This is a genomic window from Streptomyces sp. NPDC096310 (assembly GCF_044763125.1).
Taxonomy (GTDB): domain Bacteria; phylum Actinomycetota; class Actinomycetes; order Streptomycetales; family Streptomycetaceae; genus Streptomyces.
On the sequence record NZ_JBIWFO010000023.1, the window covers coordinates 62,899 to 118,681 of the forward strand.

General features: G+C 70.3%; 50 protein-coding genes, 1 tRNA gene and 4 pseudogenes. 30 read left to right on the top strand and 25 right to left on the bottom strand.

The window, feature by feature from the left end; genetic code table 11:
* On the bottom strand, positions 1–267 hold a 267-nt coding region (locus ACIQ7D_RS30565), incomplete at its 3' end, for a hypothetical protein (RefSeq protein ID WP_403943108.1).
* A 143-nt stretch (positions 268–410) separates the two neighbouring features.
* Here ACIQ7D_RS30565 and ACIQ7D_RS30570 point away from each other — a divergent pair.
* Together ACIQ7D_RS30570 and ACIQ7D_RS30575 are read left to right on the top strand one after the other, a co-directional pair.
* Positions 411–1,295: an ADP-ribosyltransferase gene (locus ACIQ7D_RS30570; protein WP_403943109.1), complete on the top strand. Its 885-nt coding sequence runs from the start codon at positions 411–413 to the stop codon at positions 1,293–1,295.
* 132 nt (positions 1,296–1,427) lie between these two features.
* Positions 1,428–2,255: an LLM class F420-dependent oxidoreductase gene (locus tag ACIQ7D_RS30575; protein ID WP_403943112.1), complete on the top strand. Its 828-nt coding sequence runs from the start codon at positions 1,428–1,430 to the stop codon at positions 2,253–2,255.
* A 24-nt stretch (positions 2,256–2,279) separates the two neighbouring features.
* On the opposite strand, the gene ACIQ7D_RS30580 is transcribed toward ACIQ7D_RS30575, so the two are convergent.
* From ACIQ7D_RS30580 to ACIQ7D_RS30590, 3 genes are read right to left on the bottom strand one after another with little or no spacing between them, the layout of a single operon-like run.
* A complete protein-coding gene (locus ACIQ7D_RS30580; protein ID WP_403943115.1) occupies positions 2,280–2,561 on the bottom strand; it encodes a DUF397 domain-containing protein in 282 nt (93 codons plus the stop codon).
* Positions 2,554–2,745: a DUF397 domain-containing protein gene (locus ACIQ7D_RS30585; RefSeq protein ID WP_403943117.1), complete on the bottom strand. Its 192-nt coding sequence runs from the start codon at positions 2,743–2,745 to the stop codon at positions 2,554–2,556. Before ACIQ7D_RS30585 ends, ACIQ7D_RS30580 begins: the two co-directional genes overlap by 8 nt.
* A gap of 15 nt (positions 2,746–2,760) precedes the next feature.
* Entirely contained in the window at positions 2,761–3,612 is an 852-nt protein-coding gene (locus ACIQ7D_RS30590; protein ID WP_403943119.1) for a DUF5753 domain-containing protein, read from the bottom strand.
* Positions 3,613–3,830: 218 nt separating this feature from the next.
* Between ACIQ7D_RS30590 and ACIQ7D_RS30595 the strand changes: the two genes are divergently transcribed.
* Positions 3,831–4,391, top strand: a complete 561-nt coding sequence (locus ACIQ7D_RS30595; RefSeq protein WP_403943121.1) for an ATP-binding protein — start codon at positions 3,831–3,833, stop codon at positions 4,389–4,391.
* Here ACIQ7D_RS30595 and ACIQ7D_RS30600 read toward each other — a convergent pair.
* Complete coding sequence (locus tag ACIQ7D_RS30600) at positions 4,298–4,852, bottom strand: GNAT family N-acetyltransferase (protein WP_403943123.1); 555 nt, start codon at positions 4,850–4,852, stop codon at positions 4,298–4,300. The two genes, ACIQ7D_RS30595 and ACIQ7D_RS30600, sit on opposite strands and share 94 nt — an antisense overlap.
* A 156-nt stretch (positions 4,853–5,008) precedes the next feature.
* On the opposite strand from ACIQ7D_RS30600, the gene ACIQ7D_RS30605 reads away from it, so the two are divergent.
* From ACIQ7D_RS30605 to ACIQ7D_RS30620, 4 genes are all read left to right on the top strand, one after another.
* Positions 5,009–7,606: a bifunctional FO biosynthesis protein CofGH gene (locus ACIQ7D_RS30605; RefSeq protein WP_403943125.1), complete on the top strand. Its 2,598-nt coding sequence runs from the start codon at positions 5,009–5,011 to the stop codon at positions 7,604–7,606.
* A gap of 54 nt (positions 7,607–7,660) precedes the next feature.
* On the top strand, positions 7,661–10,963 hold the full coding sequence (locus ACIQ7D_RS30610) for a tetratricopeptide repeat protein (protein WP_403943127.1): 3,303 nt from the start codon (positions 7,661–7,663) through the stop codon (positions 10,961–10,963).
* Between the two features lie 123 nt (positions 10,964–11,086).
* A complete protein-coding gene (locus ACIQ7D_RS30615) occupies positions 11,087–12,328 on the top strand; it encodes a DUF418 domain-containing protein (protein ID WP_403943129.1) in 1,242 nt (413 codons plus the stop codon).
* Between the two features lie 90 nt (positions 12,329–12,418).
* The gene (locus ACIQ7D_RS30620; RefSeq protein WP_403943131.1) at positions 12,419–13,534 is read left to right on the top strand and encodes an ADP-ribosylglycohydrolase family protein; all 1,116 of its coding nucleotides are present in this window, start codon (positions 12,419–12,421) and stop codon (positions 13,532–13,534) included.
* Here ACIQ7D_RS30620 and ACIQ7D_RS30625 read toward each other — a convergent pair.
* Positions 13,494–15,116, bottom strand: a complete 1,623-nt coding sequence (locus ACIQ7D_RS30625; RefSeq protein WP_403943133.1) for a sodium:solute symporter family protein — start codon at positions 15,114–15,116, stop codon at positions 13,494–13,496. The two genes, ACIQ7D_RS30620 and ACIQ7D_RS30625, sit on opposite strands and share 41 nt — an antisense overlap.
* 227 nt (positions 15,117–15,343) lie before the next feature.
* On the opposite strand from ACIQ7D_RS30625, the pseudogene ACIQ7D_RS30630 reads away from it, so the two are divergent.
* A pseudogene (locus tag ACIQ7D_RS30630) lies at positions 15,344–16,617 on the top strand (transposase).
* A gap of 478 nt (positions 16,618–17,095) precedes the next feature.
* Here ACIQ7D_RS30630 and ACIQ7D_RS30635 read toward each other — a convergent pair.
* The 3 genes from ACIQ7D_RS30635 to ACIQ7D_RS30645 form a co-directional block, all read right to left on the bottom strand.
* Positions 17,096–17,305, bottom strand: coding sequence for a DUF397 domain-containing protein (locus ACIQ7D_RS30635; RefSeq protein ID WP_403943135.1), 210 nt, complete (start codon positions 17,303–17,305; stop codon positions 17,096–17,098).
* A gap of 216 nt (positions 17,306–17,521) precedes the next feature.
* Positions 17,522–18,379 (bottom strand): helix-turn-helix domain-containing protein, encoded by an 858-nt coding sequence (locus ACIQ7D_RS30640; RefSeq protein ID WP_403943137.1) that lies wholly within the window; start codon positions 18,377–18,379, stop codon positions 17,522–17,524.
* Positions 18,380–18,846: 467 nt separating this feature from the next.
* A complete protein-coding gene (locus ACIQ7D_RS30645) occupies positions 18,847–19,590 on the bottom strand; it encodes a GPP34 family phosphoprotein (RefSeq protein ID WP_329825054.1) in 744 nt (247 codons plus the stop codon).
* 171 nt (positions 19,591–19,761) lie between these two features.
* Between ACIQ7D_RS30645 and ACIQ7D_RS30650 the strand changes: the two genes are divergently transcribed.
* The 4 genes and pseudogenes from ACIQ7D_RS30650 to ACIQ7D_RS30665 all read left to right on the top strand — a co-directional run bounded on the left by ACIQ7D_RS30650 (position 19,762) and on the right by ACIQ7D_RS30665 (position 25,718).
* The gene (locus ACIQ7D_RS30650; RefSeq protein ID WP_403943140.1) at positions 19,762–22,146 is read left to right on the top strand and encodes a D-alanyl-D-alanine carboxypeptidase; all 2,385 of its coding nucleotides are present in this window, start codon (positions 19,762–19,764) and stop codon (positions 22,144–22,146) included.
* Between the two features lie 309 nt (positions 22,147–22,455).
* Positions 22,456–24,330, top strand: coding sequence for an MFS transporter (locus ACIQ7D_RS30655; protein ID WP_403943142.1), 1,875 nt, complete (start codon positions 22,456–22,458; stop codon positions 24,328–24,330).
* A 243-nt stretch (positions 24,331–24,573) separates the two neighbouring features.
* Positions 24,574–25,473, top strand: a pseudogene (locus ACIQ7D_RS30660) (Scr1 family TA system antitoxin-like transcriptional regulator).
* Entirely contained in the window at positions 25,473–25,718 is a 246-nt protein-coding gene (locus ACIQ7D_RS30665) for a DUF397 domain-containing protein (protein ID WP_403943144.1), read from the top strand. The pseudogene ACIQ7D_RS30660 and the gene ACIQ7D_RS30665 overlap by 1 nt, the downstream one beginning before the upstream one ends.
* A 74-nt stretch (positions 25,719–25,792) precedes the next feature.
* On the opposite strand, the gene ACIQ7D_RS30670 is transcribed toward ACIQ7D_RS30665, so the two are convergent.
* From ACIQ7D_RS30670 to ACIQ7D_RS30690, 5 genes are all read right to left on the bottom strand, one after another.
* Complete coding sequence (locus ACIQ7D_RS30670; protein ID WP_403943147.1) at positions 25,793–26,869, bottom strand: C40 family peptidase; 1,077 nt, start codon at positions 26,867–26,869, stop codon at positions 25,793–25,795.
* A gap of 28 nt (positions 26,870–26,897) precedes the next feature.
* On the bottom strand, positions 26,898–27,380 hold the full coding sequence (locus ACIQ7D_RS30675; RefSeq protein ID WP_382886346.1) for a poly-gamma-glutamate biosynthesis protein PgsC/CapC: 483 nt from the start codon (positions 27,378–27,380) through the stop codon (positions 26,898–26,900).
* Complete coding sequence (gene pgsB / locus ACIQ7D_RS30680; protein WP_403943149.1) at positions 27,377–29,212, bottom strand: poly-gamma-glutamate synthase PgsB; 1,836 nt, start codon at positions 29,210–29,212, stop codon at positions 27,377–27,379. Before pgsB ends, ACIQ7D_RS30675 begins: the two co-directional genes overlap by 4 nt.
* A 6-nt stretch (positions 29,213–29,218) precedes the next feature.
* The gene (locus ACIQ7D_RS30685) at positions 29,219–31,552 is read right to left on the bottom strand and encodes a HAMP domain-containing protein (RefSeq protein ID WP_403943150.1); all 2,334 of its coding nucleotides are present in this window, start codon (positions 31,550–31,552) and stop codon (positions 29,219–29,221) included.
* A gap of 308 nt (positions 31,553–31,860) precedes the next feature.
* A complete protein-coding gene (locus ACIQ7D_RS30690; protein WP_403943217.1) occupies positions 31,861–33,075 on the bottom strand; it encodes a CapA family protein in 1,215 nt (404 codons plus the stop codon).
* Between the two features lie 119 nt (positions 33,076–33,194).
* Here ACIQ7D_RS30690 and ACIQ7D_RS30695 point away from each other — a divergent pair, with 119 nt between their 5' ends.
* Both ACIQ7D_RS30695 and ACIQ7D_RS30700 read left to right on the top strand, forming a co-directional pair.
* Positions 33,195–34,193, top strand: coding sequence for a hypothetical protein (locus tag ACIQ7D_RS30695; protein ID WP_403943151.1), 999 nt, complete (start codon positions 33,195–33,197; stop codon positions 34,191–34,193).
* A 346-nt stretch (positions 34,194–34,539) separates the two neighbouring features.
* Positions 34,540–35,514 (top strand): adhesin, encoded by a 975-nt coding sequence (locus ACIQ7D_RS30700; RefSeq protein ID WP_403943153.1) that lies wholly within the window; start codon positions 34,540–34,542, stop codon positions 35,512–35,514.
* A 61-nt stretch (positions 35,515–35,575) separates the two neighbouring features.
* Here ACIQ7D_RS30700 and ACIQ7D_RS30705 read toward each other — a convergent pair whose 3' ends face one another.
* The 3 genes from ACIQ7D_RS30705 to ACIQ7D_RS30715 form a co-directional block, all read right to left on the bottom strand.
* Positions 35,576–36,727, bottom strand: coding sequence for a hypothetical protein (locus tag ACIQ7D_RS30705; protein ID WP_403943156.1), 1,152 nt, complete (start codon positions 36,725–36,727; stop codon positions 35,576–35,578).
* A 44-nt stretch (positions 36,728–36,771) separates the two neighbouring features.
* Complete coding sequence (locus ACIQ7D_RS30710; protein WP_403943157.1) at positions 36,772–37,158, bottom strand: peptidase inhibitor family I36 protein; 387 nt, start codon at positions 37,156–37,158, stop codon at positions 36,772–36,774.
* A 106-nt stretch (positions 37,159–37,264) separates the two neighbouring features.
* A complete protein-coding gene (locus ACIQ7D_RS30715) occupies positions 37,265–37,732 on the bottom strand; it encodes a hypothetical protein (RefSeq protein ID WP_403943160.1) in 468 nt (155 codons plus the stop codon).
* A gap of 274 nt (positions 37,733–38,006) precedes the next feature.
* On the opposite strand from ACIQ7D_RS30715, the pseudogene ACIQ7D_RS30720 reads away from it, so the two are divergent.
* Together ACIQ7D_RS30720 and ACIQ7D_RS30725 are read left to right on the top strand one after the other, a co-directional pair.
* Positions 38,007–38,992, top strand: a pseudogene (locus ACIQ7D_RS30720) (helix-turn-helix domain-containing protein).
* A gap of 336 nt (positions 38,993–39,328) precedes the next feature.
* Positions 39,329–41,041 carry an RICIN domain-containing protein gene (locus ACIQ7D_RS30725; protein WP_403943162.1) on the top strand — a complete coding sequence of 571 codons (1,713 nt, stop codon included), beginning with the start codon at positions 39,329–39,331 and terminating at the stop codon, positions 41,039–41,041.
* 43 nt (positions 41,042–41,084) lie between these two features.
* Here ACIQ7D_RS30725 and ACIQ7D_RS30730 read toward each other — a convergent pair whose 3' ends face one another.
* Together ACIQ7D_RS30730 and ACIQ7D_RS30735 are read right to left on the bottom strand one after the other, a co-directional pair.
* Positions 41,085–41,879: an MBL fold metallo-hydrolase gene (locus ACIQ7D_RS30730; protein WP_403943165.1), complete on the bottom strand. Its 795-nt coding sequence runs from the start codon at positions 41,877–41,879 to the stop codon at positions 41,085–41,087.
* Positions 41,880–41,902: 23 nt separating this feature from the next.
* A complete protein-coding gene (locus ACIQ7D_RS30735; protein WP_403943168.1) occupies positions 41,903–42,457 on the bottom strand; it encodes an ester cyclase in 555 nt (184 codons plus the stop codon).
* A 177-nt stretch (positions 42,458–42,634) separates the two neighbouring features.
* Here ACIQ7D_RS30735 and ACIQ7D_RS30740 point away from each other — a divergent pair, with 177 nt between their 5' ends.
* Positions 42,635–43,348: a TetR/AcrR family transcriptional regulator C-terminal domain-containing protein gene (locus ACIQ7D_RS30740; RefSeq protein ID WP_403943170.1), complete on the top strand. Its 714-nt coding sequence runs from the start codon at positions 42,635–42,637 to the stop codon at positions 43,346–43,348.
* Positions 43,349–43,420: 72 nt separating this feature from the next.
* On the opposite strand, the pseudogene ACIQ7D_RS30745 reads toward ACIQ7D_RS30740, so the two are convergent.
* Positions 43,421–43,978 (bottom strand): annotated as a pseudogene (locus tag ACIQ7D_RS30745) (FAD-dependent monooxygenase); the annotation flags it as partial.
* Between ACIQ7D_RS30745 and ACIQ7D_RS30750 the strand changes: the two are divergent.
* Both ACIQ7D_RS30750 and ACIQ7D_RS30755 read left to right on the top strand, forming a co-directional pair.
* Positions 43,977–44,345 (top strand): type II toxin-antitoxin system RelE/ParE family toxin, encoded by a 369-nt coding sequence (locus ACIQ7D_RS30750; protein WP_403943173.1) that lies wholly within the window; start codon positions 43,977–43,979, stop codon positions 44,343–44,345. The pseudogene ACIQ7D_RS30745 and the gene ACIQ7D_RS30750 overlap by 2 nt on opposite strands.
* Positions 44,345–44,668, top strand: a complete 324-nt coding sequence (locus tag ACIQ7D_RS30755; RefSeq protein WP_403943175.1) for a helix-turn-helix domain-containing protein — start codon at positions 44,345–44,347, stop codon at positions 44,666–44,668. Before ACIQ7D_RS30750 ends, ACIQ7D_RS30755 begins: the two co-directional genes overlap by 1 nt.
* Before the next feature lie 68 nt (positions 44,669–44,736).
* On the opposite strand, the gene ACIQ7D_RS30760 is transcribed toward ACIQ7D_RS30755, so the two are convergent.
* Positions 44,737–44,809 (bottom strand) — tRNA-Arg (locus ACIQ7D_RS30760).
* Positions 44,810–45,008: 199 nt separating this feature from the next.
* Between ACIQ7D_RS30760 and ACIQ7D_RS30765 the strand changes: the two genes are divergently transcribed.
* Both ACIQ7D_RS30765 and ACIQ7D_RS30770 read left to right on the top strand, forming a co-directional pair.
* Positions 45,009–45,170 carry a hypothetical protein gene (locus tag ACIQ7D_RS30765; RefSeq protein WP_403943177.1) on the top strand — a complete coding sequence of 54 codons (162 nt, stop codon included), beginning with the start codon at positions 45,009–45,011 and terminating at the stop codon, positions 45,168–45,170.
* A 118-nt stretch (positions 45,171–45,288) separates the two neighbouring features.
* Entirely contained in the window at positions 45,289–45,858 is a 570-nt protein-coding gene (locus ACIQ7D_RS30770) for a TetR/AcrR family transcriptional regulator (RefSeq protein ID WP_403943180.1), read from the top strand.
* A gap of 25 nt (positions 45,859–45,883) precedes the next feature.
* On the opposite strand, the gene ACIQ7D_RS30775 is transcribed toward ACIQ7D_RS30770, so the two are convergent.
* A complete protein-coding gene (locus ACIQ7D_RS30775) occupies positions 45,884–46,219 on the bottom strand; it encodes a hypothetical protein (protein WP_403943182.1) in 336 nt (111 codons plus the stop codon).
* Here ACIQ7D_RS30775 and ACIQ7D_RS30780 point away from each other — a divergent pair.
* The 5 genes from ACIQ7D_RS30780 (at position 46,218) to ACIQ7D_RS30800 (ending at position 50,718) form a co-directional block, all read left to right on the top strand.
* Complete coding sequence (locus tag ACIQ7D_RS30780) at positions 46,218–46,400, top strand: hypothetical protein (RefSeq protein ID WP_403943183.1); 183 nt, start codon at positions 46,218–46,220, stop codon at positions 46,398–46,400. The genes ACIQ7D_RS30775 and ACIQ7D_RS30780 overlap by 2 nt on opposite strands.
* A 53-nt stretch (positions 46,401–46,453) precedes the next feature.
* Positions 46,454–47,269 carry an oxidoreductase gene (locus tag ACIQ7D_RS30785; protein ID WP_403943219.1) on the top strand — a complete coding sequence of 272 codons (816 nt, stop codon included), beginning with the start codon at positions 46,454–46,456 and terminating at the stop codon, positions 47,267–47,269.
* 162 nt (positions 47,270–47,431) lie between these two features.
* Positions 47,432–48,406 (top strand): NmrA family NAD(P)-binding protein, encoded by a 975-nt coding sequence (locus ACIQ7D_RS30790; RefSeq protein WP_403943184.1) that lies wholly within the window; start codon positions 47,432–47,434, stop codon positions 48,404–48,406.
* 704 nt (positions 48,407–49,110) lie between these two features.
* Entirely contained in the window at positions 49,111–50,208 is a 1,098-nt protein-coding gene (locus ACIQ7D_RS30795; RefSeq protein ID WP_403943187.1) for an NmrA family NAD(P)-binding protein, read from the top strand.
* A gap of 258 nt (positions 50,209–50,466) precedes the next feature.
* On the top strand, positions 50,467–50,718 hold the full coding sequence (locus ACIQ7D_RS30800; protein WP_403943189.1) for a transposase family protein: 252 nt from the start codon (positions 50,467–50,469) through the stop codon (positions 50,716–50,718).
* 119 nt (positions 50,719–50,837) lie between these two features.
* Here the strand turns inward: ACIQ7D_RS30800 and ACIQ7D_RS30805 are convergent, their stop codons facing one another.
* Complete coding sequence (locus ACIQ7D_RS30805; RefSeq protein ID WP_403943190.1) at positions 50,838–51,482, bottom strand: TetR/AcrR family transcriptional regulator; 645 nt, start codon at positions 51,480–51,482, stop codon at positions 50,838–50,840.
* Between the two features lie 176 nt (positions 51,483–51,658).
* Between ACIQ7D_RS30805 and ACIQ7D_RS30810 the strand changes: the two genes are divergently transcribed.
* The 4 genes from ACIQ7D_RS30810 to ACIQ7D_RS30825 are packed head-to-tail and all read left to right on the top strand — an operon-like array spanning position 51,659 to position 55,055.
* Positions 51,659–52,861, top strand: coding sequence for a cytochrome P450 (locus ACIQ7D_RS30810; protein WP_403943192.1), 1,203 nt, complete (start codon positions 51,659–51,661; stop codon positions 52,859–52,861).
* A gap of 45 nt (positions 52,862–52,906) precedes the next feature.
* On the top strand, positions 52,907–53,104 hold the full coding sequence (locus ACIQ7D_RS30815; RefSeq protein ID WP_403943195.1) for a ferredoxin: 198 nt from the start codon (positions 52,907–52,909) through the stop codon (positions 53,102–53,104).
* Positions 53,101–54,291, top strand: a complete 1,191-nt coding sequence (locus tag ACIQ7D_RS30820) for an NAD(P)/FAD-dependent oxidoreductase (protein ID WP_403943197.1) — start codon at positions 53,101–53,103, stop codon at positions 54,289–54,291. The genes ACIQ7D_RS30815 and ACIQ7D_RS30820 overlap by 4 nt, the downstream gene beginning before the upstream one ends.
* Entirely contained in the window at positions 54,288–55,055 is a 768-nt protein-coding gene (locus tag ACIQ7D_RS30825; protein ID WP_403943199.1) for an SDR family NAD(P)-dependent oxidoreductase, read from the top strand. Before ACIQ7D_RS30820 ends, ACIQ7D_RS30825 begins: the two co-directional genes overlap by 4 nt.
* 99 nt (positions 55,056–55,154) lie before the next feature.
* Here ACIQ7D_RS30825 and ACIQ7D_RS30830 read toward each other — a convergent pair whose 3' ends face one another.
* The gene (locus ACIQ7D_RS30830) at positions 55,155–55,301 is read right to left on the bottom strand and encodes a hypothetical protein (RefSeq protein WP_403943202.1); all 147 of its coding nucleotides are present in this window, start codon (positions 55,299–55,301) and stop codon (positions 55,155–55,157) included.
* A gap of 31 nt (positions 55,302–55,332) precedes the next feature.
* Positions 55,333–55,761: a MarR family winged helix-turn-helix transcriptional regulator gene (locus ACIQ7D_RS30835; RefSeq protein WP_403943204.1), complete on the bottom strand. Its 429-nt coding sequence runs from the start codon at positions 55,759–55,761 to the stop codon at positions 55,333–55,335.
* Positions 55,762–55,783: the final 22 nt, after the last annotated feature.

The following is a 55,783-nucleotide window of genomic DNA, read 5'->3' on the forward strand; positions in this document are numbered from 1 at the left end:
GTTCCAGTTCGGGTGGGTCCAGTGGTGGTGCGAGCGGTGGTTCGAGTTCCGGTGGTTCCAGTTCGGGTGGGTCCAGTGGTGGTGCGAGCGGTGGTTCCAGTTCCGGTGGTTCCAGTTCGGGTGGGTCCAGTGGTGGTGCGAGCGGCGGTTCCAGTTCCGGTGGTTCCAGTTCCGGTGGTTCCAGCTCTGGCGGTTCCAGCTCAGGCGGCGCGAGCGGTGGCGCCAACGGAGGAACGAGCAGCGGCGGAACGAGCAGCGGCGGAACAAGCAATGGTGGGTCCTCGTCCGGCGGTCCCTCGTCGGAGCCGTCCAAGCCTTCGGAAGACCCCGACAAAGATCCTGACGACGAGCCCGAGGAGAAGCCCAAGGAGGACTGCGACAACACCAAGGCCGTCGGCTTCCCCACGGTGATGTACGCCGGATCCACCGGTCATCTCATTCTGGCGACTGGAGCCAGGCCCACCCCCGACGCGCACGCCGCGCAGGACCTGGTGGACAAGCTGGCGGCCGCCTCGAAGGCGGTCGGCGGCGCCGCGGTCCCCGGTTACGACACGTACCAAGAGGCTGAAGAGGCAGCCAAGGCGGCTTTCGGCGATGAGTGCCCGAACAAGGATGAGGAAACCGACCACAACGACCTCGACAAGGCCGGGAGCGACAAGGACAAAAACCCGGTCCTGGACCCCTTGCACGCGCTGGACGGTATCCCGACGTATACGCCGGGACCCGCCAAGAGCAAGGATTGGGCCCGGGAGGTCGAGGAGATCGCCAAGAAGAACCCGCTGACCGAGAACTTCACGGCCCAGGACGCGCTCGTCGTCGCCAACTACACCGGTAGTTGGGCCGCCGACCTCAACAGGTACCTGCGCGGCGGAAAGGTGCCCGGATCGTTCAAGAACCCCGAAGCCAAGGTGAAGATGATGGACGAGGCGCTGAGCCATCTGCCGCCGGTGCCCGATCTCACCGTCTACCGGGGCACGTTCATGCCGGAGAGCGTCCTTGAGGGGCTGATCGACGGCAACGAGGTCGGCTTCCCCGAGTATCTGAGTACGTCCACGGACCTCGGCAAGGCGGAAACCGCCCTGGACCGGGCCAACGGAGGGGGCATCAAGGGGGAGAAGGTGCTGCTCGAAATCGAGACGAGCAACGGCCGCAACGTCGACCCGCTGTCCCGCTACCGGGGCAAGGAGTCGGAGGTCCTCATTCCGCGCGACGGGAAGTTCACGATGACGAGCCAGGAGACGCGCGTCATCAACGGCAAGGAAGTCAAGGTCATCAAGGTGACCCAGACGGGCTGACGGTGACGGGCCGGCGCCGCGCCCCGGGCCAGTGCGGAGCTCACCGTACGCGCTGAAGCCGCACACTTACCCGTAGGTAACAAGGGCGGTACGGTGACGCGGACCGACCGACCGACAACGGAGGTACGACGCATGCGGATCGCGACCACGATCTTCCTCACCGACGAGACCATCACCCCTGTACGGCTCGCGCGGGAGCTGGAGCAGCGCGGCTTCGCCGGTCTCTATCTGCCCGAGCACACCCATATCCCCGCCGAGCGGACGTCGCCGTACCCGGCCGGGGGCGAACTCCCGCGCGAGTACGGCCGTACGCTCGACCCCTTCGTGGCCCTCGGTCAGGCCGCGGCGGTCACCGAACGGCTCGGTCTCGGCACCGGCATCACGCTGGTCGCGCAGCACGACCCGATCGACCTGGCGAAGCAGATCGCGACCCTGGACCACCTCTCCGGCGGACGCTTCACGCTGGGGGTCGGCTTCGGCTGGAACAAGGAGGAGGCCGCGGACCACGGGGTCGAGTGGTCGACGCGCCGCGCGCTCACGGGCGAGCGCCTGTCGCTGATGCGGGCGCTGTGGGCCGCCGAACCGACCGCGTACAAGGGCGAGTTCGGCTCGGTGCGGGCGAGCGTGGCGTTCCCGAAGCCGGTACGGGGCAACCCCCGCACTCTGATCGGCGGCGCGGCGGGCCCGAAACTCTTCGCGCAGATCGCCGAGAGCGCCGACGGCTGGCTCCCGATCGGCGGCCGGGGCCTGACCGAAGCGCTCCCGGCGCTGCGCACGGCCTGGGAGGAGGCGGGCCGCGCCCCGGAGGCCCTGCAGATCGTGCCGTACGCGACGCTGCCCAGCGAGGGGAAGCTGGCGCACTACGCGGAGCTGGGCATCGAGGAGGTCGTCCTCCAACTGCCCCCGGCCGGCGAGTCGGAGGTCCTGCGCGTACTGGACGCGTACGCCGCGTACGTGTGACGCGGGGGCGCGGCCGACGGGGACTCAGGACGAGGACGTACCGGGACCCGGGTCCCCGTCCCCGGCCTCGTCTCCGTCCCCGTTCTCACCCAGTTCGGCGAAGTGGTCGAACTCCCCGGCCATGACGCCCTTCACGAACGCCTCCCACTTCACCTGGTTCGTGGTGACGATGTTGTCGGGGTCGCTGGTCTCCCGGAGATGAATGAGATCCCCGGCCCCGGCGGCCACCTCGATCCAGGGCCCGGGCCCCTCGTCGCCCTCGGGGGCGGCACGGACCCATTCGAGACCGGTGGGAATGTCAGCCATGGTGGTCGGACTCCTTGAGTGAGCGGAGGAACCTGGCCCAGGTGGCCGGGTCGGTCGCCAGTATGGTCTGTGCGGGGTCGGCGGTCTCGGTGAGCTGTATCGCGGAGCCGGGCGTCGCGGCAACGCTCAGACAGGCGTCGCCCTCACCGCAGTACGACGACTTCTGCCAGTGGTCCGTGGCCATGAGCGGTCCTTTCGGTCAGAGCTGCTGAGCGATGGAGTGGATGAAGTCCCGGGATTTCGCCGGGTTGAGCGCGACGGCTTCCATACGGCCGAGGAGCGTCCGGTATTTCTGGAGCTGTGCCCTGGCGTCCAGAAGAACGGAGCCGTGTGACTGGTCGAGATGTACGGTGTCGAGCTGCGGTACGGGACCGACGGCGTAGGCGACCGACTGCCCCGAGCCGGGATACGCGCCGGCGTCGAAGGGGATCACGCTGAGGGTGATGTGCTCGCGTTCTCCCATGGCGATCAGATGCTCCAGTTGACGCCGAGCCGTGGCCGCGCCCCCGAACTTCATCCGGAGCGCGGCCTCGTGGACGATCGTGGAATACCGGAGCGGATCCGTACGGTAGATGACGTCCTGCCGTTTGACCCGGTGCGAGACGCGGTGCTCGATCTGGGGCGGCGACAGCTCGGGCACCACCTGCTGGAACACCACCCGGGCGTGATCGGCGGTCTGGAGCAGTCCCGGGATGTGGGCCGTGTACGCGGTGCGGAGCGCGACGGCGTGGTGTTCGAGCTCGGCCAGGTCCAGCAGCCCGGCGGGCAGAACGCCCCGGTACTCCTCCCACCATCCGCGCGTCCGGTCCTGGGCCACGTCCACCAGAGCGGAGACGAAGAGCTCGTCCCGGCAGCCGTAGGCGACGGCCATCGCGCGCACGCGGTCACCGCCGACCCCGAACCGGGCCGTCTCGATGTTGCTGATCTGCCCCGGTCGCGTGCCGAGAAGCTCCGCGGCCGCGGTGGACGTCAGCCGTGCCCGCTCACGGAGTCTCCGCAGCTCAATACCCAGGCGCACGCGCCGCGCCGTGAGGTCGGGTTTGGCCGCCATCGCTCAACTCGCCTTCCGGGACGTACAAGGGGATCACTCACACGGGTGAGATCCGGGAGTATTACTTGGAACGCTATCAAGTATTCCTTTTTGGCGGTCTAGTCTCTGAGGCAGGCCACCGCCTGGAAGCACCCCGCTCGACGGAGCGACCTGGTCACCGGGCACCGCACCTCGCATCCCCACTCCTGGGTCAACCCCCTCCGCGATCGGAGACTTCCGTGCAAACCGTATCCCCGCACTGGGCCTACACGCTTCAACTCCCGCCCGATCCCCGCGCCCCCGGAATCGCCCGCGGCACCGTCCGCAGCGTGGTCAGGGCGCACCGGATGGACGAGGTGGCCGACACGGCGGAACTGCTGGCGAGCGAGCTGGTCACCAACGCGTACCGGCACGCGCCGGGCCCGTCCGCCCTGCGTATCCGCGCCCTGGAGCCGCACCGGCTCCGGGTCGGTGTCTGGGACAGCAGCCCCGAGATCCCGCCCCCGTTCAACGGCGGCCTCCTCACCCCGTCGCCGTCCGCCCCCGGGACGGAAGCCCTGCCGGAGTGCGGGCGCGGGTTACGGCTCGTACAGCTTTACGCCGACGACTGGGGCGCGTACCGCCTCGGCGGCGAGCGGTCCGGGCACCGGGGAAAGCTGCTGTGGGTGGAGTGCGTGCTCAAGGGCGGCCAGGACGGACCCGCCGGTCAGGTCAGGGGCGCGGCGTCCGCGCCCGGTGGGCGGAGCAGGAAGACGTCGACCGGGTCCTCAAACTCCAGGACGAAGCCGTGGCGCTCGTAGAGCCGGCGGGCCGCGCTGCCCTGGAGGACGTTGAGGCGGACGGGCGCGTTCCGGGCGTCGGCGCGCTTCAGCAGCGTGCGCAGGACGGCCGAGCCGAGCCCGCGGCCCTGGTGGCGGAAGGCGACGTAGAAGTGCTCCAGCAGGAGACCGCCGGAGGCGGGGCGGAGCGTGACGCAGCCGGCGACCGGTCCCGCTCCGGCGGTCGCCTCCGCGTCATCACCGTCGACGGTGATGACCGAGGTGTACTCCGTGGAGAAGGAGTCGCGCAGCCGCTGCCGCACCCGGTGCTCGTCGTACCGCCCGAGACGTTCCAGGTCGCCGCGCATGACTGCGGCCCGCAGCTCGGCCACCGGTTCCACGTCCGCCGCCGTGGCGGCCCGCAGCGCCCACGACGGCACAACGGGCGGTCGTGTCCCGACTCCGGTCGTGCCCGCCTCTGTCGTTCTCGTCTCCGCGTCCATGCCCGAAGTCTCGCAAACCGGTCGCCTGCCCCTTCACGCGCATGAGTCACGCACATGAATCACGTGCATCAGCGCTTCTATTCGTGTCCCGAGAGAGACATATGCCACCTCTTGTCACGCAACCAAGATCCACCCCGGCGCTCGTATGCTCGAAGCATGACGACGAGCGCACCGCAGGGCCCCGGGCCCGGACAGCCGACCGCCAACGGCATGCGCCGTGCCCTCAAGCGTGCCCGTGACGGTGTCGCGCTCGATGTCGCCGAGGCCGCCGTGCTGCTCCAGGCGCGGGGCGCCGATCTCACCGATCTGGCCGGGTCCGCCGCGCGGGTGCGGGATGCCGGGCTGGCGGCGGCCGGGCGGGCCGGGGTGATCACGTACTCCCGGAAGGTCTTCATCCCGCTCACCCGGCTGTGCCGTGACAAGTGCCACTACTGCACCTTCGTCACCGTGCCCGGCAAGCTCCGCCGCGCCGGGCACTCCATGTTCCTCTCGCCCGACGAGGTGCTGGCGATCGCCCGCCAGGGCGCCGAAATGGGCTGCAAGGAGGCGCTGTTCACCCTCGGCGACCGGCCCGAGGACCGGTGGCCCGAGGCGCGGGAGTGGCTGGAGGCGGAGGGGTACGACGACACCCTCGCCTATGTGCGCGCCATGGCGATCCGCGTCCTGGAGGAGACCGGGCTGCTGCCCCACCTCAACCCCGGGGTGATGTCCTGGACCGACCTCCAGCGGCTCAAGCCCGTCGCCCCGAGTATGGGCATGATGCTGGAGACCACCGCCACACGCCTGTGGTCCGAGCCCGGCGGCCCGCACCACGGTTCGCCCGACAAGGAGCCCGCCGTCCGGCTGCGGGTCCTGGAGGACGCCGGCCGGTCCAACGTGCCGTTCACGACCGGGGTGCTGATCGGCATCGGGGAGTCGTACGAGGAGCGCGCCGACGCCCTCTTCGAGCTGCGCCGGATCCAGCGCGCGTACCACGGCGTCCAGGAAGTCATCGTCCAGAACTTCCGCGCCAAGCCCGACACCGCCATGCGCGGCATGCCCGACGCCGAGCTGGAGGAGCTGGCCGCGGCCATCGCCGTGGCCCGGCACATCCTCGGCCCCTCCGCCCGTATCCAGGCGCCGCCCAACCTGGTCGACGCGGAGTACGCCCTGCTCATCGGTGCGGGCATCGACGACTGGGGCGGGGTCTCGCCGCTCACCCCCGACCATGTCAACCCCGAGCGCCCCTGGCCGCACATCGACGAACTGGCCGCGCGGACCGCCGAGTCCGGCTTCGAGCTGCGCGAACGGCTCACCATCTACCCGGAGTTCATCCAGCGAGGCGAACCCTGGCTCGACCCCCGCCTGATGCCGCACGTACGCGCCCTCGCCGACCCGGAGACCGGACTCGCGCGCGAGGGTGTCAGGCCGGCCGGACTGCCCTGGCAGGAGCCGGACGAAGGGTTCACCGCCACCGGGCGCACCGATCTGCACCGCACCATCGACACCGAGGGCCGCACCGCGGACCGGCGCGACGACTTCGACGAGGTGTACGGGGACTGGGAGGCGCTGCGCGAGGCCGCGGCGCCCGGCATGGTGCCCTCCCGTATCGACACCGATGTACGGACCGCCCTCGCGCAGGCCGCCGACGACCCGACGAAGCTCACCGACGGCCAGGCTCTCGCCCTGCTCCACGCCGACGGGCCCGCGCTCGACGCGCTCACCCGTATCGCGGACGAGCTGCGCCGCGACACCGTCGGCGACGACGTCACGTACATCGTCACCCGCAACATCAACTTCACCAACGTCTGCTACACGGGGTGCCGGTTCTGCGCCTTCGCCCAGCGCCGTACGGACGCCGACGCGTACACCCTCTCCCTCGACCAGGTCGCGGACCGCGCGCAACAGGCCTGGGAGGTCGGCGCCACCGAGGTCTGCATGCAGGGCGGCATCCACCCCGACCTGCCCGGCACCGCCTACTTCGACATCGCGCGCGCCGTGAAGGAACGCGTCCCCGGTATGCACGTCCACGCCTTCTCCCCGATGGAGGTCGTCAACGGCGCCTCGCGCACGGGCCTTTCGATCCGCGAATGGCTGACGGCCGCCAAGGAGGCCGGACTCGACTCGATCCCCGGCACGGCGGCGGAGATCCTGGACGACGAGGTCCGCTGGGTCCTCACCAAGGGCAAGCTGCCGACGGCCACCTGGATCGAAGTCGTCACGACCGCCCATGAACTGGGCATCCGTTCCAGCTCCACGATGATGTACGGCCATGTCGACCAGCCCCGCCACTGGCTGGGCCACTTCCGTACCCTCGCCCGTATCCAGCAGGAGACCGGCGGCTTCACGGAGTTCGTGACCCTGCCCTTCATCCACACCAACGCCCCCGTCTACCTGGCCGGTATCGCCCGCCCCGGCCCCACCGACCGGGACAACCGCGCGGTGATGGCGATGGCGCGGCTCCTGCTGCACCCGCACATCCCCAACATCCAGACCAGTTGGGTGAAGCTCGGCACGGAGGGCGCGGCGGAGATGCTGCGCTCCGGCGCCAACGACCTGGGCGGCACACTGATGGAGGAGACCATCTCCCGTATGGCGGGCTCCAGTTACGGTTCCTACCGCTCGGTCAAGGACCTGGTCGCCATCGCGGACGCGGCGGGGCGCCCGGCGAAGCCGCGCACGACGCTGTACGGAGAGGTCCCCGAGGAGCGGGTCAGGGCGGCGGCGGCATCGGACGGACACCTGCCGGAGTTGCTGCCCCTGCTGGCAGACTGAGCGCCGAAGGAGCCGCCCGGGAACCGGGCAGGACGGACACGGGGGAGTACGTACGTGGCGCACGCGCACGCGGAGTCCGGTCGACCGTCGATGGCCGAACTGATCGCACGCCGCCGCCGGTTCGTCGGCCGGGGCGCCGAACTGGCCGCGTACCGCGAGAACTTCGGCCACCCGCCCGACGACGAGCGGCACCGCTACCTGTTCCACGTCCACGGCAACGCGGGCGTCGGGAAGACCTCCCTCGTACGGGAGTTGGAGCGGACCGCCCAGGAGTGCGGCGCGCTGACCGCGTACGTGGACGAGTCCGTCAGCAGCGTCCCCGAGACGCTGGCCGCGATCGCCGAACAGTTCGGGCGGCAGGGGCACCCGCTCAAGCGGCTCGACCGGCAGCTCGCCACCTACCGGCAGCGCAGACACGAGGCCGAGTCGGCCGCCGCACCGGGCGGGGAGCCGCCCGCCGCCTCCGCCGGGTCCACCGCCGCGGTGACGGCGGGGATGATCGGGCTGCGGATGGTCCCGGTCGTCGGACCGTTCGCGGACGCGGTCGACCCCCAGCACCTCGCGGCGGGCGCCGACCGGCTCCGCGCCACCCTGAGCGCGCGCTTCCGCGACCAGGAGGATGTCCAGCTCGTCCTGAGGCCGGACCAGGTACTCACCCCCGTCCTGGTCACCGAACTGACCGGGATCTCCCGCGACATCCCCTGGATCGCGCTCTTCTTCGACACGTACGAACGCACCGCGCCCTTCCTGGACACCTGGCTGCGCGACCTGGTCAAGGCAGGCCGGTACGGGGACTTCCCGGGCCGCGTCGTGGTGACGCTCGCGGGCCAGCGCCCCCTCGACCCCGCCTGCTGGGGCGGGTACGGGGACTTCGGCACCAGCCTGCCGCTGGCTCCCTTCACGGCGGGGGAGGCGCGCACGCTCCTCGCCGCGAAACGGGTCACCGACGAGTCCGTCGTGGAGGAAGTTCTCCGGCTCTCCGGCGGCCTGCCCGTCCTCGTCTCCACCCTCGCGGAGAACCAGCCGACGGACCCGGACGACGTGGGCGACCCCAGCGCCACCGCCGTCGAACGCTTCCTCAAGTGGGAACAGGACCCCCTACGGCGCTCCGCGGCCCTCGCCTGCGCCCTGCCCCGCCGACTGGACGAGGACATCTTCCGCGAGGCCGTGCCCGAGGACGCGGCGGGGCTGTACGACTGGCTGCGGACACTGCCCTTCGCCCTCGGCAAGGACGGCGGGGTCGCCTACCACGGCGTGGTGCGCGCCCCCATGCTCCGCCTCCAGCGCACCCGCTCCCCGCGCACCTGGCGCGAACGGCACACCGCCCTCGCCGAGTCCTTCGCCCGCTGGCGCGCCGAGACGGAGACGGACCTGCCGAGGGACGAACGCTGGGAGAGCGCGGAGTGGCGCGCACTGCGCTTCGAGGAGACGTACCACCGGCTGTGCGCGGGCCCGCGCGGCGCGCTCCCCGGGGCGCTCAGGGACGTGGTCGAAGGCAGCCGCGAGAGCCCGGCGACGGCCCGCCGCGCGGCCCAGGTACTGGCGGAGGCGGGCGAGGACACCGGCGACGGGGTGGCCCGGGAGTGGGGGCGGCGGCTGGTGGCCGCGCTCGAAGACGAGGAGGAAGGGGTACAGGCGGCCGTTGGCCTGCTGCTCGACCGGGCGGGACTGGACAGCGGGGGCCGGGCGGTGGCGCACCGGGTACGGGCGGCGGAGCTGCGCGAGGCGGGCTCGTACGCGGCGGCCCTGGCCGAGTACGACCGGTCGCTCGCACTCGACCCGGAGGAGCCCAGGACGTACTACAACCGTGGCCGGACCCACCTGTGGAACGGAGATTACGAGGCTGCCCTGACCGACCTGCGCCGGGCCGACGAACTGGCCCCGGACACACCATGGGTCCTCGGCGTGTACGGGGAAACGCTTCGGCTCGTCGGCAGGAGCGAAGAGGCTGTCGAAGTGCTGGACCGTGCCGTCGTTCTCGATCCGACCCATGGCTACGCGCCGGCCTGTCGGGGCGTGGCCCATCACGTGCTGGGGCGGCATACGGCCGCTCTGGCGGACTTCGACCGGGCCTTGGAGCTGGACGACGCGTATCTGTGGGCGCTGGTCCGCAGGGCCCGGCTGCTGCGGGACATGGGGGAACTCGACCGGTGTTTCGCGGATCTGGACCGTGCGGTCGAACTGGCCCCGGACAGCGCCTGGATCGCCTCCGAGCGCGGGGACGCGTACCGGATGACCGACCGGAACGAGGACGCGGAAAGGGAGTTGACCCGCGTCCTCACGCTCGATGCCGATCGCGTCTCGGCGCTGGCGAGCCGGGGTTATGTCCGCCACCGGCTGGGGCGGCCCGCCGAGGCGCGCGCCGATCTGGACCGGGCGATCGAGCTGAGTCCGCAGTACGCCTGGGCGCTTGCGCACCGCGCCGGTCTGCGGCAGGAACACGGGGACACCAGCGGCGCGTTGGCCGACCTGGACCGCGCCGTCGAGGCAGAACCGGACAGCGTGTGGATCCGGCGGAAGCGAGGAGCGGCCCGGCGGGCCGCCGGGCTCCACGAGGAGGCGGTCGCGGATCTCACCGCGGTGCTGGAGCAACGAGCCGACGACGACTGGGCGCTCGCGCTGCGCGGCAGGTCCCACGGCGCCTGCGGGCGCCACGGCCAGGCCCTCGTGGACCTGGACCGTGCCCTGGAGATCGATCCGGAGAACCCGTGGCACCACTACTTCCGAGCCCGTACGGCACTGGCCGCGGGCCGCGCCGAGCAGTCCTGCGCCGGTTTCCTGCGGAGCATCGCGCTGAACCCGGACACGGACGGCGCGGACCCCGCCCGGCACAGAGCGGCGAACGTGAGCCTGCTGCTGGGCAGACCCGAGGAGGCGCTGCGGCTGCTGGACGAGCTGACCGCCACCGACCACGACGACCTGCCGGCCCGCTGCGAGGCGCTGCGCCGTACCGGACAGTGGGCCGAGGCGCTGGAGGCTGCCGAGCGGAGCGTTGCCGAGGAGCCGGTGTACGGCATGCTCCAGCAGGCCCTGACGGTGACCGTGGCGGAAGGAGCGGACGCCGGGGCCCCGCTCTGGCGGGAGCTGAAGCGGCGGATCGCGGAGGCCGCCGATCTGCCGGAAGAGATGACTGCGTACGGAGCCGCGCTGAGTACGGCCGCACTCGCGGACTGGGGAGTGCTGGACGCCTCGCTCGCCACTCTGCTCGCCAGGGACAACGAGTGGGACGACCTCGCACAACTGGCCTCCGACCTCGGAGAACTGCTGGACGCCCCCGGCATCGACACCGCCGCCCTGAGCCCCCGGCTCGCCCGGGTGGCCGCCGCCCGCGACGCGTTCGCCGCCCGCTGGGCGTAAACCCGGCACGTACCGAAGCCTCGCACCCGAGTACCTGAGCCTCGTCCCACCAGACCGAAGAGACCCGCCGCACTACTTTTGTCGGATGTCGCAGGCCGCCCGCGATCCGTACCGTCGTACGGTATGACAGCACCCCCGCCGACCGAGCCCGCCACCTCCGGCACGCCCGCCCCCGGACAGGCCCCGACCGCGCGCCTCGCGGATGTCGACGCGCTCCGCGGCTTCGCCCTCCTCGGCATCCTGATGGTCAACATCGCGTTCTTCGCGAGCGGTTACACCCTGCTGGACTTGCCCGACCCGGCCCGCGACGCGTGGCACGACCATCTGGCGTCCGGTGTGGTCCAGTTCTTCTTCGAGTCGAAGTTCTATCTCCTCTTCTCCTTCCTCTTCGGCTACAGCTTCACCCTCCTGCTCAACTCCGCCACCGCGCGCGGACTCTCCTTCCGGCCCCGCTTCCTGCGGCGGATCGGCGGGCTGTTCCTGATCGGCGTGGCCAACGCGGTGCTGCTCTTCTACGGCGACATCCTCGTCACGTACGCCGTCCTCGGCCTGCTGCTCTTCCTCGTACGCGGCATCCCGCCGCGCCGCGCGCTGTGGGTGGCCGGGATCGTCACCGGGGTGATCGTGTTCGTCCTCCTGGCGCTGGCCGTCCTCGTGGCCGTCATCGACGGCGCCTCCGCCGCCCCGACCGCCGCCGAACGGGCCACCATGCTCGCCGACGGGCGGGAGGCCACCGAGGCGATGCGGGGCGGGTTCGGGTCCGTCGTCGGGGAGCGGCTGGACTCGCTGTCGACCGCGTTCCCGATGATCCTCTTCTTCCAGGGGCCGCTGGCCTTCTCCGCGTTCCTGGTCGGGCTGGCCGCCGGCAAACACCGCGCGCTCGACCACACCGCCGCCGCCGACCCGGACGCGTACCGGCGAAAGCTGAGGCTCATCCAGCTCATCGGCTTCCCGGTCGGCCTCGCGGGATCGCTCGCCTACACCCTCGCCGCGGACGACAACCTCTTCGCGCCCGTCGCGCACACCGTCACCGCGCCGTTCCTCACCGCCGCGTACGCCGCCACGCTGCTGCGCGTCTTCCGCACCGCGCGCGGCGCCCGGCTGGGCGAGGTGCTGGCGCGGCCGGGGCGGATGGCGCTCACCAACTACCTGAGCCAGTCGCTGCTCTGCGGACTGATCTTCACCGGGATGGGGCTCGGTCTCGTCGGGCGGACGCCGTACGCCGCGATGATCGCCGTCGCGGTGGCGATCTTCGCCGTACAGGTGGCGTGGAGCGCCTGGTGGATGCGGCGGTTCCGGATCGGCCCGGTCGAGTGGCTGCTGCGCGCCGCCACGCACCTGGAGCGGCCCGCACCGCGCGTCTGAGTGCGCCCTCAACCCGCTGTCCCCGTTCGATTACAGTGCTGCGCAGTCGCGCGCGGGCACACAACGGGGCCCAACAGGGGAGGGGGACGTGTGAGCACACCGTCCGGAGCCGTCTGGGGCCGTGCCGAGCAGCAGGACTTCCGCAGCCGAGTACGGGGCGCACTGCTCGGCGGCGCCCTCGGGGACGCGCTCGGCGCCGGGGTCTCCACGCTCACCCTCGACGAGATCAGGGCCGCTCACGGAGGGGACGGCGTGGTCGACCTCGTCCCCGCGTACGGCCGGCGCGGCGCCGTCACCGCCTCCACCCAGCTCACCCTGTTCACCGTCGACGGCCTGATCCGCGCCCAGGTGCGCCGCGACACCGGCGCCTGGCATCCGCCCACCGACGTGCACCGTTCCCATCTGCGCTGGGCGGCGACCCAGCGCGACTGGGGGCCCGACCTGCGCCGCAAGGACAACGGGTGGCTCGCCCAGGAGGAGTGGCTGTACGTACGCCGCGACCCGACGATCTCCTGCCTCACCGGCTTCGGCGACCAGGTCATGGGCACCCTCGACCGGCCCAAGAACCCCATCGCACAGGACGCGGGCGCCCTCGTACGGTCCGCGCCGTTCGGGCTGCTCGTCGGGTGGGAGCCGCAGTTGGTCTGCCAGCTCGCGCTGGAGTGCGCCGTCCAGACGCACGGCAGCCCGGGGGCGTTCATCTCGGCGGGCGCCTTCGCCGTCATCGTGCACGAGGTGGCCCGCGGCGGCACCCTGGAGGCGGGCGTGGAGCGCGCCTGCGTGCTGATCGCGCCGCGCACCGGCCACGAGCCCGTCACCGCGGCCCTGCGGCAGGCGCTCGAACTCGGGCGCCAGGGCGTGCCGGGCCCCGAGCAGATCGCCGCGCTCGGCGACGGGCGCACCGCCGAGTCGGCGCTCGCCGTCGCCGTCCACTGCGCCCTGGTCGCCGAGGACGTACGCCACGGGCTGCGCCTCGCCGTCAACCACGACGGGCCGTCCGCCACCACCGGCACCCTCTGCGGATCGCTGCTGGGAGCCCTGCACGGGGAGACGGCCCTGCCGCCCGCCTGGCTGGCGGAGCTGGAGGGCCGGCCCACCCTGCTGGAGATCGCGGACGACTTCGCGATGGAGATGACCCAGGGGCCGGCGCTGCACAGCCCGGCGGTCACGGAGTCGGGGTGGCTGACCCGCTACCCGCGCGGCTGATCCCGCCGCCCTTCCCGCTCCCGGGGCCGTTCCCGTTCGCCTTACCGCCGTCCTTTCCGTTCGCGTCGCCCTCCCCGTCGGTCGCCTCGTGGCCGTCCCCGTCGATCCGCCCCAGCAGCGCGTCACGCTCCGGGGTGTCCTCCGGCTTCAGGAAGCCGATCACCACGTACAGCACCAGCGAGACCGCGAGCGGTACGGAGACCTGGTACTGGAGCGGCACACCGCCGTCCACGTTCCAGTTGATCGGGTAGTTGACCAGCCAGAACGCCAGCAGCCCCATCGCCCAGCTCACCAGCGCCGCCGTCGGGCCCGACCTGCGGAACGGCTTGAGCAGCCCCAGCATGAACGGAATCGCGATCGGCCCCATCAGCCCGGCCACCCACTTGATGACGACGGTGATGATGTCCTTGAACGTCGGCGAGTTGACCTGGGTGGCGATCGCCATCGACAGTGCCAGGAACGAGATCGTCGACAGCCGCGCCGCCAGCAGCCCCGCCCGGTCCGACCAGCCGCGCGCCGCGCGGGAGAGCACCGGCGCGATGTCCCGGGTGAAGACCGCCGCGATGGCGTTGGCGTCCGACGAGCACATCGCCATGGTGTGCGAGAAGAATCCGACGATGACCAGACCCAGCAGCCCGTGCGGCAGCAGCTGTTCGGTCATCAGGGCGTACGAGTCGGAGGCGTCCGGCTTCTGCGCCTCCACCAGCAGCGGCGCGCACCACATGGGGAAGAACAGCACCAGCGGCCACACCAGCCACAGAGCGGCGGAGAGCCGCGCCGAGCGCGTCGCCTCACGGGCGCTGGCCGTGGCCATGTAGCGCTGCGCCTGGTTCCACATGCCGCCGTTGTACTCGAAGGTCTTGATGAAGAGGAACGCCAGCAGGAACGTCACGGTGTACGGGCCCGCCGTCGGTTCTGCGTGGCCGTCGGGGAGCTTGTCCCAGACCGTCCACAGCGCGCTGAAGCCGCCGAGCTTGCCCATGACCGCGACGAGCATCGCGACCCCGGCGAAGAGCTGGATGACGAACTGGCCCAGCTCGGTGAGCGCGTCCGCCCACAGCCCGCCGACGGTGCAGTAGATGCCGGTGATGACACCGGTGATGAGGATGCCCTGGTTGAGGGAGATCCCCGTGAAGACGGAGAGCAGGGTGGCGATGGCGGCCCACTTGGCGCCCACGTCCACGATCTTCAGCAGCAGCCCGGACCAGGCGAGCGCCTGCTGCGTCCTCAGGTCGTACCGGTTCTTGAGGTATTCGAGCGGCGAGGCGACCCGGAGCCGGGAGCGCAGCCGGTTGAGCCGGGGCGCGAAGACCTGCGCGCCGATCCCGATCCCGATGGCGATGGGCAAGGACCAGGTCACGAACGAGGTGACGCCGTAGAGATAGGCGATGCCCGCGTACCCGGTGAACATCACGGCGCTGTACCCGGACATGTGGTGCGAGATGCCCGAGAGCCACCAGGGCATCTTGCCGCCCGCGGTGAAGAAGTCGCTGACATTGTCCACGCGCTTGTGCGACCAGAGCCCGATCGCGATCATGACTCCGAAGTACGCGACGAGCACGATCCAGTCGAGGCTGTTCATGTCACCCCTCCAGGGTAGGAACTGCTGCCGGATAAGCGAGTTCTGCAGACTGCAAGTGAGTGGGAGTGGGGCAGGGACATGTGGTGGTTCCGGGTTCTGCTCGGGCGGGGGTAGGCGGCGGTTGGGCTGAGCGAGTGACCTTTGGCTCGGTGTTTCGTTGTCCTGTTCGACACGGGATACCTGTGGCGTGCCCGGCATGGGAACCGGAAACGAGGGGAGTGAGGTGGATGGGCGAGCTTCGGGCGCTGGTGGCGCCGTTCGTCGTGCCCGGCCCCTCCGGTGTCGCGGTGCGTACCCGGCTGCGCCTGTCGGGCGTCGAGGAGCGGGTGCTGCGTGAGGTGGGCGGGTGGCCGGGGTCGTTGGCGTCGGGGGATCTGGCGGTGCGCTGCCGTGACGGCCTGGACCATGACGCTGGGCGCTGGGCGGTGCGCAAGCGGGCTTTGACAGGCCGGTCGTCGTCGCGGCGCGCCTGCTCCTGTCGGCGGACGGGGAATCGGGCAAACGGGACGGCAACGAGACCATCCGCATCACCGCCGAAGGGCAGGTCTCTCTCAGACTCCCCGCACCACTGGTGCACCTCGCCAATGCGCCGCACGGCCGGTTCATCCTTGAGCGGCCGGTGACCTTCCCGCACCGAGGTGCGGAGTGGGCCGACCGGATTGCCGAAAACAGGGCCGTCGCCTACACCCTGCACCACGACACCGAACGCGACCGCTGGTACGTGACCGCCGCCTGGCAGCGCAAGGACGTGCCCATCCTGCCGTTGGGTGCGGCGCTGGTGGCGGGCTGCATCGGGGTGGACATGAACGACGACCACCTCGCAGCCTGGCACCTCGACGCCCACGGCAACCCCGTCGGCGAACCACACCGCTTCCCCTACGAATTGACCGGCATCGCTCAGCACCGGGACGCGCAGATCCGCCACGCGCTCACCCGCCTCCTGCACTGGGCCCGCCGGTGCGGCGTGAAGGCGATCGCGATCGAGGACCTGGACTTCGAGGGGGAGAAGACCCGCGAGAAGCACGGCCGCCGCAAACGCTTCCGCCGGCTGATCTCGCGCTTCCCCACCGCGAAGCTCCGAGCCCGGCTGGTCTCCATGGCCGCCGAACATGACCTCACCGTCGTCGCGGTGGACCCGGCCTACACCTCCCGCTGGGGCGCCCAGCACTGGCGGAAGCCCCTCACCACCCCGCGACGCAGAACCACCCGACACGATGCCGCGAGCATCGCGATCGGACGGCGCGCCCAGGGACATCCGGTTCGGCGACGGATGGCACCGCCCCGCAGCGACCAGAGCGATCGTTATGGGCATCGGACCATCCAGGCCCCACCGGACATCCCCGGGCGTGAGGAGCCCCGCCCCCGCGTTCCCGGACCGCGGACACGATCCGTGCCGCCCGGACACGGAGCGAACGCGGGTATCCAGAACGCCCAACACCGTTCGGGGCGTTCGGCTGAGCACGAGTTCTGGCAACAGGACCCACTCCCGCTCGGTCTTTAGACACGGTCCGCCGGTTGAACATGGGAGCGCTTCGTCAGAGGGCGCGTTCCGGGTGGCGGTAACCCCGTGCGGGAGCGGGGACTTGGGGATTGAACCGCCTGCCGGGGCGGCGGGTCAAGGGTGCCGTTGGTCAAGGACGTGAACGCGGATCAGGAAGTCGAACAGTTTTGCCCGTTCTTGACCTTCCATGGCGTTGTCGTGACCGTGATCGCGCACACACGATGAGCGAGCACTTCGTCAGTGGGCTCCGGCGCTTCTGCCGCCGGGCCTCGTACGGAACGGAAACACCCGAAGGGAACAGGCCGGACGGATACGGCCGCGCGGGATGCGGGTCCCGTGCGGCCGGGCATGGCCGAGCCCCCTCGGCCAGGACGGCGGACCGGTCGAGAGGGCTCTGTCCGTGGTGCGGTGAAACTGTGGTGCCGGTGGAGCTGTGGTGCGGTGGAACGTGGTGCCGGCGGTCAACGGCGGACCGGCCTCAGACGAGGTCGGCGGCGCCCCTGCCCATGTCCTGGACAAAGGCATTCCACGAGCTGGGGACGAAGGAGATCGACGGCCCCTCGGCCACCTTCGAGTCCCGAACGGCAATGGCCTGGACGATGGGGGACCTGACCTCTACGCATGCGCCGTTTCCGCCGGAGTACGAGGACTTCGTCCACGTGTCCGTAGCGCCCTGAAGGATTGCCATATTCGCTCCGGTTCAGCAAGTGAGGTGAAATAGCGCCAACTTCTGTTGGCATGATCGACGCTACTCGCCTCCCTTGATGAGCGGGGCGCGCGTTCACTCGTCCGGATGGTCCACCCCCGAATAGCCTTACGGGGAAACGTGGTTGAGGTGTATGCTGGCCCCTCCCGACGCATAAAAGCGGATCAGTTCGACAATCCGGACCAACGTGACGGGTGCTCAGCGGGCGTAGTCCTTTGCGATTTCCGCGATGTACTGCCGGGTCTGATCGGCATTCAGGGCCTGCGCGCGCAGATGTTCGTACATCACGCTGTACCGCTGCACATCATTGGCCTTCTCCAGATAAAGGTCGCTCGTCACGCCCTCGATGTAGACGACACTGGAGTCCGAGGCGTCGGGGAATTCGAGAATCGCGTAGTGACCGGTGATTCCGGGATGCGCGCCCATGTCGAAAGGCAGCACCTGAACGGTCACATGCGGCAACTGCGACTGCTCCAGCAGATGTTCGAGCTGCTCCCGCATGAGCCGGCGGCTGCCGACGACCCGGCGCAGCGCCGCCTCGTCCACCACGGCCCAGAGCCGCAGCGGCTCCTCGGGCGCGTTGATCCGGTCCTGCCGTCGCAGCCGTACCCCGACCCGCTTCTCGACATCCGGTACGGCCGACTCCGGCAGCGCGCCGTTGATCAGCGCCTCGGCGTACGGGCGCGTCTGGAGCAGCCCCGGAACCACCTGCGGCTCGAACACGCGCAGCGAGGCCGCGTCGGTCTCCAGGCCGATGTAGACGCTGTACGGAATATCGCCGAAGGCATGCCACCAGCCCTGCTGACGGGAGTCCTTGGCCATTTGCATAAGCGAGTCGACGATCCGGCTGTCCTCGACCTCGTAGACCCCGCAGAGGTCCCGCACATCGCGCTGGCTGATCGAGCGGCGGCCGTTCTCCAGCCGGCTGATCTTCGACTGGGAGACCAGCAGGCGTTCCGCGACTTCCTCGGCCGTCATGCCTTTGAGTTCGCGAAGCCGGCGCAACTCCTGGCCCAATCGGCGTCGCCTGACGGTGGGATTGACGTTGGACGCCACGGAAACTGCACCTCCGGCTGTGTAGCTGTAGCTGTACGTATCTACTGCTCAGCAGACTGCCACCAAAGGTCCCGACTGCGCTGGGAAATGGCTACAGAGGTGATTGCGCCGTTCTGCGCGCCTCGCCGCACGCCCCCGCGCGCGCCCTGGCGCCGGTCCGGCGGCCCCCGGGGGCTCCGGCGGCCCCCGGGGCCCCGGAGGCCCGTCACGGGTCCGCCGGCCTATGGCCAAGGGTCCGGGGCTCCGCGGCGGGCCGACGGGTCACGGCGCGGGCCGACGCGCGACGCGCGGGGCGGCCGGTGGTGTTCCGGCTGCCCCGCGCGTCCTGTGCGGCTCCCGAACCGGGTCTGGGGACATCGGTGCGGCGGATCGCTCTGTGCGGGCGGTGCGTGTCGGTGCGCGGGCGTGCTGTGCGTGCGTGTGCCTGTCCGTGCCTGTCGGGGCGGGCTTGGGCGCCTGCTCCGTACTCAGTGCGCCGGTACGCGCGCCATGCCACCGCGTTGCGGCTGCATGGGCACGCCACCGACCGGCCGGGCGCCGGCCGGAGCGCTGGGGGCGCCCTGGGCCGGGTTACGGCGCGGCTGTGCGCCCACCCCGTTCTGGACGTCCATCACGGCGTGCGCCACGAGACCGCCCATGGGGTCGTGTCTGATCAGGTCCCGGAGCCGGGAGCGCGACGAGCGCCCCTCGTTCCCGGGGTAGAGGTGCTTGCCGAGTCCGACCGCGTGGGCCAGCGCGGCGAGCGCCGCGGTCCGCGGGTCCGGCGGAACGCCGGTGCGGATCGCACTGTCCAGCCGGGACCTGATTTCCCGGCTGATCGCCGTCTCCGTCGCCTGGTAGCGAGTCGTCGGCAGCACCCCGCACATCTGGCCCGCCACGGCATGCACCATGCCGCACCGCTCCAGATGCGAGAGATAGGTCTGGCGCAGCCCCAGGCGGGGCCCGCCGATCCAATGGACGGCCCGGACCGGGCTGCCGCGTCTGCGCAACAGCTCCAGTGCGGAGTCCAGAGTCGGATCTCCGGTCGGCCGTGGCATCACCACGGCGATACGATCCCCGTCAGGGGCTATCCGTCCTGCCAGAGCCAGCTCCACTAGCTGTGCTCCGGCCAGGCCGAGGTCGAGCGACTGCGGCTGCGCTGTGGTACCCGTGGCCGGGTCCAGAGCGAGCAGCAGAAGCTCCTCCGGAATTGTTCTGCGGCTCCTGCCCATCCATGCCTCCCCGCGTGGATGAGTGACAGGGTGACCCCTCTCACAACGGTCTGTCGAGAGTGCCTGGGTACTTTGTGCGGGAACCGTTATGTATGTCGTTCTCGTCTAGCACTCGGGCCGAGGTCCCGGAGCGGGACACTGATAGATGCTTCGGACAGTGCGGTACGTCGGATGAGACATGAAGGAGACACGGTGGCGGGCGAGTCCCCCGACAAGTCGGATCAGCGGAAGTCGTCGGGGGAGGCGGTTTCCGGCGAACGCGACCCGAGGCTCACGGTCTTCCGTGAATCGGCCTCGTCCGCGGCGGACGAGGCCGGCGGGACCGACCGGGCGGAGTCCGGCTCCCGGGGGTCGACGAAGGTTGCGACCGCAAATCGCGCCGAGGTTTCCGCGTCGGATTCCGAGGACGGCCCGTCGGAGGCCGAGGGGTCCGGTGAAGCGGACGGCGACCGCATAACGGCGGCGCCGGAGCGCCCGGAGTCCGAGCGGCCCACGTCCGACGACCGGACGATGACGCTGAAGGGCGACGGTAAGTCGCCGTCCTGGGCGAGGCCGGAGACCACGGCCGAACCGGAGCCGGAGCCGGAGCCGGAGAAGGCCGAGAAGCCGGAGAAGCCGGAGAAGGCCGGGGGCTCCGAGAAGTCCGGGGCCGCCTCGGCCGGATCCGTGGACCGGGACGCGGCTCCCGCCGAAGGTGCGAAGGAGCCCGAGGCGCCCGGGGAGCCGAAGGCCGCCGGGGCACCCCAGGAGTCCAAGAGCCCCCAGGAGCCCTCGGGTTCCCAGGAGTCCGGGGCGCCTGAGGAACAGCCGGAGAAGCAGCCGGAGAAGCCCCAGCCCCTCACAGACGCCAAGGATGCCAAGGGCGCGAAGAAGGACGCCCAGGACTCCCAGGACGCCAAGGACTCCAAGGACTCTGACGACGAGTCCGGGAAGTCGGAGCCGGTCGACCAGGCCACCGCCGTCTTCAGGACCCTTCCCGAGCCGGCCACCGACCAGCCCACCACCGCGCTCAAGCTGCCGAAGCCGACCGGCGCCGAGGAGGGCAAGGGCGGCAAAAACGGCGGCAAGGACGCGAAGAAGGACGAGACCCTGGCGGAGCGGACGAGTACGTTCGTCCCCCTGCGCCGCGACGACCGTCCCGCCCCGCCGGCCGAGCCCGCCGCGTCCAAGGCGGCTCCTGCCCCGGCCTCCGCGCCGGCCCCCGCCCCCGCGCCGTCGCCCGCGCCGTCCGGGATCCCCGAGGCCGAGCGGACCCGGCAGCAGCCGATGCCTCCGATGCCCCCGCTCGACCTGCTCGCCGAGCTGACCAACAAGCCGGCCCCGCCGGAGACCCCGGTCCGCACGATGGTCCGCCGGGTCAAGATCTGGACGCCGCTGGTGCTGCTCGCGGTGGTCGTCTTCGCGATCGTCCAGGCGGTACGGCCGCTGCCCGACCCGGCGCTCTCGCTCACCGCGGAGTCCACGTACTCCTTCGAGGGCGACAAGCCCGCGCTGCCGTGGCCCGACCACGGACAGGGCGTCATGTCGGTGGCGGGCCTCGGGATCGTCGACTCGTTCGGTGAGCCGAAGCCGGTGCCGATCGCCTCCGTGACCAAGTCGATGACGGCCTACATCATCATGCGGGACCACCCGATGAAGGTGGGCCAGGACGGTGCGCGGATCCCGGTCGACGCCCTGGCGGAGAAGGAGGGCGGCTACGACGAGTCCGGCAACGAGTCGACGCTGAACACGATCAAGGAGGGCGACAAGCTCTCCCAGAAGGACGCCCTCAGCGCGCTCATGATCCCGTCGGCGAACAATGTGGCGCGGCTCCTCGCGCGCTGGGACGCCGGTTCGCAGGACGCGTTCGTCAAGAAGATGAACGACGCGGCCGAGGAACTCGGGATGAAGGACACGAAGTACACCGACCCGTCGGGGCTCGACGCGACGACCGTCTCCACCGCCGCCGACCAGGTGAAGCTGGGGCTGGAGCTGGTGAAGATGCAGGCCCTGATGGTGATCACCCAACTGCCGTCGTGGACCGACCCGTCCGGCAAGACATGGCCCAACTGGAACACCCTGGTGCCCTACAACGGCGCCATCGGGATAAAGACCGGTACCACCACCAAGGCCGGCGGCAACCTGCTCTTCGCCGCGACCAAGGACGTCGACGGCACGAAGCAGTACGTCGTGGGCGCCATTCTCAGCCAGCAGGGACCCTCGATCATCGACGCGGTCAACGCGGCGAGCAAGGAGGTCCTGATCCCGACCCGTGAGCTGCTGGAGTCGAAGACCGTGGTGAAGAAGGGACAGACCGTCGGGTACGTCGACGACGGTCTGGGCGGCCGGACGCCCGTGGTCGCCACGAAGGACCTGAAGGCGGCCGGCTGGCCGAGCCTGAAGATCTCCGTCGCGCTGACGGACGACGGTAAGACGATCGCGCAGAGTGCCGCCGCGGGCACCGTCGTCGGCCATCTGACCGTCGGTTCCGGTCCCGGCCAGGTGACCGCCCCGGTCGCCCTCCAGAGCGACAAGGCCGAGCCCGGCTTCGGCGCGAAGCTGACCCGCGTCGGCTGACCTGCCGCCGTCACCCGGACGAACACCGGTGGCCCCGGGGCGAGGACGCTCCGGGGCCACCGTCCGTACGGCCTCTCGTTCGGGTCAGCGGCCCCCGTACGAGCCATACGTGCTAGCGTCGCGAAACGGACATCTGCTGGGCACCGCCCCGTCATCCGCTCGGCCGGCCCACCGGGCGACCGGGCGCCACGGGGCCGGCGTCCTGGACGATGCGGGCGTCCCGCGGGATGCCGGGGGTCGGCACGCCGCGCTTCGGGCGGAGACGCGAAGACGGTGCGACGGTGGGACGGGAAAACGTGGAGAGCCGCAGTGACGACCGCTGAGCCGACGCGCGCCGACAGCGGCGCCGCCACCGGGGTGCCCGCCGCGGCAACGCCCGCCGCCAGGGCGCGAATAGATCCGTCACCGGAGCGCACCGGCCAACCGGCCGCGTCCCCGGCCCCGGGTGACGGCCCCGCGGACGGACGGTTCCCGGCCCTCCGGGAGCGGGTGCTGCGCCACCCCGTCCTGTTCACCGCACTCGTCGCCGCGGCCGTCCACGTCCTCTGGTTCTTCTTCTTCGCGAACAGCGGCGGCGACATCGCCGCCCAGGACGCCTGGGCCGAGTTCGTCGGACGCCACCCCGACTCCGCGTACAACCTCGCCTGGTACGGCGGGATGCACCCCGTCTCGTACAGCGTCGTCTCGCCCTACCTGATGTCGGTCCTCGGCGTCCGTTCGACGATGATGCTCGCCGGGACGGTTTCCGCCGCCCTGACCGCGCTGATCCTCGTCCGCGTCCCGGCCGTCCGTAACCCCGTCGCGTGCGCGCTCGCCGGGGTGTTCGCGTTCCTGTGCAACGCGCTGTCCGGGCGCGTCACCTTCGGCCTCGGCATGATGTTCGCGCTCGGCGCCGTCGCCGCCGTCTTCTGCTGGCCCCACCGCTGGCGCCGCAAGCGCTGGCTCAAGGGCGTGGCCGCAGCGCCGCTCGCCGCGCTCGCCACCGCCGCCAGCCCGGTGGCCGGGCTCTTCCTCGGGGTCGTGGCCGCCGCGCTCTTCCTCAACAAGCGCCGCCCCGGGGCGTACGCGCTCGGTCTGGCCCCGGCGGCGGTCGTGGCGCTGTCGGCCTGGCTGTTCCCGTTCTCCGGTACGCAGCCGATGTCCGTCGGTACGGCGTCGCTGCCCTTCCTCTTCTCCGTGCTCACCTTCGTCCTCGTCCCCGGACAGTGGCGTACGGTCCGGGTCGCCACGGCCGTCTACGGCTCCGGTGTGCTCCTCACGTATGTGATCGACTCGCAGATCGGCTCCAACGTCTCCCGGTTCGCGATGATCGTCGGCGGGGTGGTGCTGCTCGCCGCCCTGCCGTACACCGCGCCGCGCTCACGCCGCTGGTACGCCCTGGTCGTCGCCTTCGCCGGGCTGAACTTCTGGATCGGCTTCAAGGGCGTCGACGACATCGTACGGACGGCCCCCACCGCCTCCTGGGCGCGGGAGCTGGCGCCGCTGGTCAACCAGTTGCAGCGCAGGGGCGCGGAGACGGGCCGGGTCGAGGTCGTCCCCGCCAGCAGCCACCGTGAGTCGTCCGCGCTCACCCCCTACGTCAACCTCGCCCGGGGCTGGAACCGGCAGGCCGACATGGAGCGCAACCCGCTCTTCTACGACGACACCCTGACCGCCACCACCTACCGCGACTGGCTGGACCGCTGGGCCGTGCACTACGTGGTGCTGCCCGAGGGCCGGTCCGACGACGGCGCCGCCACGGAGGCCGAGCTGGTCCAGAAGGGCCTGCCCTACCTCGAACGCCTGTGGGGCGACGCCAACTGGCAGCTCTTCGCCGTCCAGGACCCCACGCCGCTGGCCGACCCGCCCGCGACCGTCGACCGGGCCGCCGCGGAAGAGGTGACGATCCAGGTGAAGTCGGCCGGGCGGGTGCTGATCCGGATCCCGTACTCGCCGTGGCTCGCCCTGGTCGACGAGAACGGCGAGCGGGTGCTGCCGCCGCAGGAGACGGCCGCGTCCAAGAACGCCGCGGACGAGGGCGTCCCGAAGAGCTACACCAACCCCAACGGCTGTCTGCTGAAGGCCGAGCCGACCGTGGACGGCGACGAGTGGACGGAACTCCTCGCGCCGCGCGCCGGGGTCTACCGGCTGGCCGCGCCGTACAAGCTGCCGCGCGGGACGGGCTGCCCGGAGGAGCTGCGCTGAGGTCCGCCTCCTGCCCACCGCGGTCGCATTGGTCAGGCACGGGACAGTACGGCAGCACGCGGAAACCTCGGCGTTGGCGTGAGGGCGCCAACCCGGCCCGGCCGAACACCGGTTTTACCAGTCAGGCCACTCGTACGCTGGGTCAGCGTACGGGTACTCAGCGTGGACGGGCGTGGTGACTCCACGTAACCATGACCGGGTTCAGCGTGTACGTCGAGGCGGGTGTGCGGGAGGTGTCCTGGCATGGCGGACGAGACCGGCAGTGACGAGATCGGTAGTACGGACGGGACCGGTGAGGTCGATGGACCCGGCGGGGCGAGCCCCTGCCCCACCGGGGTCGAACCGGAACGGTCGGACAGCCTCAAGGCGTTCGGCGAGGTCGTCAAGGCCTTCCGTAAGCGGGCGGGCCTGACCCAGGAGGAGTTCGCCCCGCAGGTCAGGTAGTCGCTGCAAACGGTCGCCTCGATCGAGCAGGGCAGGCGGTTCCCGCAATGGGCCTTCGTGGAGCGGGCGGAGGAGGTCCTGGACGGATTCGGGGCGATCAGGGGCGCGGCACGGCATCTGTCGCGGAAACCGGGACTGGCGAGCTGGTTCAGGCAGTGGGCGCTGCTGGAGGCGGAGGCGCTGAATCTGTACACGTACGAATGCCGCCTGATTCCAGGGCTCTTGCAGACGGAGGCGTACGCGCGCACGCTGTTCGTGGAGCAGTTGCCACTCCTCGACGCCGATCAGATCGAGGCACAGTGGGCGGCCCGGGCGGAACGGCAGCGGCTGCTACGGGAACGGCCGAACACGACGTACAGCTTCATCCTGGAGGAGCACCTTTTCCTGCGGCGGACGGGCGGAGCGGAGGTGACGCGGGGGCTCGTCGAGCATGTGCTGGAGATCGCGGAGTTGCGGAATGTGGAGATCCAGGTGATGCCACAGGTGCGGGAGTCTCACGCGGGACTTGACGGCCCCATGCGGCTGCTGGAGACCCCGGAGAACCGGTGGTTCGCGTACTGCGAGGGGCAGGAGAGCGGCCAGTTCATCTCCGACCCCAAGGTGGTCAGCATGCTCCAGATGCGGTATGCCAGGATGCGTTCACTGGCTCTCTCCCTCGAAGACTCCCTGAGCCTGTTGCGGCGGATGCGAGGAGCATGATGAGCACGATGGAACTGGCCTGGTTCAAGAGCAGCTACAGCGGTGGTTCCGGTGACGACTGCGTAGAGGTCGCCCTCTCCTGGCGCAAGTCCAGCCACAGCAGCGGCTCCGGCGACAGCTGCGTGGAGGTGGCCACCTGCCTCGACACCGTCCACGTCCGGGACTCCAAGGTGCGGCAGGGTCCGCAGCTCGCCCTCGCGCCGGCGGCTTGGAGCAGCTTCCTCTCGTACGCGGCCCAGGCCTGACCCTCGGCGTACACGCACGAGCGCCCCGCCCCGGAGCCGACCGGTCCGGGGCGGGGCGCTCGCGGTGATGTGCGTCAGAGGCGCTTGGCGGCCCGCATCAGCGCCGCGTAGAAGCCGTTGCCGTCCAGGCGTGAGGTGCCGCCCTGGTCGCCCATCGTCGGGCCGTTGACCTCTTTGCGGCTGGAGATGAAGATCTGGTGGCCCTCGGTGTCGTTGCCCAGGTACAGGCCGACGTGGTCCATCCGGTCCTTGGTCCGCCGGTCCATCTTGAAGAACACCAGGTCGCCCGGCTGGAGCTTGCTGGTGGACTCCGGCCGCGTGTACCAGGGCGCGGGGCCGCCCAGCTTGTAGATGTCCACACCGACGTCCGAGCGGGTCATGCCGTTGGCGGTACGCGGCAGACCGTCGCCGATCTTGTCCGTCACCATCAGCGGGTAGCGGGCGCGGTAGCCGAAGACCGTCCGGATGAAGCCCGAGCAGTCGATCGCGCGGTAACGCTCCTTCTGCGGCTCCTTGACGGTGCCGTCGCGGAAGGTGTACGGGATGCCGAGGTAGTCGTAGAAGTCGGACTGCTCCAGGCGATCGCCGGCGACGCTCTCGTTGACCGGACCGAAGTTGGCGTCGCCCGCGTACGGGACACCCTCGTCGTCCTTCTTGACCGGCGCGCCCTCGATGTACTGGAAGGCGTACGCGAAGATGTCGTCCTCCTCGCTGCCGAAGAACTCCTTGAACCAGTCCTTGAACCACTTCTCCTTCTCGGCGCCCTCCGCCCACGCCTCGGGCATCAGCCGCACCCAGTCCTCCGTGACCACCCGGGACTTGGTGTTGGTCGGCTCGTCGAAGGTACGGCTGGGGCCGGTGAGCGTCGCGGTGCGCGCACCGTCGGTGAAGGTGGCGAGGATCCCGCCGTCCTCGCCGCGCAGCACCGAGCGCTCCGGGTTCTTCAGCCGCTCCCAGGACTGTTCGCCGGTCGCGGCCTCGGCCCCGTTCCGCAGCTTGCCGGGGGTGTCGGTGATCGCCTGGACGGCGGGCGCCTTGGCCTGCTCGTCCTTGCGGAGCTCTACGGTCAGATAGGCGCTGCCGGCCAGCAGCGCGAGGACCGTCGTGGCGTGCAGGACCGGACGGCCCCGCTTCTTGGACTTGGCACTCATGACGAATCGGCTCCCGTGGGTGGGCAGGTCAGGCTGACGGCAGGGCGCCGAGCAGGATCCCGGCGGTGAGGACGACGTAGGCCGTGAGCGTGACCGTGCCGGTGGCGAGGATGGTCGCGCCCTTGGGCTGGCGTACGAGCTGGTACGCGATCAGACCCGGGACGATGAAGCCGAGTGTCTGGTTGGCGTACATGAGGGGGAACTCCAGCGACAGCACGATCATCACGGTCCCCTGGAGGAGCACGCCGATCATGACGACAGCGGAGAACAGGCGCTTCCCGTAGAGGATCACGAAGCGCTGGACGAGCAGCGTGCTGACGTAGGTCAGTACGGTCACGCCGACGACCATGGCGGCGCGCTGGAGGTCCTCGACGAGGGTCAGCGCCAGCCAGCCCGGGGTGATCATGCCGCCGGGGGAGAGGTTGGTCGTGAGGTAGCAGATCAGGGAGAACATCAGGCCCAGGCCGATGCCGATCGCGGCGATCTCGGGGGTGAGGACTGCGGGGATCAACGGGGTTCTCCTGGGTTCTGCCGCGGGGTCTGGTGGGACGAGGGGTACTCCGAGGGCTCGGAAAGCTCGGAGTGCTCGGGGTACCCCTGGTACTCCGGGTACTCCTGCTGCTCCTGGTGCTCCTGGTACTCGCCTGAGGAGGTGGGGCGGTCGGGCCGGCCGTGCTGGTCCTGCGGGCTGTGCTGGTCCTGGTGGCCGTGGTCGCCCGGCATCTGGGCCGGTTCGAACGCGCCGCGCGCGGGCCGCTGCTGGTAGCGCTGCTCGTACGCCTCGGGGTAGGGGCGGTACGGGTCGATGCGCGGGGCGTAGCGGGGCAGCGCCAGGGTCTCGTCGTGCCGGGGCTGCGCGGCGGGCGGCGGGGTCTGCTGCCCGTGCCGCTGTACGTCGGCGGGCGCGGGCGGGAGCGCGAGGAGCGGGGCCGGGGCGTTGCCCCGCGCGGCCACGACCGGGGCGGCGACGGTGTCGCCGGCGGCCGGGCGGTCCTCGTACCCCTGCTCCGGCGGGCCGGCGGCGACCGGGGCGGCGGGGGCGGCGGGGGCGACGGCGGTGGAGGCGGCCGACGCGGCGGCGGGTGGTGTGCGTACCTCTCCGGTCCCGTTGGTCCCACCGGTACCGCCGGTCCCTCCGTCACCCTCCTCCGGGTCCGGGGTCTCGTCCGCCGGCAGCTCCGCCAGGTGCTCCAGCAGCAGCTCGCCCTGGCCGTGGATGTTGCCGATCGCGACGAGCGAGGACTCCGGGCCGAGCATCCCCAGCAGCTCCCGCATGAACTCCTCGGGATCGCGCTTGTCGCCGCCGAGGTCGACCGCGTGCGACCGCCACTCGGCGGGGATCGCGTCGATGGCGCTCTTCGCCGGGTGGCCGATGACGAAGACCTTCTCCGGCTGGAGGTCGGGGATGATCTCGCCCATCTGTCCGTTGCGCTCGACGCGGTCGGGACGGCAGTTGATGACCACGTTGAGCGGGCGCGAGATCGCGCCCAGGTCCAGAAGCTGGTTGATGTTCATCAGGGTCGACTCGGGGTCGTTCGCCGCGAAGACGTTCGCGAACCGCAGCCGCTTGTCGTCGGGCGTGAGGTAGCGCTCGACGGAGAGGACACCCGGGTCCGGCGGCGCGTCGTACATGCCCTGGAGCGCGGTCTCGCGCTCGACGCCCATCAGCTCGGCGACCTTCAGCGCGATGGCCACGTTCTCCTTGAACGTGAACCAGCTGAAGCCGCGCAGCTCCTCGTCGGAGACGGTCTCGGGGTCCGCGTAGATGAGCTCGCAGTTACGGGCGTCCGCCTCCTCCTGAAGAATGGCGAAACGATCCTTCTCCGCCGTGACGCAGATACCGTCCTCCGGCATGGAGCGCGACAGCGAGCGCGCCACGTCGTCCAGGGTCGGGCCCATCTCGGCGAGGTGGTCCTCACGGACGTTGCACAGCACACCGATAGTGGAGCGGATCAGCTTCGACTGGTTGATCTCCTGGAGCGCGGGCATCACGGCCATGCACTCGATCACCAGCGCGTCGGGGTTGTACGCGGCGGCCCGCCGCACGATCCCGATCTGCTCCACCACGTTGGCGATGCCGAACTTGCGGTAGACGGGCTCCTCGGTGGCGTCCGGGTGGATGAAGCGCGCCGCGGTGCCGGTCGTCTTGGCGACGGTGACCAGGTCGCCGCCGCGCAGCGCGCCCGCGCACAGCCGGGTGATGGAGGACTTGCCGCGGATGCCGTTGACCAGCACCCGGGTGGGGATGCGGTTCAGGTTGGTGAAGTGCCGCCGCTGTTCGACGAGCCCCGCGATCAGCAGGACCGCGCTGCACACGAGCAGCACGAAGTAGAGGAAGAGCACGGTCGGTCAGTTCCTTCCGGCGAGGGCGGACGGTGCGCCATCGCGCTTGCGTTGCTCCTGGAGCTGCTGGCGCAGCAGTTCCAGGGAGCGGGCGATGGCGCCGACCTCGTCGTGGTGGCGCGGGTAGAGGACGGTGCGGCGGTCGCCGTCGGCCAGCGTCTCGGCCTGCTCGGCCAGGTCGCGCAGCGGACGGACGACGATGATGTGCAGCCAGCCCAGGCAGGCGGCGGCGGCCGTGACGCCGAGCAGTCCGGCGAGGACCGTACGGTTCTGCGCGCTGTACTCGGGGATGGCGAGAGCGGAGGCGGGCTGCCAGCTCACGACCGTCCAGCCGAGCGACTTGGCCGCGCCGCCGCCCGCGAAGGGCGCGGCGGCGGCGATCTGGATGCCGCCCCCGGTGCGGTAGAGGACGCTGCTGGGCTTGGCGCTCAGGCCGACCTGCTGGTTGGTGCCCTCGACGAACGAGTCGAGCCGCTTGGACGGCAGCTTCTCGAACGCCAGGTAGCCGGTGTTGGAGCCGAGGACGCGCCGCTCGGCGTCGACGATACGGACCTGGCCGAGGCCGGGCCGCTTCAGCAGCGAGTTGAGGAAGTCGACGCGGAACTCGCCGACGACGGCGGCGCCGTCCCGGCCGGGCAGCTCGGCGTAGCCGGCGATGCGCGGCTCCTTGGAGTCCGTGTCGAGGAGGGCGACGGGCGCCTCACCGGGCTTCTGGCCCTCGGGGTGCTTCGGTGTCTCGCCGGCCTTGGCCAGGACCTTGCCCTCGGGGGACAGGACGTACATCGACTCGTAGCGCGGGTGCTCGCGCATGGTCCGTTCGAGGACGGTGGTCATCGCGTCGGGCTCCGTCCTGTCACCGATGAGGGTGGCGACGGAGACGATGTCGGCGTGCCCCTCGTTGAGTGCGCGGCGCACCCGGTCGGCGAGGGTGTCGGTGCGCTCGCGCTGGTCGTTGACGATCTGCTGCGGTACGACGACGGAGTCGCCCGCGCGGTTGAGCAGCAGCATCATCGGGGCGGACCAGACGAGCAGCAGGATGCCGCCGGCGGCCAGCAGGGCGCGGGTGCCGATACGGCGGCCGCGGCGTCGGCGCGGTGCCTTGCCGTTCGAGGCGCCGGCGCCCCCGGACGCGGGCGCGTCGTCCGCGGTGGCCTCGGGCGTCTCGCCGAGGAGCTGGCGGCGCAGCCGGTCCAGCGCCTGCCCGAGCCGGCGCGTCTCGCCGAAGCGGGGCACGGTCACGGGCCGGGTCAGATCGCCGCGGGTGAGGCGGCGGCTCTCCAGGAACAGCCGGATCAGGGGGCGCTGGACCGTACCGAGCAGCAGGGTCACGGCGAGCGCGCCGATGAGGAGCAGCGCGGCGGCCGAGACCAGGCCGAACAGCGGGCTGTTCACCCGGCTGGTGTTCTCGGGGACGGTCACGAGGGAGACGACGGAGAGGCCGAGGCTGGTCGCGTCGGTGGACTCGCCCGCCTCGGGCGCGGCCAGCGAGGCGTAACCGGCGACCGGCCGCTCACCGCTGATCCGCGGTCCCGTCATCGTCCCGCTGACACCGAGGAAGCCGCCGGAGCCGGGCTCCTTGGACTTGAGCGGGTTCTGCTCGGCCTTCTCGGCGCTGCGCTTGGCGAAGGAGCGGAGCTGCTTCTTGGTCTCCTTGACCTCCTCCTCGACCGTGTCGGAGGGGATCTTCTCGGGCGCCGGGATGCCGTCGCTGCTGAGGATCTGGCCGCCGGAGTCGACCACGGCGATCACCCGGAACTTGCCGATGCTGACACCGGGGAACTTCAGGCTGTTGGAGGTGACGAGGAGCTGCTGCGGCTGACCTTCCCAGGAGAGCAGCGCGAAGGTGAGCAGCCGGGTCTCGCCGTTCTTGAGGCGGACCATGCGGGGCGCGAGGCCGTCGGCGTCGGCGAGCTTGTCGCGGTCGATGGCGAGGAGCGGCACGTTCTCGCCGCGCGCGGCCAGCAGCTTGCCGGACTTGATCTCGACGACCGCCGAGCCGCGCCACTTCTGGTAGACGCTGCCGAGCTTGTCGAGGACGGTGTCCGCGGAGACCGGGTCGCCCGCGTTGAAGAGGGCGGCCGTCCGGTTGAGGTCCGTGATGGACTCGTCCAGCGAGGCGCGCAGCGCGATGGCGCCGTCCTCCGCGAAGTGCTGCTGAGAGGTGAGTACGGCCTCGGGCAGCGGCTCCCGTTGCGGGTTGCCGAGGCCGAGTGCGGTGAGGGCGGCCAGTGCGAGGAGCAGGGCCGAGAGGGCCGCGATGGGTGGACGAATGCCGCCCAGTAGCGACATATCAGCCCGTTTGCGGACCTTGTGCCGCCGCTTCGCCGACGAACCGGCCATGCGGGTACCTCTCTCAGAACAGTCAGAACAGTGCGTGCGGGCATGCGGGCAGAGCGGGACGAGGTCGCGCGTGGACGCGTGACCTGCGGTGGGGCGCGGTGGGGGACGGGCGGGGGCGTGACAGCACTGCCCCCGTCGCGGTACGAGCCCCCGTCGCGATATGAGGACCGGTCACACAGGCGAATGGTTGTGTCGACCTCGAACGAATTTCTGTGTGATCTGGGTTACAGGAGATGTGCGTGTGGGTAACGGGACCGATTCAGGGTCCGTACGGCGGGAACGCGGCCGCCCCGCCCGGAGCGCGGGTCTCACTCGGGCAGCGCCTGAAGGGGCGTCAGCCCGTCCTTCTCCGCGCCGCGGTTCAGCATCGTGCCTTGTGTACGTTCGAAGGCCAGCCGGTAGCGGGCGAGTTGCTCCTGCGTGTACTTCTTCCCGTCGGCGCCCTTGCCGTCCTTGACCGCCTGCGCCGGGCTGAGGAGCCGGTAGTCCGTGACCGCGCCCGCCGGCAGGGAGTCGGGGTCCTCGTGGTCCTCCGGGTCGGGCGGGGTGTCCACGAACGTGGGCACGTACTGCGCCTTCACATCCCACTCACCGCCCCGCTTGGTAAAGGTGAACCAGCCGATGACGCCCTCCTCGGACGTACCGCTGGGCACCTCGTGCCGGGCGACCTGGTTGCCCAGACCGTAGGCGAACCAGGTGTTGCCGACCTTCTCCATCGGCTGTACGACATGGGCGTGGTGGCCGATCACCAGGTTGATGCCAGTCTTCTCGGCGATGCGCTTCGCGAGCTTCATCTGCGAGGTGCTGGGCTCCGGCTGGTGCTCGCGCCCCCAGTGGATGCTGAGGATCACGACATCCGCGCCCGCCTTGCGCGCCGCGCGCTCGGCGGCGGCGATCGCCTTGAAGGAGGTCTTGTTGACCAGCCACGGCTTGTCGGCGGGCACCTCGTGCTTGACGAAGCCGAAGGCGAAGGAGATCTGCGCGACCTTCACGCCCTTGACGTCCACGATCAGCGGCGTCTCGGCCTCGGCCTGGGTCCGGGCGGAACCGGTGTGCTTCAGACCGGCCGCGTCGAGGGCGTCCAGCGTGCGCTTCACCCCCGCGGGGCCGTGGTCGATCGTGTGGTTCGACGCCGTCGAGCAGGTGTCGTAACCGATGTCCTTGAGCGTGGTGGTGATGTCCGGCGGGATCTGGAAGTTCGGGAAGCCCTCGTACGGGCCGCCCTTCTTGGCGATCACCGGCTCCATGTGACAGATCGCCAGATCGGCCTTGCTGATCACCGGCTGCACGCCCGCCATCAGCGGGCCGAAGTCCAGCGCCTTGCTGTCGCCGCCCGCCGCCTTCGCGTCCTTGGCCGCCTGGTCGATCAGGGGCGGGTGGATCAGTACGTCACCGGCCGCGGCCACCGTGAACGACGGACCGCCGCCCTTCGCCCCCTCGCTCCCACCCGCGTCGTCACCGGAACCGAACGCGGAACAACCCGCGACGGTGGCGGCGAGGGCGACGATCGCGGCCGCGCGCAGGGCGGTACGCGTGGTGCGCGGGGCCGTGCGGGGCACTGCGCGGGACAGGGGGAGGGATCTCTTCACACCGGTATTTTGACCCGCATATGACACGATCTCCGACCGTGAAGATAACAATCATGGCAAGCCTGCTGGTCGCAGCCCTGATCGCGGTGGTTGTGGTGATCGTCACCCCCCTGCTGGGCGGGTCCTCGGACTCGTCCTCGCCGCCCGCCGGAGACGGCGACGGCGCCACCGAGGTCGACCTGGAACGCCGGATAGCCGACTTCGCCACGGTCAAGGTGGCGGACGCCCGCTACCTGCCACCCCAGCGCGTCGAGCGCGACATCCTCGCCGAGGGCGTCGCGCTGTACGTGGACGGCAAGCACGAGGAGGCCGAACGCAGGCTGGCGGAGGTCGACTTCGGCGTACGGATCCTGCGCGACTCGGTACGGACGCCGGCCACGGCCGGTTCCGCCGCGTCCGATGCCGGTGTCGCGTCCGAAGCGAGCGCCGCGTCCGACGCGCCGGGCCGCCGGTACGCGGAGATCGCGGACCGGGCGGGCGAGAACATGCGCGGCTGGGGGCGCGTGTACGTGGCCCTCGACGACCCGGTCCACTTCTCCGTCCAGGTGCCGCACCCCGTCGCGGACGCGTACAGCGACCTGCTCGGCGTCGGCATCCTGCGCTCCGCGCCGGGCGGCGTGCTGGTGATGGCCGGGACGCACCGTACGGCGGGCGAGGGCAAGGCCGCCGATGTGGCGCACCGCCGCGACACGGTCTTCCACGCCGTCTGCGCGGAGCTGGTCGCCCGCCGGCTGCCCGGGATCCAGGTGCACGGATTCGCCGACAACAGCGCCCCCGACCACGACCTGGTCGTCTCCACGGGCGCGGGCGAGACGGCCCGCCCGCAGGCCGTCGCGCTGGCCCGCGCCCTGACCGACGACGGCTTCCGGGTCTGCCGCGCCTGGTCCGCGACGTGCCCGCTGGCGGGCCGCAAGAACAAGCAGGGCGTCCTCGCAGCCGAGAAGGACGTCCCGTTCCTCCATGTGGAGACCAGCCGCACGGTCCGTACGGACCCCTCCCGGATGCGTGACGCGATCGAGGCGATGGCGGCGGCGGTGCGCCAGTGGGCCTGAGCCCGGTGGCGGGAAACGGGCAGACCAATCGTGGTCTTCTGCTGCCGGAGCGGTCCGTGATCCTCCATAGTGAGGCGGCATGAGGTGTGAACGGTGCGGGAACGGCCAAGGAGTCTCGCTGCCGGGCATGAGATGTCCCGTATGCGGCACGGTCGCCGAGGAGTTCTGGGACGGACAGGACGGACCGGGCACGGTGGACGCGCCGGGCGGCCCCGGTGGACGGGGCGAGTCCGGTGGACCCGGTGGACCCGGTGGACCCGGTGGACCTGGTGGACCTGGAGGACCGAACGGCCCAGGCGGCCCAGGCGGCCCCGGCGGGCAGGACGGCCCCGATGGGCCGGGCGCGGTGGACGAGCGGGAGGTGTTCCTGGCGTACGAGCCGCCGCCGCTGGAGGAGGACCTCTGGGTCTCCAGGACGATGATGCCGGGCGCCGGACCGGACCCGGGCGGCCCGTCCGCCGGCTCCTCCGGCCCGCCCGCGCGCAAACGTCTGCTGATCACCGTGGCGGTGGTGGCCCTCGGCTGCCTCGGTGCGGCGGCCGCCGTGGTCGCCGGTACGGGGGGCGGGGGCGACGCCGGGCGTGATGCCACCGGCGCCGGGCAGCCGCCGCGGATCGGCTCCCCCGAACTGCCGGGACTGGGCGGCACGGTCACCCCGAGCACCGGCCCCGGCGACGGCGCGGGCGACGGTACGGGCACGGGCGACGGTTCGGGCGCGGGCGAGGCGGGCGGCGCGCTCCCCGGACCCGGACCGTCCGCGACCACGGCCGCACCCTCGCCCTCCGGCTCCGGCGCGGCCCCCGGCCACGGCCCCGGCGCCGGGGAGTGGGCCGGGCCCGGCTGCACGACCGGCACGTACCGCGAGCACGGCCGCTTCGAGAACGGCAAGGCCGCCTGGTACACCGTCACCAAGGGTGGCTACAAGGGGGACACGTGCGACGGGCGGTTCTCCGCCGTGCCGATGTCCGGCAGCCCGAACATCGACCGGGGCTCCAGCGCCGTCTGGTCCTGGAAGCTCGACGCGTCGTACGAGAAGTGCGCCCTCGCCGTGTACGTGCCGGACAGCGGCCACGATGCCGACGCGGCGGGCGATCCCACCGTCTACCAGGTGCTCGCCGATCCGGCGGACGGCACCTCCGGCTACAAGGCCTTCGGCGTACGCCAGACAGCGCACCGCGGCAGCCTGGTCCCGGTGGGCAGCTACCCGGTCAAGGGGAAGACGTTCTCCGTACGGCTGGTCGACCGGGGCCAGGACTGGGGCAGCCAGGAGCGCTTCGGCGCGCACCACGCGGCGGCGCAGATGAAGGTCACCTGCGCGTAGGCCATGTGTGGGCGGGGCACGTGTGCGTAGGCCATGTGTGCGCGGGTCACGTGTGCGCGCGTCACGTGTGCGCGGACGCCCGGGATACGGGCCCCGCCAGGTCGTTGAACGCGATGCCGTTGGTGAGGGACGTGAGCCCGCTCTGCACTCCGTCGATCTTGACCGTCTGCCCTGACACGTGTTTCACGTACACCCGCAGGAGGAACGTCCGGGTGCCGCAGGCGGGGTCGACCGGGATGCCGGAGAGCGCGGAGTAGCCGACGGCGTGATGGGCGTCGTCGGTGACGGTCCGGCGGGCGGACGCGCTGTGCGTGCGGCAGGCGTGCCCCGTCGTGTCGAGCTGGATGAACTCCAGGCGGGTGTCCACGACCGCGTTCTCGCCACGGGGGTATGCCTCCATCGCGTCGGCGCAGGAGGCGGTTCCCCGGTAGCACGTGGTCAGTTCGACATTGGCCCGGGCCGAGACGGTGGCCGCGTCCGGGTGGGCCCGCCACTGGTGGACCGGTGTGCCGTCGTCGTAGAAGACCCAGGCTTCCCGGCGGGCCGGGCCGCTCCCGACATAGGTGCAGGAGGCGTCCGGGTCGGCGCTCTCACAGGCGGGGTTCTGCCACCAGTGCGCGCCGGGCCGATCGGTTTCGTCGGCCTCCAGCCAGGTACTGCCCGCGACCGCCGTCAGGTGGTAGGTGCCCGGCAGGGTCGAGTAGGCGCTGCCCTGGAGCACACAGGTGTAGCGGCCCGCCACGGGCGCGGTGAGGAGCAGGTCCGCGTAGAGGGGCAGATGGCCCGGGATCGCGTACGTGGTGGTGTCGCTGCCTTCGTGGTTGCGGGCCGACGCCGCGACGACGGGCACGGTGGCTCCCGCCGCGTTCAGGCACCTGACGCGCTGGGTCAGCCCGACGATCCCGGTCGTCGTACTGGTGGCTTCCAGCCGGCCGCGCAGGTGCCGTTTCTCCCCGGCGGCCAGCGTCATCGTCCGCCGGAGCAGATCGACCGTGGCGCCCCGGGGAATGGCGGTGTCGGTCGCGAGGGTGAGACGGGTCGTGCCGGCGGCGGCCTCCGCACCGCCGCTGCCGGCGCCGGCCGCTTCGGGAGGAGCGGACACGAGGAGCACCAGCACCAGCGCCACCGTCGAGACGGTCGCGAGGGTGCTGCGGACGACATTCGCCATGGAGGTGATCATGCGCGCGGTGCCCCTGCTCTTCTCGGCGCCCATCGGGCGGTCGTGCGGCGGGAATCAGGGTCGGGAACGGGCCGGACTCAGGGACGCGCGGCGCCCATGCACACCTTGTCCAGCGGGTAGCCCCCCAGGTTCGCGATGCCGATATTGCTGCTGAATCCTCCGGAGACCAGCGTGCGGTCCGCGTGGTAGCCGTCGATGTAGATGCCCCAGACCGTCGCGTTCACCGGCAGGTTGTTGTCGTAGGAGACGATCGTCCCGAAGGTGAAGGCGAAGTCCTGCGGAGAGAAACACGCGTTGGTGCTGCCACTGAGTATCCGGTTGCCGCGGAAGTTGATCTCGTCGTAGATGCAGATCCGGTTCGCCGGGCACGGGCCGTCCGCGGCGGCCGGTGCGGCCGTCGCCAGCATTCCTCCCGCCACGCAGAACAGTGTCGATGCGAAGGCGGCGATCGTCTTCCACTTCACGTGGATTCCCCCAAGGAAGAGATGTGGCTTTCGAAAGGCGGTGCCCTGCCGGTGTCCGCCCCCGGACCGCTGGAGCCGGGGGCGGACGGATGTACGGCTTGCTCGATCAGACGGTCGGTGAAAGGCCGAGGTACGTCCCTCCGACGTACCCCGTCGCGTCCACCGCTCCGCTCTGGGTGAGGGTCCGTCCGAAGCACACGGACCAGGAGTTCGCCCCGACCCCCGACGACGCGCATTCCCAGACGCCCAGGCGTTCAAGGCCCTTCCACAGGGTCGCCTCCGCCGACGTGCGGTAGAGGACGGAGCGGTTGTTGCGGACGATCACCGCCGCCTGCGCGCCGGTCCCGTTCCCACCGGACGCCCTGACCGCGCAGACCTGCGCGAGCACATCCGTCGCGATGCGTTCGGTGGTGGCGCAACGCCACAGGCTGGAGCTGGAGGTGATCGGATTCGTGTTGCCGTAGGGACGCCAGCTTCCCTCCGCGGCCGCTGCCGTACCGGCGGTCGCGATGTTCAGCCCGACAACAGCGGTGACGGCGGCTGTCAGTCCTGCGGCCATCTGCGTTACTCGCATGTTTCCCCCCTGGAAACAGACTTTCTCCGTTGAGCCCCCGGCGCATTCCGGAGGCCCGTGATGGTGACGGACCCGATGTTGCCGGGGCGCCGACGGGAAGTCGTTGTCGGAGAGTCGCTACGCCTTGACGGTGCGTCTACCGTCGTCCCCGGTGGCGCCGTCCCCACCCGTGTTCCGCCCGATGGGATTCCTGTTGAAGCGCCGGTCCCGAGGGGAGGAGAGTGGAGGAGCAGTGGCAAGCCGGTCGGGGACTCGATGAGAGACGGTGGGGCGCATGCTGGTCGAGACGGTGTTCCGGAGTGAGGACGTGCCCGCGGAGGACCGGTTCGCGCGCTATCGGGACCTCATGAGCCGGGCGTACGCCCCGATGGAACTGCGCAGCGAGCACGCGGCCGACTTCCGGGTGCACCAGCGCCTGATCGGGCTCGGTGCGGTGTCGGTATGGCCGGGGGAGTTCCAGCCGCTGGTCTTCCGGCGGACACCGAAGCTGATCAGGCAGTCCGACCCCGAGGTCTACCAGCTCACCCTCGTCCTGAAAGGCAGAGGGAGGCTCACCCTGGGCCGGCAGGAGGCGGTCTGCGACGCGTACGAGTTCCATTCGAACGACTCGTCGCGGCCGTCCGAGACGTGGACCGGCCAGGAGGCGACCGGGATCGTGGGGTCGAGTTTCCCAAGGCACGGATGCCCCTGCCGAGGGGCCGGGCCGATCAGGCGATCGGGCGGCGGATGTCGGCGAAGGAAGGGGTGGGCGCGCTGCTGGCCCAGTTCCTCACCCAACTGACCCGCAGCACCGACCAGTACACCCCGGACGACGGACCCCGTCTGGGGACGGTTCTGACCGACCTGGTCGCCGCGCTCTTCGCCCACACCCTCGCCACCGAAAGGTCCCTGACGCCGGAGGCCCACGGGCGAACGCTGCCCCTGCTCATCCAGGCGTTCATCCAGCAGCACCTGCGCGATCCCGAACTCACCCCGCCCTCGATCGCCGACGCCCACCACATCTCCCTCAGCTATCTGCACCGTCTCTTCCAGGACGAAGGCACCACCGTCGCCTCCTGGATACGGCGGCAGCGTCTGGAACGCGCCCGCCACAACCTCGCCGACCCCGCGCTGCGCGAGGTACCCATCCACTCCATCGCCGCCTGCTGGGGATTCACCCATCCCACCGACTTCAGCCGCGCCTTCCGCAGGGCCTACGGTGTCCCTCCCAAGGACTACCGCCACCGCGCCGCCCACTCCACGGCGCGGACGGGAGGCTGACCTCCGGCAACCGACCCGTCACAGCGGAACAGCCGGCCGGAGAAGCCGACGGTTCGTCATGCACGTTCGGGGTGAAGGCGCCTTTTCCGTGCAGGAATTGACTTTCTTTCAAAACAGTCGCCTGCCACGCGCCTTGTTTCCGCCGAGTCACTTGTGGAATGGTGAACTTCCTCGTGCACGGTCAATGGCCGCTTTTCTGCTCCCTCGTGCGAAATCGCGGGCCGCCGACCATGCGGTCCCGCAGCGCCCCGCCGAAAAGGTATGTACCAGTAGAGGGTCTGCTTTTCAGGCCAGAACTTCTGCGCGTCCCATTGCGCCCTGGAAGGAAGTGTCACGGTGCACACCCCTCACCCCCCACGCCCTGCCTACCCGCCCCGTTCCGCCCCGCCGGCCCCCGGCCCCGAGGATTCCGACGCACGCCTGCTCACCACCCTCAGGGCAGGGGCGGGCGCCGGGGACGGCTACCCCGTGGCGCTGCTGATGGCGCGGCACTGGGAAGCGGTCCACGACTACGCGGCGGTCTGCCTCGCCTCCCCGGCGAAGAGCGCGTCGGTGGTCGCCGCCGCGACCTTCCACCAGGTGCTCGACGCCCTCGGCCGGGCCCGCCCCGGCGCCGCGCTCAGACCCCAACTCCTCGTCACCGTACGGGATCTGGTGGGGTCGTGGTCGGCCGCCGAGCCCGTCAAGGACGTCCTTCCCGAACTGCGGAGACCCGTGGTGGAGCGCGGGACGCGGGCGGCGAAGGCGCGCGGGGCCGACCGCAGGAAGCTCGCCGTTCGCTCTTTTCGGGCGATGTCGGGAACCGCGCAGTGCCTGCTCTGGCACACCGAGGTCGAGGCCGAGCCCATATCCGTACCGGCGGCATTGCTCGCCCTCGATACCGATACGGCACTCGTCGAACTGGAACAGGCGCGCGAGGAATTCCGGAGAGGCTGCCTGCGGGCGCACATCGAAATCGCCCCGAAGCCGGAATGCCGGTATTACAACCGTCTGCTCGATGTCCCCATTCGCCGGGGCGGCACCCTGCTCCCCGACGTACGGAACCATCTCGCCGAGTGCGCGCACTGCCGGGACGCCGCCGACCAACTCGGCCTTTTCCACGGCAAGCTGGACGTCCTGCTCGCCGAGGCCGTACTGGGCTGGGGTGCCCGCCGCTATCTCGACCTGCGGGCCCGCGCCCGTACGGCCGGCTCCCGCGACGGCGCCGCCCCGCGTCCCGCCGGCCGCCACTCGGCGCCGGGCCGGCAGCGGCTGCTGCCCGCGCTCACCGCGCTGAACCGGGTCTCCTCCCTGTCGCCGGCCCCCTCCCGGGTGCTCTTCGCCGGTCTGGGGGCCGGTTCCGCGGTGCTGCTCGCGACCGTCCTCGCCGTCAGCCTGTGGCCCGCGCGGCACGGCCACGACGACTACGGCTCCGCCGCGTCCAGCAGCGCGTCCGCCCCCTACCCCGCGCACTCCGGCTCGGCGGGCGGGGACGGCCAGGCCCCGCCCGACCCCTCCGGCATGGCCACCGGCCCCCAGGACATCCGGCTGCGCAACGCCGGGGCCGGCCTCTGCCTGGACATCCGCGACCCGCGGCCCCGGCGCGGCGCGGCGACCACCATGGCGGCCTGCTCCTCGGCCGGCACCCAGCGGTGGTCGTACGAGGAGGACGGCCTCCTGCGCAGCGCGGCCGAGCCCGGACTGTGCCTGAACTCCCACGGTGTCGACGGCGTCGCCGTCCTCGGCCGCTGCGCCACCCGCCCGGCCCGAGCCGCCGACGTACGGTACGACCTGACGGTGCGGGGCGACCTGATCCCCCGCTGGCAGGACGACCTCGCGGTGGCCCCCGTGTCCCGGGAAGCGGACGCCGATGTGGTGGTGCGCCCCCGCGACGGCTCCCCGGACCAGCGCTGGCTGACCGACCGGGTCGCGACGACCTCGGACTCCCGCCCCATCACCGAACCACCCCCGGCCTCCGCCACCCACCCCGTCACGGACCCGTCCCCGTCGGCCCCGCGCCCCAACCTGCCGGACCCGATGACCGGGATCCGGCTCGCGGAGCGCCCCTGACACCGGACGGGCCGTCACCGGGGGACGTCGCACCGAGGGGACGTCACGCCCGGGCCCCGGTCTCCGCGCGGACCTTCTCGTACAGGACCGGGTCGTGGGCGGAGAAGACCGCGAGTCCGGGGTCCCCGGCGCGGTACAGCTCGGCCAGGCGGGCGTGGTTCTCCCCGACTCGCTTCCGGTCCTGGGCGATGAGGGTCTCCATGGCCCGCAGGGCGGCGGGGACGGGCGTACGGCCGTCGAGCGTGCCGCGGTGGTAGAAGGCGTCCCCGGCGTGCAGCAGCCAGCGGGTGCCGGTGTCGACGGCGACGCACGCGTGTCCGCGGGTGTGGCCGGGGAGGGGGAGGAGGACGATCCCGGGGGCGACGGCGTCCAGCTCCCTCGCCGCGGCGAATCCCCGCCATGTCTCGCCGCCCGGGCCGTGCTCCACGATGCGGGGACCATGCGCCCACTGGGCCGGCCGGTAGCGGATCCTCTCCCGCCGGGACGGGGCGGCCATGGACCCGAGCACCTCCGCCGCCGTGAGGTGGACCTGGGCGTGCGGGAAGTCGGCGAGACCTCCGATGTGGTCCGCGTCGGCGTGGGTCAGGACGATATGCCGTACGTCCTCCCGCGCGAGGCCGAGCCGTTCGACCTGGCGGGCGGCGGTCTCCTCGGCCCGCAGGACGGGCCGGACGACATGGCGGGACGGACCGAAGCGCCGGGGATCCGCGACGTCCGCCAGGCCGAGACCGGAGTCGACGAGGACGAGCCCGCCCGCCGTCTCGACGAGGAGGACATGGCAGACCAGGTGCGCGGTCGGCAGGAGCATCGTGCCGCAGTTGAGATGGTGGACCTTCATGGGGCTCCCCGGTGGCGTCGGTCTCAGAGACCTCGGGCGGCGAACGCGGGGGGCGTGGTGTGGACGAGCGAGGGGTGGGGCTCGTCACCGGCCATGGAGAGCAGGCCCTTGAGACAGCGGGCCGCCAGCAGCCAGTTCCTGGGGTTCCGCAGGTTCAGGCCGCCGATGAGCTGCTTGAGCATGGTCAGGGAGTCGAAGTAGACCCGTTCGCACACCAGGTTCTCGTCGGCGTCGAAGAGGAAGTACGCGGTCATGCGCACCCGGAAGCGGCTGCCGGTCGCCGGTATCGCGCCGAGCGGGCCGAGGTGGGTGCCGAGCAGCCAGAACTCGGTGATCACGGCGTCCTCGCTGTGGCGGAAGGCGATGATCTCGTGGTCCTGGTCGGGGAAGGCGACGCGGGTGTCGTGGTAGTAGCCGCGTACGGCCCCGTCGCCGTCGTGGACCTGGAGGGTGGGGATCAGCTCGTAGTGCGGGTGCGGGAACGTCGACAGCACGTCGTCCCACTCCTGGCGGACCTCGTCCCGGAAGTGGTCGAGGACGAGCTTCTGGCGGGCCGCGCGGATCTCGTCGGTGAGCAAGGGATGTCCTGTCCGTTCGGCCGGGCGCGAGGCCCCCGGGGTTCCGGCGGCGGTCTTCGCCGACCGAACACACTTATGGTATATGTCTCTGGCGACGCTAGACTTGCGCTGTAAGTGATGTCAAGGGGCGCCGATACGGTCGCCGCGTCACGCCCCGAGCACAGGAGGCCGCACCCGATGAGTGTCCGAGGAACCGGCCGGGGCAGACGCCTCGGGCTGACTCGGGAGAAAGTGATCGCCGCGGCGCTCAAGGTGATCGACCGCGACGGGCACGACTCCTTCTCGCTGCGGCGGCTCGCCACCGAACTGGACGTCGAGGCGATGTCGCTCTACAACCACGTCCCCAACAAGGAGGCGATCCTCGACGGCGTGGCGGATCTGCTGCTCGCCCGGATCGACTTCTCCGGAGCGGACGCGGGCACCTGGCAGGACCGTATCCGGGCCCACGCCGTCGCCTTCCGGGCCGCCGCCCAGCGCCACCCCAAGGCGTTCCCGCTGGTCTGCGTACGTCCTACGCGGTCACCGGCGTCCCTGGAATCCATCCGCTCCGCACTCAGCGGCCTCGCCGAACTCGGCCTGTCGCCGGAGGAACAGGTCCACGCGCTGCGCGGCTACGTCGCCTTCATCGTCGGCACGATCATGCGGGAACTGGGCTCCGCCATCACGGTGGGCATGGTCGGCCCCGATCAGGTGCGGCAGCGGATCGACGAGATCACGGCGACGGGGGACCCGCTCCTCGCCGCCACCGCGCCCCACCTGGCCGTCAGCGACCACGAGGTGGAGTTCCACTACGGCATCGAGATGCTGATCGCCGGACTGGCGACCCGGGCGGGCGTCCCGTACGACGGCGGCCCGCCGCCCGGGGACCCCCGCCGCGCTCCCGCGCGCTGACCCCAGGCCACGGACCAGACACCCCGGGATCTCCCCGAGCGGCGCGTCCGCCGGACAGGCGGCCAGGTCGATCGCGTCCTCGACGGCCTGGTTGGCGCCCTGGGCCAGGAACGGGAGCATCGGGTGGGCCGCGTCGCCGAGCAGGGTGATCCGATCGGTGGACCAGGTGCGCAGCGCGGGACGGTCGTGCAGCGCCCACTGGTGGGTGGACTCGACCGCAGCGACGTTGTCGGCGACCAGGGCCCGCCCGCTCACGCGAAAACGGCCCCGGACGAGACGTCCGAGGCCGGAAAGGACCGTCCCGGGGAGAGGCCCCGGTTCGGCACGGTCGTGCGTGGCGCCCTCGGCAGGATTCGAACCTGCGACACCCGCTTCAGGGGTTTTCTCCGGGCGGTCCTTTGGCCTGCGGAAACGACTGCTGATAGCTGTGTGGCCTGGGAAACTCTCATCGGTGGTTCTCACGTGTTCGCGAGGCCTCCCGTCCTCATGTGTGCCGAACCCGTTCCGGGTCGGCCGGAGGCGGCGACCTTTTCGGACGGGGTGAGGTGGCAGTGCGGTCTGGGGTAGTGCGGCTCCGCAGCCGGTGGCGGCTTGCGGTATGCATTTGGAGGCATATACCGTTGAATGCATGACGGAGCGGTGGGAGATCGAGATCGAACCCGAGGTGCGGGATTGGCTGGAGTTGCTTCCGTTCCGCTTCTACCGGCGGGTCGAGGACAAGACGGACCGACTGCTGGACGAGCCGACGACCCTCGGCGAGCCGTACTCGCGGCACCTGGGTGGCAAGCTACGTGAGCTCCGCTTCGAGTTGGACGGCGAAGCCGTACGCATCCCGTACTGGCTCGCGCCGGGACAGCGGATCGTGCTGCTGACGGTTTTCCGTAAGACGAGGATGCGTGAGGCGGCGGAAGTCGAGCGTGCGCATCAGGCCCAGAAGGTCTGCGAGGCCGAGCATGGCCATGCCCAGCACACGTACGAGCGGCGCAAGGAGAGCTGATGAATCACAGTACGTGGAGGACGCGCCGGGCCCGGCAGCTTGCGGGTGAGGCGGTGGAGTACGACCAGGAGTACGTCGATGCGCGGCTGGCTGGCGATCTCGGGCAGGCGGTCTACAACCGCCGGATCGAGCTCGGTCTGTCCCAGGTGGAGCTGGCAGAGCGGGCTGGGATGACTCAACCCCAGGTCTCTCGGATGGAGGGCGGTGACACCGTGCCGACTCTCCCCCTGCTGCGGCGCTTGGCCAAGGCACTGGAGGGCACGCTGAATCTGACCATCGACGAAGGCGACTCGCATGTCACCTTCACCCCGCACGCCGCCTGAGCATCTGGGGGGCGCCGGCCATGAATCCCGAAGGGCACCTATGAAAGTCCGTAGGTGCCCTTCTGCTGTGCCCTCGGCAGGATTCGAACCTGCGACACCCGCTTTAGGAGAGCGGTGCTCTATCCCCTGAGCTACGAAGGCGGGGATCTGTCGAAAAGCGTGTCTAAAACCTGGCCTTAATCAGGCTGGGCTTCGAGCTTGCTGCTGACAGGGTCATGGTGGGCTGCTCAGAGCCCGGCCACCGCAGACAGTGTAGCGGGTGGGGTGCGATCCGTAGGGGGTGCCTGCGGAGGACTCATCGTGCTCGGCGACGTGCAAGCCGGAAGCGTGCCCCGGGGCGGTGCGACGCGGCCAGGGCTACACCCTGCGGGTCAGCACCACGCCGGAGGTCCACCGCCAACTCCTCGACCGCTGCCAGCCGCTCGACAAGGCCACGGCGTTCCCAGCACGGCGCAAGGCCCGCCGCGAGTACGCGAACCGCGTCAACACCCTCGGAGAGTGACCAGATCCCCCTGGAACCTACTCGCGGGTTACTTGTTCCCTGGTGTCCGGGCCAGGACTCCAGGGCCCCTGGAAACCGATCGGTTTTCTTTTGGGTCGTTTCGAGTTAATCTCGCGGTATGACTGCCGAAGTGAAACCAAGCCCCAGGGAGCGGCTGCTGGAGGCGGCGGCCACGCTCACGTATCGAGACGGCGTCGGCATAGGCGTCGAGGCCCTGTGCAAGGCTGCGGGGGTGTCGAAGCGCTCCATGTACCAGCTGTTCGAGAGCAAGGACGGACTGCTGGCGGCAAGCCTGAAGGAGCGCGCCTCTGCCTATGTGGCGACACTCCTTCCTGTGGCCGACGACGGCCGTTCACCTCGCGAGCGGATCCTGCACGTCTTCGAGCAGGTGGAGTCACAGGCAGGTACACCCGACTTCCGGGGCTGCCGGTACCTGGCTGTGCAGATCGAGCTCAAGGATCAGAGCCATCCCGCGAGCAGGGTTGCCCACCAGGTCAAGGCGAACCTCACCGTGTTTTTCCGTTCGGAGGCCGAACAGGGCGGGGCGAGCGATCCCGACCTGCTGGCCCGTCAGCTCGGCCTGGTCTTCGACGGGGCCAGCGCCCGCGCGGGAATCGGAGCCGACAAACTGATGGGGCTCATCATGCCCACGGCGAGCACCCTGCTCGACGCGGCAGGCATGCGCTGACGCATCGCCCTTCCGGGGCACTCCCTTATTTCCCGGCGCTCGCGGGCAGCCCGATGGCGGTAAGCGTGTTTCCGGGCATGCCGCGAGCGAGGAAGCGTGCGGTCCGGTCGGCATCGGCGCCCAGGGGCAGGTGCGCGGTCTCCCAGATCCTCATCCAGCCGGCCCGGGCGACCTCGCCGATCAGGTCGTCGCCTCGCGCCTCGGCGGCTGCCGCGGTGGCGTATCCCCGCATCCGCGTCAGGAGCGTGTAGGGGTGCGTCGAGATCAGCCGCGTGTAAGCGTTCGCCATTGCTTGGAGGGCCCGCTCGCCGCCCTCCATCCCGTCGGCCGTTCCCTCGAAAGCCGAGCGGGTGTCTTCCATGCTCCGCGTCAAGGCGACGACGAAGATCGCCTTCTTGTCAGGGGAGAGCCGGAAGGGACACGGCTGCGAGACGCCGACCCGCTTGGCGATCGCCGCGCGGATGACGCTCTCCCGCCTGTCCTGCGCGCTGATCCTTTCCGTGTCTTCGTTCTCCCCGCTTGAGCTTGCACGCGAAAACTGATCGGTTTACTGTGAAGCGAAACCGATCGGTTTTCAAGAGGTGCGGGAGTCATGATGACGACGGATCGGCCGGTGGCACTCGTGACGGGTGCGTCATCCGGCACCGGCAGGGAAACCGCGCTCGCGCTGGTCGCGGCAGGTTTCGACGTGGTCGGCACAAGCCGGGACGCCGCACGCGTCACCCCCCTCGACGGGGTTGCGTTCCTCGACCTCGATGTCGCCGGTGATGCCTCGGTCACCGCTGCGGTCCAGGAGGCGATCGGGCGTTTCGGGCGGATCGATGTCCTGGTCAACAACGCCGGCGTCGGCTCGATCGGTGCGGCCGAGGAGACCTCCGCCGTGCGGGCCCAAGCGGTCTTCGACACCAACTCGTTCGGGGTCATGCGCATGGTGACGGAGGTCCTGCCGTACATGCGCGCTCAGCGGCACGGGCGCATCATCAACATCTCGTCCGTCCTCGGGTTCATGCCTCAGCCTTACATGGCCGTCCACGCGGCCTCCAAGCACGCGATCGAGGGCTACTCCGAGTCCCTGGACCACGAGGTCCGTGAGCTCGGCATTCGGTCGCTTCTCGTCCAACCCGCCTATACCCGGACCGGGTTCGAGACCAACAGCGCGAAGCCCGACACGCCCCTGCCCGCCTATGCCAGGCAGCGCCTCACGGTCGACCGCGTGATGGCGGAGGCGGTCAGGGACGGCGACGACCCCGCCGTCGTCGCCAAGGCGATCGTCGCGGCGGCGACCGACGTCAAACCGAAGCAGCGTCACACCGCCGGCCCCACGGCCGGACGCGTGAGCACACTGCGCCGCTTCGTTCCCGCCCGGACCTTCGACAAGCAGATCCGCAAGATCAACCAGCTGGCCGGCTGACACGCAGGCTCACGCGGAGACGGCCGCCCAGCTCAACGACTTCGCCTCACAAGGCGCCAGACAGCGAACCGTCGTACCCCGTGCTGTCCCGCCCTTGAATCCCGAGCAGCCCACGGGCCTTCCGAACAGCTGACCCACTCCAACCAGACAAAGGACATTCTGATGTCAGAGCGCAATCCCATTCTGGTCACCGGTGCCGCCGGCGAGATCGGCGGTGTGAGCCGGACGATGGTCGACATGCTCCTTGACCAGGGGCACGCGGTACGCGCGTTCGTACGGCAGGACGACGAGCGCGCGGAGTCGCTGCGCCAGGCCGGGGCGGAGGTCTTCGTCGGCGATCTGCTCACCATCGCCGACGTGACCGCCGCACTGCAGGGTGTCCGGCGCATCTACTTCAGCATGAGCCTGTCGCCGTACTACACCGACGCCGTCAGCCTGATGGCCGCGGCGGCGCGCGCCCAGGGCGACATCGAGGCCTTCGTCAACATCTCCGAGTACGAGCAGTCGTTCATGACGTTCGACAAGATGACCGCGCCGGAGGAGGAGCGGCGTGCGTGGCTCGGCGGACTCATCGCGAACTGGTCGCCGCAGCAGCGGGCCCACTGGGTCGCCGAGCAGGTGCTGGACTGGTCCGGACTCCCGACCGTCAACATCAGGGGGGCCATGTTCGTCGAGAACCCCCTGATGACCTGGCTGGCGCTGGAGCCACTGAGCAGGGGTGAACTGCGCCTGCCCTTCGGTGACCACCGGCTCGCGCCCATCGCGGGCTACGACGTGGCGGAGCTGTGCGTGAAGATCCTGGCAGACCCGGCACCGCACATCTCCCAGTCCTACGAGCTCAACGGCCCCGAGCTGAAGGACATGTACGGGTTCGCGGAGGACTACGCGGCCGTGCTGGGACGCCCGGTCACCTACGTTCCCGAAGACGTCGAAACCTGGAACGAGACCTACATCGACCCCGCCCTGGCCGCGATCCCGCACACCGCGGAACACCTCAAGACCCTGACCCGGCTGATGGGCGGCGGTGGATACCGAGGCACCACCGACCAACTGGAGACCCTGCTCGGACGCCCCCCGAAGACCGTGCGGTGGGCACTGGAGAACCACCCGCGCATCCGGAAGCTCGCGACAGCCTGAGCCTCTGAGCGGTTCGCAACGGAACCGGAACGCCATGCGGGAGACCTTGTCCTGAGAACTCCCGCGTGGCGGCGGCCTCTGGTGAGCGTGGCGCGGCCTGGCCGCAGCTCTGACGGACCCTCCGAAGGTCCCGGCGCAGCACGGACCGCAGTTCGGTAATCCCGATGTGTGCCGAGAATTTCGGCAGAGGGTGCTCATGTCCACCGTCACCTTCAGCCCGCCCACCGCGTCATCACGGACGCCGACCTCCCGAACTCCGTCGTGGTCCGTTACAGGAGCGGGAGAGGGGCTGGTGATCGGTGGCGCACAAAGTCGGTAACGTCCTCGGTTCCCCAGCCGTAACCGCCGGGTGTGGGTGATACCGGTCCCGGGCGTGCCGATGTGCACTGAAATGCTCGGCAACCCCTGCCGGCCTGGCGGTCGGCATCATGCTTTGCGGTGTCATCGCCCTCCTGGTTTACGGGGAGGAGCCGCGTTGATCAGTCCGCTGGACGCTACGAGGCTCGTGCACTTGGCACGTGGAAACCGATCGGTGTACTCTTGAAACCGATCGGTTTCCAAAGTATTCGTCATTCACGGGTCGTCGGCGCAGCGTCAGCCGGTGCGGTTGATCGCCAAACTGGTGCAGAGATCGGTCTCGAAACGCGCGGCGGCCCCTCGCGTACTGATCGCGTGCGTACTCAACACCTCGGGAGTCAAAAGCCATGTCTTCTCACACCACCTCCACCATCTTCGTCATCGGTGGCACAGGGGCTCAAGGGATGCCCGTCGTCCGCGCTCTTGTCGCCGACAAGAAGTACTCCGTCCGAGTCCTCACCCGCGATTCCAAAAGCCCCCGAGCCCAGGCCCTCCTCGCGCTCGGCAACGTCTCCCTTCTTGAAGGGTCGTTCGCCGACGAAGATGTGCTGCGGGAAGGGTTTCGCGGCTGTGACGGGGCTTTCGTCAACATCGACGGGTTCAATACCGGCGAGAAAACCGAGACCTACTGGGCCATCCGCACCTACGAGATGGCGATTGAGGCAGGAATCAAATTCTTCGTCTACGGAAACCTCGACTACGCCCTCAAGAAGTCAGGATATGACTCCAGGTTCCGCACCGGCCACTATGACGGCAAGGGCCGCATGGCCGAATGGGTACTGTTCCAGAACGAAAAGAACAGCGACAGAATGGGGGCGGCGGTCTTCACTTCGGGCCCCTACATCGAGATGGTGATCTCACCGCTCACACCCATGCAGCCCAGCATCGAGGACGGCGTCGTCACCTGGCGGGTCCCTCTCGGCGACGGAGCCGTTCCGCACGTGGCCCTCGAAGACTGCGGATACTACGTCCGCTGGCTCTTCGACCACCCGGAGCGCTCTAATGGAATGGACCTTGAAGTCGCTATCGAGCACATGACCTACACCGACATGGCTGCGGCGTTCGAGAAGGTCACCGGGCATCCGGCGCAGTATATCGACACGGACCTGGACGCTTATTGGAGCAGTCCGGACCTGGCGGGGCTTGTCGATGCCCCTGCCGGATACAATGCCGATCCCCACGACAAAAGCACCATGAGCTTCCGCGACAACTTCACGGGCTTCTGGAATATGTGGAAGTACGGAATCATCACCAGGGATTATGCTCTGCTCGACGAAATTCACCCCAACAGGATAAAGAGCGCTGAGGAGTGGTTCCGTCGAGAAGACCAGGCGGGAAGGGACTCCGGCAAGGGAAGCCTCTGGGAGAGGGTCCAGCCGGAGAACTGGAGCATCGACTCCGCGGTCCTCAAAAGCAGTGCGGATTTCAGGACGGGCAAGTTGTAAACGGTTGGTGGGAATGGTGCCGGCGTACATCTGAACGTAGTCGGTAACGAGCTCGTGCATGGCTGGCGGTGGCACGTCGAGACCTTGATCGTTGATTATGGTCCGTGTGGTGGGGAACCGGACTCGTGCAGCAATCATCCGTAGTCAGCGGATCACTGGACTGGCGCCCGAAGTGATCGCCGAACTCGTTGCGGAGATCGGCCCGTTGTGGCACGAGCGCCACCAGACGAAGCTCGCCGCACGTCCTCGACGCAGGCCGTGGGCGCCGGGGCCGAACACAAACTGGTCTTCGTGGACCGCCTGCCGGCCACGTTGGTGCACCTGCGACACGGCGCCAGTCACGACGTGTTGGCCTGCTGGTTCAGCGTCGACCGTTCCACCATTACGCGTGCGATCGGTGCAGTGCGCCCGTTGCCGGCCGCACGTCATCGACTATCTCGGCACCGAAAGACGCACCGGGATCATCGACGGGACCGAGGTCCGGGTGCGCCGCCCGGCCGCCGGGCGTAAAGACCGGGAGAAGTTCATCTCCGGGAAGAACAAGCAGAGCGCCGTGAAATCCATGGTCGTCACGGACTCCGAGGGGCGGCTGCTGTTCTGCGGCCCGGCCGAGCCGGCCGGCCTCGCGGCTATTGAGGATCTGGCACGGGCAGCAGTCGCTGTAGCAGTGACTGCTCCAGTTCGATGAGGATGGATTCGCTGGGGGCGTGCTGGCCCGGCAGGGTGTGCCACAGGACGAGTTGGCCGTGCAGGGCGGTCCACAGGTGTATGCCTACGGCCTGCGCCTCTGCTCGACGATCAGGGGCCGTTTCGGCGAGGTAGGCGTCCACGGCGTCGGTCCATGCCCGCAGGACGGTGCCGATGGGGGGTTCGTCGGTGGAGGTCCGGCGCTTGGGCTCGTATTCCAGGCTGAACATCAGCCGGTACCGGCGGGGCTTGTCGATGGCGAACCTGCGATAAGCGGTGACGATGGCCCGCATGCGCTCCCACGGCCCCGCGCCCGCCGCGGCCGCCGTTTCGCCGGCCTCGCTCATCACCTCGGCCAGTGCGCTGTAGGCGGCGTCGAGCGCGGTGGAGACCAGTTCGGCCTTGTCCTTGAAGTGCAGATAGACGCTGGGTGCGGAGATGCCGACCTCGCGGGCGACTCCCCGGAGGGAGAGCGCGTCCTCGCGTCCCGTCTCCTCCAGGATGCGGGTTGCCGCGTCGAGGATCTCCTGCCGCAGGCGGTCTCCCTCGCCCCGCGCATTGGGTGCCCGCTTGACCTGCGACTTCATGGCCTCCTCCTCACTGACCGCACTCTACCGGCTGCCCTGGCGCCCCTGCCCTCGCGGCGGGCGCCGACAACTGTGCGACAGGGGAGAGGGGGATGCTTCCACGCCTTCGATTAACAGTGTTAGGCTAGCGATCAGTTTCACCTTACGGTGTTAGTCGATGGTGGAAAGGACCTGCCATGCCCCCCACGTCGCCCACTCCCGCGTTCGTGCTCGCCCGCCCGAAGGACGCGCCCCTGGCCCCTCCGCCGCAGTTCGCGGATCTCCGCGAGAAGAGCCCCATCACCCGGGTCACCCTGCGGGAGGGACTCAGCCCGTGGCTGGTGACCCGCTGGGAGGACGCCCGCGCGGTGCTGGGCAGCCCGGCGTTCAGCAGCGACCCGAACCACCCCGGCGCGCCCAACGACCGGGAAGGCCGGATGCGGAGTCCGCGCGGTTTCTTCGCCAATCACGACGACCCCGTCCACGCGACGATGCGCCGCACTCTGACCCGGGAGTTCATGGTCAAACGCATCGCCGCGCTGCGCCCGGCCGTCGCCCGGCTGACCGACGAGCTCCTCACCGCCATGAGCGAACTGAGCGGCCCCGTCGACCTGGTGGAACACTTCGCACTGCCGCTGCCGTCCCTGGTCATCTGCGAACTGCTCGGCGTCCCCTACGAGGACCACGCCTTCTTCCAGGAGCAGTCCAAACCGCTCGTCGACCAGAAGGCCACGGCCGAGGAAACCTGGCAGGCGTTCGCGAACCTCTCCGAGTACCTGCTGGAACTCGTGCGAACCAAGCGGACCACCCCCGGCGACGACGTGCTCACACGGCTCGCCGAGCAGGTGGACGAAGGCGTGATCACCGACCAGGACGCCGCCGACCTGGGCGCCTTCCTGCTGTTCGCCGGGCACGAGACGACGGCGAACATGATCACTCTGAGCACCATCACCCTGCTTCAGCACCCCGATCAGATCCCGCACCTGCTCGCGGGACCGGACCAGGTCGCGGTCGCCGTGGACGAACTCCTGCGCTACCTCACCATCGTGCACTTCGGGCTGCGCCGCACCGCCGTCGAGGACGTCACCATCGGCGGCGTCACCATCCGCGCGGGCGAAGGCGTGATCATCTCCATCAACGTCGCCAACCGCGACCCGGAGTTCTTCAACGCCCCTGACGACCTCGACCTGGAACGCGCGGGCGCCCGCCAGCACCTGGCCTTCGGCTACGGCATCCACCAGTGCCTCGGCCAGCCGCTGGCCCGCGCCGAACTCCAGATCGTCCTGCCCGAACTCTTCCGCCGGCTCCCGGACCTGAGGATCGCCGTGCCGATGGAGGAGATCTCCTTCAAGCAGGACACCGCCGTCTACGGAGTCCTCGAACTGCCCGTCACCTGGTGACCCGAACCCCGTAACGAAGCCCCCACAGAAGCAGGCAGAACCATCATGCGTGTAGAAGTCGACGTTCCCAAGTGTGTCGCCTCGGGCCAGTGTGTGATGCTCGCCCCCGATGTCTTCGACCAGCGAGACGAGGACGGCATGGTCGTCCTCCTCGACGAGACCCCTCCCGCCGAACTCCACGACGCCGTCCGTGAATCCGCCACCGTCTGCCCCGCGGCCGCGATCCGCCTGGGGCAGTCGTGAGCGGGCCCCCGACCGGCCGGGTGGTCATCGTCGGCGCCTCCGCGGCCGGGCTCGCCGCCGCCGAAACCCTCCGCCGGGAGGGCCACACCGGCGCCATCACCCTCATCGGTGACGAACCCGCCGCCCCTTACGACCGTCCGCCGCTGTCGAAGGAGATCCTCTCCGGCGCCTGGAGCCCCAACCGGCTGCCCCTGCGCACCGAGGCCGACCTCGACGCCCTCGGCCTGGACGCCCGTTATGGCCGCGAGGCCATCGGGGTGGACCTTGCTGACCGGACGGTAGTCCTGGCCGACGGTACGCAGGTGCCGTACGACGCACTGATCGTGGCCACCGGAGTCCGCCCCCGGCGCCTTCCGGGCGTACGGGCCCACACCTTGCGCACCCTGGACGATGCCCTCGCCCTGAAGGACCGCCTCGGCCCGAACCGCACGCTGGCCGTGGTCGGCGCCGGGTTCCTCGGCGCCGAGGCCGCGTCGGTGGCGGCCGGTCTGGGCACCCGGGTGAGCCTCCTGGAACCGGCCTCCGTCCCGCTGGCCCACGCGGTCGGCGAGGAGATAGGCCGCGTCCTCGCCCAGGCCCACCTCGACCACGAGGTGGACCTGCGCACCGGAACCGGGGTCAGCGAGGTCGTCCCCGGCGGCGTACGCATGGACGACGGCAGCGTGGTCGAGGCCGACACGGTGCTGGTGGCCGTCGGCTCCCGGCCCAACACCGAGTGGCTGACCGGCAGCGGCCTCACTCTTGAGGACGGGCTGGTCTGCGACGAGTTCTCCGCCGCCGCACCCGGGGTGTACGCCGCGGGCGACGTGGCCCGCTGGCACAACCCGCTCTTCGGCACCTCGATGCGCGTCGAGCACCGCACCCACGCCGCAGAGCAGGGCATGGCCGCCGCCCGCAACCTCCTCGGCGCCGGCCGGCCCTTCGCACCCGTCCCCTACTTCTGGTCCGACCAGTACGACATGAAGATCCGCGCCTACGGCTACCTGCGCGGCCACGACGAGATGCGGATCGCCGAAGGCAGCCTGGAGAAACGCAAGTTCACCGCGGTCTACCGCACCGGCGACCGGCTCACCGGCGTCCTGTCCGTCGGCATGCCGCCCAGGAGCATCCGCCCCTGGCAGCAGGCCATCGCCGCCCGCACCTCCTGGCGTCGGGCGACATCCCTCCTGGAAGGAGCGGCAGCATGACCGACCCCACCGACTTCGAAGGACGGGGCGCCATCGTCACCGGCGCCGGCTCCGGCATCGGACGCGCCGCCGCGCTGCGGTTCGCGAGCCTGGGAGCCAGGGTTCTCGTCGCGGACATCAATCCGGTCGGTGCCGAGAACGTCGCCAAGGAGATCGAAGCGAGCGGCGGCACCGCCCGCACGGTCGTCGGCGACCTCAGCGACCAGGTCACGGTCGACGAGGTGATCACCACCGCGGTCGACTCATTCGGCGACCTTAGTGTGCTGGTCAACAACGCCGGGATCATGGACAGCATGACCGCCACCGCCGAGGTGAGCGACGCGGAATGGGAACGGGTCATCCGCATCAACCTGACCGCCCCGTTCCTGCTCACCCGCGCCGCCCTGCCGCACATGCTGGCGCGTGGCAACGGCGCCATCGTCAACACGGCCTCGGAGGCCGCCCTGCGCGGCAGCGCCGCCGGCACTGCCTACACCGTCTCCAAGCACGGCATCATCGGCCTGACGAAGTCGACCGCGGTCATGTACCGGGACCGCGGCATCCGCGTCAACGCCATCGCCCCCGGCGGCACCCAGACCCCTATCACCGACTCGGTCACGTTCGATGGCGACGGCGCCTCAATCATTGGCCGCTACCAGGAGAACGTGGGCCGCGTAGCCGCCGCGGAAGAAGTCGCCGCGGCCATCGTGTTCCTCGCCTCGCACGCGGCGAGCAACATCAGCGGCGCCGTACTCCCCGTCGACAACGGCTGGTCGGCCATCTGACCCGGCCCCGCGAGCGGTGCCCGGCACAGCCCGACCGCCGGGCACCGCAGTCTTCGAACGCTCGCCGGCCTGGACCATGCACGCATGGCGCCATGCCGACTACGAACCGCTCATCCAGCACTCTGAATCGCCGGTCACCTGGGCCGCGATCACGCTCATGACCAGGCGCATCACCCGCAGGCGGTCCCGCCGCACCGGCCAGTCGGCACCTGCGACAAAGGCAGGGATGACGTTCAGCCGGACCATGGCCACCCGGGTTCCCACCGGATACGCGCTGTCAGCCGGCTGCCGCCAGCGCGGCCAGCGCCCTCTGGCTGAGCGTGATGAGGTGCCGCCGGTCGTCCGCGGACAGGTTGACGAAGCGTTGCGCCAGCAGTTCGGCGATGGCCGCCTGGATCTGCTCGCCCAGGGCCGCACCCTGTTCGGTGCGGGTGAGCCGGATGACTCTGCGGTCGTGAGGGTCCGACTCACGGCGCACCAGCCCGCGCCGGGCCAGCCGGTCCACCATGCCGGTGACGTTGGACTTGTCGCAGCCCAGCGCGCGGGCCAACTCGCCGAAGGAGGGGGAGGCGTCATTGAGCTGGCACAGCAGCTCGACCTGCTGCCAGGTCAGCTCGAAGTCGCGTGCGACCTGCGCGTAGATCGCGCCCATCTCGCGATGCAGTACGCCCAGCACGGTCGCCAGTTCCCAGTCGGCTTCACTCATACCAGCAGTCTAGATGCTGGAC

Bases quoted from the DNA above. Each gene is read 5' to 3' on its own strand.
- ACIQ7D_RS30570 (WP_403943109.1), top strand. From the start codon at position 411: ATGTACGCCGGATCCACCGGTCATCTCATTCTGGCGACTGGAGCCAGG.
- ACIQ7D_RS30575 (WP_403943112.1), top strand. From the start codon at position 1,428: ATGCGGATCGCGACCACGATCTTCCTCACCGACGAGACCATCACCCCT.
- ACIQ7D_RS30580 (WP_403943115.1), bottom strand. From the start codon at position 2,561: ATGGCTGACATTCCCACCGGTCTCGAATGGGTCCGTGCCGCCCCCGAG.
- ACIQ7D_RS30585 (WP_403943117.1), bottom strand. From the start codon at position 2,745: ATGGCCACGGACCACTGGCAGAAGTCGTCGTACTGCGGTGAGGGCGAC.
- ACIQ7D_RS30590 (WP_403943119.1), bottom strand. From the start codon at position 3,612: ATGGCGGCCAAACCCGACCTCACGGCGCGGCGCGTGCGCCTGGGTATT.
- ACIQ7D_RS30600 (WP_403943123.1), bottom strand. From the start codon at position 4,852: ATGGACGCGGAGACGAGAACGACAGAGGCGGGCACGACCGGAGTCGGG.
- ACIQ7D_RS30605 (WP_403943125.1), top strand. From the start codon at position 5,009: ATGACGACGAGCGCACCGCAGGGCCCCGGGCCCGGACAGCCGACCGCC.
- ACIQ7D_RS30615 (WP_403943129.1), top strand. From the start codon at position 11,087: ATGACAGCACCCCCGCCGACCGAGCCCGCCACCTCCGGCACGCCCGCC.
- ACIQ7D_RS30625 (WP_403943133.1), bottom strand. From the start codon at position 15,116: ATGAACAGCCTCGACTGGATCGTGCTCGTCGCGTACTTCGGAGTCATG.
- ACIQ7D_RS30635 (WP_403943135.1), bottom strand. From the start codon at position 17,305: ATGGCAATCCTTCAGGGCGCTACGGACACGTGGACGAAGTCCTCGTAC.
- ACIQ7D_RS30645 (WP_329825054.1), bottom strand. From the start codon at position 19,590: ATGGGCAGGAGCCGCAGAACAATTCCGGAGGAGCTTCTGCTGCTCGCT.
- ACIQ7D_RS30650 (WP_403943140.1), top strand. From the start codon at position 19,762: ATGAGACATGAAGGAGACACGGTGGCGGGCGAGTCCCCCGACAAGTCG.
- ACIQ7D_RS30665 (WP_403943144.1), top strand. From the start codon at position 25,473: ATGAGCACGATGGAACTGGCCTGGTTCAAGAGCAGCTACAGCGGTGGT.
- ACIQ7D_RS30670 (WP_403943147.1), bottom strand. From the start codon at position 26,869: ATGAGTGCCAAGTCCAAGAAGCGGGGCCGTCCGGTCCTGCACGCCACG.
- ACIQ7D_RS30685 (WP_403943150.1), bottom strand. From the start codon at position 31,552: ATGGCCGGTTCGTCGGCGAAGCGGCGGCACAAGGTCCGCAAACGGGCT.
- ACIQ7D_RS30695 (WP_403943151.1), top strand. From the start codon at position 33,195: ATGGCAAGCCTGCTGGTCGCAGCCCTGATCGCGGTGGTTGTGGTGATC.
- ACIQ7D_RS30705 (WP_403943156.1), bottom strand. From the start codon at position 36,727: ATGGGCGCCGAGAAGAGCAGGGGCACCGCGCGCATGATCACCTCCATG.
- ACIQ7D_RS30715 (WP_403943160.1), bottom strand. From the start codon at position 37,732: ATGCGAGTAACGCAGATGGCCGCAGGACTGACAGCCGCCGTCACCGCT.
- ACIQ7D_RS30730 (WP_403943165.1), bottom strand. From the start codon at position 41,879: ATGAAGGTCCACCATCTCAACTGCGGCACGATGCTCCTGCCGACCGCG.
- ACIQ7D_RS30740 (WP_403943170.1), top strand. From the start codon at position 42,635: ATGAGTGTCCGAGGAACCGGCCGGGGCAGACGCCTCGGGCTGACTCGG.
- ACIQ7D_RS30750 (WP_403943173.1), top strand. From the start codon at position 43,977: ATGACGGAGCGGTGGGAGATCGAGATCGAACCCGAGGTGCGGGATTGG.
- ACIQ7D_RS30755 (WP_403943175.1), top strand. From the start codon at position 44,345: ATGAATCACAGTACGTGGAGGACGCGCCGGGCCCGGCAGCTTGCGGGT.
- ACIQ7D_RS30770 (WP_403943180.1), top strand. From the start codon at position 45,289: ATGACTGCCGAAGTGAAACCAAGCCCCAGGGAGCGGCTGCTGGAGGCG.
- ACIQ7D_RS30780 (WP_403943183.1), top strand. From the start codon at position 46,218: ATGCTCCGCGTCAAGGCGACGACGAAGATCGCCTTCTTGTCAGGGGAG.
- ACIQ7D_RS30775 (WP_403943182.1), bottom strand. From the start codon at position 46,219: ATGGAAGACACCCGCTCGGCTTTCGAGGGAACGGCCGACGGGATGGAG.
- ACIQ7D_RS30785 (WP_403943219.1), top strand. From the start codon at position 46,454: ATGACGACGGATCGGCCGGTGGCACTCGTGACGGGTGCGTCATCCGGC.
- ACIQ7D_RS30790 (WP_403943184.1), top strand. From the start codon at position 47,432: ATGTCAGAGCGCAATCCCATTCTGGTCACCGGTGCCGCCGGCGAGATC.
- ACIQ7D_RS30795 (WP_403943187.1), top strand. From the start codon at position 49,111: ATGTCTTCTCACACCACCTCCACCATCTTCGTCATCGGTGGCACAGGG.
- ACIQ7D_RS30805 (WP_403943190.1), bottom strand. From the start codon at position 51,482: ATGAAGTCGCAGGTCAAGCGGGCACCCAATGCGCGGGGCGAGGGAGAC.
- ACIQ7D_RS30810 (WP_403943192.1), top strand. From the start codon at position 51,659: ATGCCCCCCACGTCGCCCACTCCCGCGTTCGTGCTCGCCCGCCCGAAG.
- ACIQ7D_RS30815 (WP_403943195.1), top strand. From the start codon at position 52,907: ATGCGTGTAGAAGTCGACGTTCCCAAGTGTGTCGCCTCGGGCCAGTGT.
- ACIQ7D_RS30825 (WP_403943199.1), top strand. From the start codon at position 54,288: ATGACCGACCCCACCGACTTCGAAGGACGGGGCGCCATCGTCACCGGC.
- ACIQ7D_RS30830 (WP_403943202.1), bottom strand. From the start codon at position 55,301: ATGGTCCGGCTGAACGTCATCCCTGCCTTTGTCGCAGGTGCCGACTGG.
- ACIQ7D_RS30835 (WP_403943204.1), bottom strand. From the start codon at position 55,761: ATGAGTGAAGCCGACTGGGAACTGGCGACCGTGCTGGGCGTACTGCAT.